Below are 57205 nucleotides of genomic sequence, written 5' to 3'. Positions count from 1 at the left end.
ACCTACCTGAAACCGTAGAGGTTGCTGGCCATTGCTGTGGTGTCTGCGGCTGGTGACGACGGTCGAGGGTCCGTTTCGGCCCCTTCGCTCCTGTCTGATCCCAACACGCCCCCGGTCACGCCTGTTTGCGCCCTGTGACGGGACAGCTGCCATCGGTACTACAGAAACATGCCTCGCCGACAGCGACCGTATCCGAGTGACCTGTCCGATGCCCGGTGGGAACTGCTGGAACCAACTCTGACAGCCTGGCGGGCCGAGCGGAGAGGGAAGGGTCTGGACATCGGCCGACCACCTGAGCACGACCTGCGCCGGATCATGGATGCGATCCTCTACGTTGACCGCACCGGGATTCCCTGGCGCTACCTCCCACACGACTTCGCGCCGTGGGAAACCGTCTACGGATACTTCGCCGCCTGGCAGAAGGACGGCGTCTTCGACCAGCTCAACGGCCTCCTGCGAGGCCTGGTCCGGAAAGCTGAAGGCCGGGATGCCGAGCCGAGTGCCTGCATCCTCGACGCCCAGAGCATCAAGACCTCGGCCAACGTGCCCGCTGCCGGGCAAGGCATCGACGCGGGCAAGAAGATCGCAGGCCGCAAGCGCCACATCGGCGTCGACACACTCGGACTTCTCCTGGCAGTGCTGGTCACCGCCGCCAGCGTCTCCGACAACGCCGGCGGCATCCATGTGCTCTCGAACATCGCCGCCGACCACCCCCGCATCACCAAGGCATGGGCCGACACCGGTTACCGCACCAAGGTCATCGACCACGGCGCCCGCCTGGGCATCGATGTCGAAGTCACCCGCCGCGACCCCGCCCAGAAGGGCGTCAAGGTGATTCCACGGCGCTGGGTCGTCGAGCGGACTTTCGGCTGGCTCATGCACCACCGCCGCCTCGCCCGCGACTACGAGACCCACCCGCACCGCTCCGAAGCCATGATCCGCCTCGCAATGATCGACCTGATGAGCCGCAGGCTCACCCGGGAGGCGACTCCGAACTGGAAGGATTCATAGCCCCCGGGCCACACTGACCCGCGCGTCCTCACCTCTCATAGCCTGCGGCCAGCGGTCGTCGATGACACCCGCTACTTCCCGGCAGGCACCACAGGCATTCTCTCGTTCTGGCAGCCACCAGCGATCGGACGGCGACAAGCCAGTTTTCCGGATCCCGCACAGTGTCCTGTCGAAGATGCCGAAGGCATGGGAGACACCAGCGGGAAGGCCGTCCGCGACGGCCCTCTCCCAGCGCATCTCCATGGGCAGGTACGGCGGTCGCGAGATCTCAAACCACTCGCCGCCCACGTGGGTGGCGGCATGGCACCAGGAACAGGACCAGATCTCCTCTTCCCCCGCCGTCGGTGGCACCGGCCACTGCCACATCGACCGTCCACACACATCACACTCCACAGGTGGATCCTCACACGCCGGCACGGACGGCCCCAAGCGGCTGACATCACGCCAGTTACCAAACACCCCTGCCAGGACAAAACGCTCTTTTACGGCGTAAAGAACAGGGGGACTCTCCAGAGCGTTAACCCCACCCAGGCAGCGTCGCCCGTTCTGGTGGTCTTCCGCCCGGCGACGGCCACGTCCTGGCCGTCGCCACACTCGCGACCGTGACCGACCTGAACACCCCCGGCGCCGCCCCCGAGGACCTCCCCGACAGGGCGGGCCGGACGACAGCCGGCACCGGCCGCGTCCGCTTCTCGCTCGCACGGTGGGTCCTGGCCCCCCGCGCACGACGTGGCAGGCACGCCGCTTGGCCGCCGACTTCGGCGAAGGGATGGACGCCCGGACCGCGTGGGTGATGGCCCGCCTGGCCCGGCATCCGGACGAACACCTCTACGCCACGGCCCGCCTCGGCCCGCGTAGCACGGCTTGCTCACCGGTCAAGACCCGGGAAATGGGGTCGGTGGGCGCGGTCGCAGCGGGCCACGATGGGCCGGACGGCGTGAGGGACGCGGCTGTCGTGAAGTCGCTGTCGGATCGTTTCGCCCACGCAAGACTGGGCGGCAGCCATACGTACAAGGATGGGAGACGCGCGCGTGGCGAAGAAGAAGACCACGAAGTCCAGCAAACGCCGTCAGCAGGTCCTTGCCCGCCGCGAGCATGTTCTCTACCCCGGCTACGTCTTCTGCCCGCTCGCTGAAGCCGAGCAGGCCTTGGGCGCGGCTCGGGCAGGTGAGCTCCTTGGCCTGTACGGCGGAGAGCTGCGGAAGGCCGACGTGCAGCTCGAACGGGTGCTGCGCGAGGAACAGTTCCGGGTGGTCGACACTGCCCACCCGGACGGGCAGGCGTGGACCCTGCGCGAGTACATGGATGACTGGAACAGGGATCTTGCAGCAGATGCGGAGCAGACCGGAGAGGAGTACGACCTCCTGTCTGACGAACAGGCGGTGGTCGAGATGCTGCACTACTGGCACCGCTCCGACCGTATCTGCATCACCCGTGACGGTGTCATCGAGTGGCAGCCGCTGTGAGGAGCCTCTAGAGCCGCTTGCGGGCAGGACCGCGTAAGGGGAGGCGAGGGCACTTTCTCGGCCAACTCCCATGAGGATTCAGGCAGGAAGGACGGCTCCGCACGTGCCGAACGTGCCGCCGCACAACCCTCCGCAACATCGACCGAGCCGGGAACGTTGTATCGAGGGGGAGGGGAACCTGTATGCCTCCCAGTACAGCCCCAGAGAGGTGATCGTGCACGATCAGTGGAACCCCGAGCTCCAGGCACGTCTCAACCGGATGGCCAAGGAGCTGCTGCAGATCGGCGGGGACTGCACGTCTCCGAAGGACCTGCAGCACTACCTGAGCGAGCTGAGCGGCCTGGCCAGCGCGATCCGCTACAGCGTGGAGCACGCCGCGTGGCGATCCCTACTGGCGGAGGGTGCGCCGCTCGACGGCAAGCCCTCGTCCCGCGAGGTGCAGGAGCAGCTCCGTCGTCCGCCGCAGGCCGACCTGGACCATCCCGGCCAGGCCGCGCAGTTCGCAGCCGTCTGCAACGTGATCGCGAGTGCGGAGCAGCTGAAGGAGCTTGCCAGCTCGGCGTGGCTCGCCGGCCTCTCGGAGGAAACCCGCCGGGGGGCCGACGGCGCGCGCGCTCAGCGGGACCAAGCGGACAAGGCCACCTACGACGAGCTCCTCGGCGGCATCGACAGAGCTCTCGGCGTCCTTCCGTCCGAAGCCCAGCAGGCGGCCCGCGAGGCGCTCGGCCGGGAGTTCGCCAGCATCAAGCAGCGGACCGGCGCCAAGACGCCACAGCCCTGACCGGACGAGGCCCGCGACTGTCGGCGCGGGCCTCGCCTTTGCCTCAAGGGTGGTGGGTCAGACCGAGCCGGTGCCGTTTCCAGTGGAAACGGTTCGCTGGAGGTGTCCTTCTGGACGCCGTAAAGAAGGACACCTCTAGGGTGCCCCCGGGCGGGATGCGGGTGCTCACCGGCGTGGGTGGCTCAGCTGCCGTCCTCTTGCCCGGGAAGAACCAGTTGCCCGGCCCAAGAGTGGTGTGGGGACGCCGTCGCCGACCGGGTGCACTTCCAGGCCGCCGTCGGCGTTCAGCACGGGACGACGGCCTGGATTGATGCGCCGTGCGACCTCCACGTCACGCTCGTGCACGTCCCGCACCAGGCCAACAGCCGCATCACCGCCGGCTCACCTCTGCTCGCGCGGAGAGCACGCAGACGACGCGGCGCAGGCCGCCGAGGGCGGCGGCTCACCTCCGCTCGCGCGGAGAGCACCTGCGACCACTGGGGCCGGGCGTGTCCGAGCTGATCGTCTATGTAGACGGATTCAATCCGTATCACGGCCTCCACGCGTGCGGGCTCAGCCCGTCAGTCCCGCCAGTCGACTGTCGGCCCGGCATGTCCAGACGAGCGAGCAGCGCCTTCGCACGGCTACGTTCGGCAACCGAAAGCTCCTCCTGAGCGAGCTCCAGGGCGGCGCTGAGACTGCTCTGGCATGATGCGCCCGGTGATCAACTACAGCACCGATCTCTCCGACCTTGCCGAGCAGGAGCTTTCCGGATTCTTCGTAGGCTGGCCTGCACCGCCGACTGCCACGCAGCACCTTGCCGTGCTCAAGGGCAGCTACCGGGCTGTCGTTGCCCGGGAAGCCGGGACGGGGCGCGTCGTGGGATTCGTCAACATGATCAGCGACGGGGTCCTCACGGGCTTCATTCCGTGGCTGGAGGTCTTGCCCGAATATCAGGGACAGGGCATCGGCGGCGAACTTGTCCGGCGGATCCTTGCAGAGGCGGAGCATCTGTACTCCGTGGACCTGACCTGCGACGAGCCGCTACGCGCGTATTACGAGAAGCTCGGGATGCTGCCACTGAGGGGCATGGCAGTCCGGCGGTGGCGGGTGCTGGCCCCGGAACGCTGAGTCCCGGGCGGATTCCCCAAAGCCACGCTTGGCCAACGTTGCTTGATGCGGCACTAGGGCGTGTGTCGGAAGTGCTTTAGGTTGGCTGACGTGAGTGCGCGGGGGCAGGGTTACAGATATGTCGGACCGGTTGAGCTGAAGGCTGCGGTCCGGCCTGGCAGCGGCGGGTGCCCGATCAGCTCGGCGGCTGACTTCGATGGCTGGATCGCTGGGCGATCGACAGCAGAGCTGACCGAACCGTTCACCTTCGTGGTCGGCACGGATGGTGTGCTTCGGCTGGCGCCGCGGCGAAGCGAGCACGTGGCCTGCGCTGGCGGGGACATGGTTCTGAGTGCTGGCGAGATCAGCTTCATGCGTGAGGCGGACCGGTGGACCGTGGGCGAGGTCAGCAACCAGTCCACCGGATACTGCCCGGACGTCACCTCCTGGTCGGCAGTCGCTCACGCTCTGGACGACGTAGAACTTGGGCGGCCTTCCGGCTTCACCCACGAGGTGGTGTTCCGGCGGTGCCCCAACTGCCAGGAGCACAACATCGTGCGCGAGAACGACTTCGTCTGCGTCTTCTGCGGCAGCGACCTGCCGGAGACATGGAACGTGGATCCCGCCGTATGACGGCCGGGGGTCACAGCCACTCGTTGATGGCAGCGACGAGGACAGTCGCTTCGTAGCGGACCGCGAGCTTGTCGTACCGCGTGGCGACGGCGCGGTGCCTCTTGAGCCGGTTGATCCCACACTCGACCGCGTGACGTTCGCGGTAGTCGACCGGGTCGAAGCGCGGCGGCCGGCCGCCACGAGAGCCGAGCTTCCGACGGTTGCGGGCATGGTCGGCCTTGTCCGGGATGGTGCAGCGGATCCCGCGGCGGCGCAGGTAGGCACGGTTCTTGCGGGAGGCGTACGCCTTGTCGGCCCGCACGCGATCGGGCCGGACGCGTGGCCGGCCCGGCCCGAGGCGGGGCACGCGGACCTTGTCCAGCACGGGTTCGAACTGCGGCGAGTCACCGCGCTGTCCTGCCGTGATCACGATCGACATGGGCTTCTGGCCCTGCTCAACCGCCAGGTGCAGCTTGGTAGTGAACCCGCCGCGCGAGCGACCCAGCCCGTGATCAGGGAGCTCGGTGAAGATGCCGCCCGGCGGTTCCTTCTGCAGGTCGCCCTCCTTGCCGGCCCCGGCCGCATGCTGGTGGGCGCGGCAGACCGTGGAGTCGACATTCAGGTCCCACATGATCGCCCCCTTCGCCTCCGCCAAGGCCTGGAGTCGGCTGAGGATCCGGTGCCAGGTGCCGTTCCGCTGCCACCGGCGGAACAGGTCATAGACCCGGCCCCACGGCCCGTACTCGACGGGGACGTCCCGCCACGGCACACCGGTCCGGACCCGGAACCGTATGCCGTCAATCAACCGCCGCCGAGGCCAGACAGGCGGCCGCCCCGCCTTCGTGCCCTTCGGCAGCAGCGGCTCCAGCACCGTCCACTGCTCGTCCGTGAGATCTCCCCGACCCATGAACCGTGATCATTCACAGTCCAAGATTCACTTTCGACACACGGCCTAGTGGCGGGATAACCGGAGATGCGGGCGCAGATGGCTATGCGGCGTCGGAACAGCGGACATCTACGTGGGTAGCTCGGTGGTCGGCCGTCACTCGAGGGCGTCCTCGAACACCTTGCGGTGCTTAGTGGTGTGTTCGTGCTCACGCCGAGACCAGGCGACGCGGTCCGAGATTTGCTGGGCAGTGGCTTCGACGGTCTTGGGACCGACTTGCACTTCTCCCCAGAAACGGGCATTACGGGCCTGTCGTTCCAGTATCGCGTCAACGAGCACATCACGCTCAGGGCCAGCCAGGCCATACGCGTTGGCGAGCACGCGCACCTGAGTGGCCTGAACATCTACAGGAGGCGCCCCAGCCTTCGAGGACACACACCACACCCACGACATATACCCGACGTCCTCCAGCGGACTGCCCGGCGCAGCCATGTCGAAGTCGATGAAGGCGACCGGCATCTTGTCCTGGAAGACCGCGTTGTTCGGCCCCAGGTCGTGGTGGCATACGACCTGATGCTGACCGGCAAGATCGCTGTTTCGGGTGGCCTCGTGCATAGCGCGCGCCAGAGCACCGGCCGCCGCTACCTGCTTGTCCTCCCACACCTGGAAGCGCGCCGGAACCCACCCCGGCACATAGGTGAAGGTGTCCCGGCCTGTTTGATCCGGACCGAGATATCGCGGGGCCCCCGCGAACCCCCGGTTCCCGAAAAGATCAAGAAGGGAGGCGACGAACGGCGAGGCAGTCGAGGCCGGTCTCCGGACCGTGTCACCGATGCGGACGACGCCGCTGGTGATGCGGCCTCCCTGCAGTGGGACGGCTTCTTCGTCAATGATCTCAGTCAAGCGCTGGCTCCAGCTGTGTCAGGCGGCTGTTGAGGTGAGATGTTTCCTGGGCTTCTCTAGCGTTGCTGTCTCCCAGTTCCGGAGCCTGCACCGTGACCGATCCGACGTTTCATGAGACATGCTGAGCGCGAAGAACACTTCCACGCCGCACACCTGCTGGGCCACGGCCTGGAAGACTCCATCGCGCAGCTGTCGATGATGGCTCCGGACCGGCTCAAGATTCCCGACACGACCGACGGCCACCGGCTCCGGACCGCCCTCCACCACATCCGGCAGACCTGATCCCGCACACGGATCCGTAACAGCGGCAGGCCGACGATCCGGCCACACCGCGGGTCTCCGGCCGCAACGAGCCGTAGCTCGTGCTGGTGATACGTGTGCTCGGGCCGGTGCATCCAGGCGTCCGATGTGCTGCGCTGGTGACATGACAACCCCTGACGTGACGACATCGTCCGCACCGACCCCGCACACCGACGACGCCGCCCGCGTCACCGAGCTGCGGTCGACACTCCAGAAGGCCGGCCCGCTGCTCGCCTTCTGTGCTGGCCGGGAAGCCGCCGTCGACCCGGCGCTCGCCGACCGGCTGCTCGCGGCCGCCGAGGAGGCGGAGGCCACCCTCGCGCGCACGGCAATGGGCGAGCGCATGGGGCGGGGGTGACACCTGGCGTCGCTGTGCTCGTTGACGGGGCATGAGCCATTCGCCGCACCCGCTGCCTCCCTTGCCCGACCTGCTCGACCGGATGACGGACCTGTTGGCCGACGTCCTGGACGCGGCGGGGCGCGACGGCTGGTCACCGCTGGGGGTGATGTCCGCGCTGGACGCGGTCGACCTCTTGATCGCGGCGGCCGCGCAGTACGGCGGCCCGCTGGCTGCTGCCCTGGAGCCGGTGCCGGGGTGCACGGTCGCCGCGCGGTCCGCAGTGCGTGATCCGTTGCCGGACCCGCCCTGGCCCCGTACGGCCGGTGCCCGGCGGGAAGTGGAGGACGGCACAGATCAGTTCCGGACGTGGCGGGACGCGCGGCGGCACACTCCGCAGGGGCAGCCGCCCGCGATGCTCGTCCTGCGGGCGGCGTATGAGCGGGCGGCGGCCGCCGAGAAACACGCCAAGCGGAAGGCGCGGGAAGCGGCCGCGGAAACCCTTCGAGCCCTGGACGCCATGCAGACCCACGGCACGCGACCGGTGGCGTGATGCCTTCAGGCTCGTTGTTCGGGTATGAGTGAGAGCGATTTCTGTGTGTTGGCGGAGAGGCTGTTGCAGGCGGAGTTCCGGCGGCTGGCTTCGGGGGATCCGCAGCAGGCGCTGGACATGGTGCAGAGGATCGTGCTCGCCATGCACCGGGAGGCGATGAAGGCCACGGAGGTCGCGCTTCGTGCTGGGGTGGGCTGGCGAGAGATCGGCAGGGCACTGGGGTTGCTTGACGACGCTGGGATCCTCGTCCGCCAGTCCGCCGCTTTGCTCTTGGGTCTGCCCGCTGCCGATCGTGCGGCTGAGCAGGAGATGGTCGCCCAGGCGCTCGCGGAGTGTGGATATCAGGACGACGAAGACGAGGGCGTGGTCTGCTCCGGGAACCGAGAGGAGGATGCCTGGGCGTCTGCGGTCCTGCGGTTCCAGCAGGGTGTTTCGGGTGTCACGCCGTAAGGCGGTGGGCCATAAGCGTGATGGCGGCCCAGGTCATCAGAGCTGACCGGCGGTGGTCCTGGGCGCTCACTCGGTGCCGGTGTAGTCCAGGAAGTCGGCGACGACGGGGATTCCGCGGCGGCGTGCGAGTTTCTTGCGGAGGTCTTCGAGTGTGTGGGTGCCGCGTGCGGAGCTGACGCCTCCCATCCGGGCGACGGCGTCGTGCGCGGTGGCCACGGCGGCGTCGACGTCGCCCAGGCTGAGGTGGGCTTCGGCGAGCCGGGCCAGGTAGATGGAGTGACCGCGGGGGAAAGCAGCGGCGTTGTACGCCTCCTGGCTGGTGTGGGCGTCGGAGGCTTCCAGGAAGTGGGCGAGGGCCCGTTTGGGGTTGCCGAGATTGAGGGCGGAGCTGCCGAGAAGCTGGTGGGTCTCGCCGAGGTTGTACCAGTAGACGCAAGGGAGGTCGTCCTCAAGGGGGCCGGCGTTCTCGTAGGCGTCCAGGGCGGCGTTGGCGGACCGGTCGGCGGCTCGTGTGTCGCCGGCGTGCGCGTGGGCCCGGCAGGCTCGGGCGTGGAGCATGGAGGTCAGGCGGGCGGAGCCGGTCCTCGGTGCCTGGGACAGGGCGGCCTCGATGAGGTCGACCGCGCCGCGGGGGTTGCCGGTGGAGTAGTGCTGAATGGCCCAGAAGGCGAGCGTGTTCGCTCCGATGACGGGGTCGTCGGCGCTGGCGGCGGCCCGCAGGGCAGTTGCGTAGTGGCGTTCGGCAGCGGCAATCTTCCCGCTGTCGTAGGCCGTCCAGCCGGCGGAACGGGACGCTTCCGCGGCCGCCCCGAAGAGACGCCGCTCCACGCCTTCGTCGAAGGACGCGCTTTTGAGGGTGGCGGTGATCAGACGGAGTTCGGCGCGGGCCGCGTCGTAGACGTCGCCGGAGCCCACGGTGTCGTCCAGCCTCCGCAGGATGTCCAGGCGCTGCTCGAAGTGGCTGGGGACATCGGGGCCGATGTGGCGGCCGGCGGTGGGCGCTGCTCCGGCTGGGGCGGCGGCGGACCATTGCGCCACGGTGGCGCCGAGGGTGACGGATGTGGTGATCAGGAACTTCCTGCGGTCCACCGGACCTCCTGTGATCTCCAGTGCCTGCACCGCCCCCGTGGTCGTCCACGGGAGGGTGAAGAGGGTGTGGTCCGGCAGGGCAAGAAGGAGCCAGCCCGGCCAGCCGTGGGCGTGGATCTCCTCGGGCCCGATGCCTTCGAGCGCGGCCATGGCGAGCTGGGTGTGGTAGCTGGGCGCGTAGATGCCCGCGATCCACCTCGACGCCTTCTCCTTGCGGTACGCCATCTGCCCATACCCCATGCGCTGGTGCTGCTCAGCAACACGGAGCAGGTATGCCTCCGCCTTCATCCCGCGCACGGCCAGCAGATAAGCCAGCGGGTGGCGTTCGGCTGCATCAGTGGTCACGGACCACCCCTCTCGCGGGCGCGGGCACCCTCAGTCTTCCGGCTCCCGGCGGTCGGGGGAAGACCACCGGCGGTGAACGGCAACGGGCGGCAACGACCCGCAACGGGCGGCAACGCCCGTGCTCTGTGAGGCAGTTCGCGTCTGCGGTGTCCTTGCACGGCTGCCCGCCAGGGCCGCGTCCCCATGACGTGTCAGGAGGACCCGATGGTGACCACACTTCCCGCAGCCGCCACGCCGGAGCAGACCGGCCCCGGGCGGGCGGAGGTACTCGACCAGGTCGCCCGGCTGGCCGATCTGGAGGAGTCCGCTGTCGAGCAGATGCGGGCTGAGGCGCTGGGGGCGCCGACGCGCGGCGTCGTCGCGTACGGCGAGTACCAGTCCGGTGGCTGGTGGACCGCGTCGCTGCTCAACCACACCGGTGACCCGCACGACGTCGTGATCGGCGACGGCCGCCCCCGGCCCACCTCCTTACTGGAGGCGATGCCGGCCACCGCCCGGTTCCTCGACTCGCTGGGTCTGGACTTCATGTACGTGCGCCTGGCCCGCCTGGAGCCGCACTCCTACCTCTGGGAACACCGCGACTACGCCGAACTGCGCGAGAGGGGCCGCCACCGCCTGCACATCCCGCTCGTCACCAACCCCTCCGCCGTCCTGATCACCGCCGGAGCCCGGGTCCACCTGGCGGCCGGATCCCTGTGGCGACTGACGCCCTCCCGCGCCCACGGAGTCTGCAACACCACGGGCCCCGACCGGCTCCACCTGATCGCCGACGTCTACACGGACGACGCCTACCAGGCCCTGGCCGCCCGCCCGCACCTGCACGACACAGACGCGGCCGACCTGCCTCAGATGACGACGGCAGACCGGGCCGGGCTGCTGGCCCGCGCCGGACAACTCGCGGATCTCGGCTTCCCCGACGCGGCCGAACAGACCCTGCTGCGCGCCTTCTACACCTACGCCCTGCCCGAGGGCGGCGCGTACGACCTGATCGCCGAACTCCACGCCGGCCGCCGCGCGCACCCCGACGCGGACCGGTGGCGAGCGGCAAAGGCGCACCTGCTCGCCCGTCCCTGAACCCGCCCCGATCCCTTCACCCGAGAGGACACCGCATGCCCACCCCCGTACTTCCGCCCACCGAGCTGACCCCCCTGGAAGAGCTGGCGCACGCACACCGGCCGGTACAACTCGCCGTCCTGGGCGACCTGGTCCAAGCCCTGTCGGCCACGACGGCGGTAACGCACCTACTGGTCCGGGGGTCGCTCGCCACCGGCACCGCGGACCGGCTCTCCGACGTCGACCTGGTCGTCGCCGTCCGCGACGAGCAACTGCCCACCCTCATGGGCAGCCTGGACACGCTGATGTCCACCACCTTCGGCACCCTGCTGCCCGGCTGGCGCGACACCATCGTCGGCAACCTGGGCGGCGCCGGGTTCGTCTACCTGCTGCCGCACGACGGCCACCTGCTACAGCTCGACCTGTATCTGTGCCCGACCAGCGCCGTGCACGCGCTGCGCCGCAGGATCGGACCCCGTCTGCTGTGGCAGGGCCCCGGCGCCCAGGACACGGCCGACGCGGACACCCAGCGGCAGACGGCGCAGGAGCTTGCCCGCGCGACGGAAGCACCGGCGGACTGCGGCAGTCTGCTGGTCCAGGCGATGGTGCTGCACGCCATGCTCCGCAAGCGCCTGGCGAGGGGCCAGCAGTACATCGCCTACGGCCTCCTGCACGACCTGAACGCCACCTGCCGGGACGTGATCCGCACCGCACTCGTGCCGCACTCCCGCCATCACGGCTGGTACCACCTCCCCGACGAAGTGGGCCGCTCCACCACCGGCCGGGAGTGCCTGGCGGAATTGACGGAGGCACTGACCAGCCCGCCGGTGCCCAACAGGGCGCAGGCGGACGAGGCGCTGGAGCGCATCGTCCGCCTCGCGCAGCGGATCGCCCCGCATGCCGTCGCCTCGCTGGCCGACGAGATCACCGCGTACCGCGCCTACCAGCAGCACGAAGAGGGACTCGTATGAACAGCACCGACCTGACCGTGGCCTTGTTCGCCGGCGTCGTACCGCCGGACGGAGAAGAGCCCCTGGCGGAAGCGGCGGGCGCCATGCTGGCCCGCGCCGGATACGCACTGCGACACGGCGGCTACAACGGGCTGATGGAGGCCGCCGCGCGCGGCGCCGCACGCCACGGCGTGCCGGTCACCGCGATCACGCTGGCCGACCGCCCCGACTGGGGAGCGCTCAACCCCCACGTCACCACCACCGTGTACGCCCCGACCGTGGGGGCCCGGCTGCACGCCTACCTCGACGACGCGGACCTGGTCGTGGCGATGGGCGGAGGAGTCGGCACACTGCACGAACTCACCGCCGCCCTGTACTACGCCACCACGATCCGCTCCCTTCCCGTACGGCTGCTCGGGCCCACCGCGTGCCGCCTGAGCGCGATCTTGCGAGCGGAGGGATGGCTGACCGAGAGCCCCACCCGGCCCCTGGGCTTCCTGCGGGAACTCCCCGACGCCGAAGCACTCGGCACCGATCTCAAGACCCTCGACGCCGGGCGGTGCAAGCAGTGACTGCGCCCACCGTCCTCTTCGCGGAGAAGATCGCCGCCCTCGCCTACCGGCCGGGCCCCTACCGGCTGCCGGACGGCGGCACGCTCGACACCTACTTCGACCCCTACCGGCTGGTCGGCGACCCGAAGCTGCTGACGGAGACCGCAGCCGCGCTGGCGGACCTGCTGCCCGCCGACACCGAGGCCCTGGCCGGCCCGGCGCTGGCCGGCATCCCACTGGTCACGGCAGTGTCCCTGCACACCGGCCTGCCCGCCGCCTTCCTACGCCCAGCCCCCAAGGAACACGGCACATGGCAACAGATCGAGGGCACCAGCCTGGAAGGCCGACGAACCGTCCTGCTGGACGACACCGCCCGCAGCGGCACAAGTCTCCTGCGCAGCGCCCGTCTACTGCGGATCGGCGGCGCAATGGTCGGCACGGCCCTCTGCGTCCTCGATCGGGACACGGGCGCCACCGCCCTGCTCGCCAGCCACCACCTGATCCTGCGCTCCCTGATCCGTGACCCGGACAGTGCGAGGTGACGGCCACCCGGCGAGCGGCGCTGTTCGACCTGGACGGAGTACTGCTGGACAGCGCCGCCGCAGTACGGGCCACCCTCGCGGGGGTCGCCACCTGTGCGACCGGCCGTCGTGTGATGCCAGGTGACCTTCCGCCCGGCGCTCTGCGCCGCCCCCGCTGCGAGGTCCTGGCGCTCCTGGACGTCGCCGACCCCGACGACGCGTGTGATCGCTGGTGGGACGGCGCCATGTCGGCCCACTCCGTCCAGCCGTTCCCCGGGGTGCTCTCCGGCCTGCTGGCCCTGCGCGCACAGGGCACGGCCACGGGCGCGGTCACGGTCCAGGACCCCGACCGCCTGCGGTGGCTGCTGCCGCCGGCCCTGTCCGAACTGCTGGACGTCGTCGTCACCCGGCAGGACGCGCCACCCAAACCGGCCCCCGACGGGCTGCACCTCGCCCTGAGCCGGCTGAACACCAAGCCGGAGCGCGCGGTGTTCGTCGGGGACAGTCCCACCGACATGACCGCGGCCCGCGCTGCCGGGGTCCTCGCGCTCGGAGCGGTCTGGGGCTGGCACCCTCCCACCGCTCTCCGCGCGGCCGGAGCCAGCCACCTCCTGCCCGCACCCACCAGCATCGGACCGTCCCTCCTGCACCATCTCCCCTCAATCGACAGCGCGTGATGCAGTAGCCCCACTACAGTGGAGGGGAACCCGCACCGGTTCCCCTCCACTCCCACACCCCAGAGGACACAGGCGAATGCGCGTGATGCGGCGACGAGCGCCCGGCGCCGAGCTGGAGCACTGAGGAACCCCCTTCCTCAGCCCGACTCCCGGTCCGGCTCGGCGCGCACCCCCATCACCCCGCCACCGATCCCTGACCTCTGAAAGCTGCCCTCATGCCTGTACCGCCCACCAGCGGCCGTCTCCAATGGACCGACGTCCCCCCGCCGCTGCGCGCCCGCCTCGAAGACACCCTCGACGCACCCGTCACCGGCACGGCCACCCCCGCAGGCGGCTTCGGCCACCAACTCGCCGCCGCGCTCACTCTGGCCGACGGCCGACGGGTCTTCGTCAAGGCAGCCCCCGACGACGACCCGCTGACCGCCGCCAACGTCCACGAAGCCGCCGTCCTGGACGCGTTGCCCCCCGGCGCCCCGGCCCCGGACCTGCTGGGCGTCCACCGCGCCGCCGGCTGGACCGCCATCGTCATCGCTCACCTGGACGGACCACACCCCGACCTGTCTCCTGCCTCCGGCGACACCGAACAGACCTGGGCCCTCCTGGATAAACTGACTTCCAGCCCCGCCCCGGCGCCGTACGCCGCGGCGGTGAGCACCGTGCCGTCGACGGCGGCGGCCCTGCACGGCTGGGACGAACTCTTCCCTGATCCGCCAGCCGACCTTGCGCCCACCGCCCGCACCCACCTGCCGCAGCTCGCCGAACTGGAAGCGTCTTGGCCCGCCCTCGCCCACGGCGACCGCGTCGTCCACGGCGACCTGCGGGCCGACAACATGGTCCACGACCAGGCCCGCGGCGTGACCTTCGTGGACTGGGCACACGCCACCACCGGCCCGGCCTGCATCGACGCCGCCTCCCTCGCGCCGCAACTCATCCTCGCCGGGCACACGCCCGCAGACATCGCACGCCTGCTCCGCGACCACCCCGCCACCGCAAGCAGCCCCGACACCACTACCGCGTTCCTCGCCGCCCTCACCGGCCACTGGCACCACAACGCGCGCAAACCCGCACCCCCCGGCGCCCCGGGACTGCGCGCCTACCAGCACCGGGCCGCCGGGGCTGGTCTCGCCCTCCTGATCCACCGCCTGAGCTGAACCACAACCGGCTGGACCGCCTCACGGAACCCTCTCTGCCATCGCTTCAACCGGGCCGGGTTCACCGCTGGTGGCGGCCACCGAGAGAGGCGATGGGCGGGGAGTACAGCACAACAGGGGCCCCGTGCTGGTCTGCGGCCCGGGGTGCTCGCGCGCCCCGGGCCGCGGGAGTTCAAACCGGCGCGGACACGCTCACGACCCGCGACTACGAGTAGATCGCGGTGGTCGGCCACTCTCTCTCGTGCGATGTCGGCGCGTGCGCGACGCTGCCTTGTGCAGACCGTCCTGAATTCGGCCAGAACTGGCTACCGAACGTATGGCTGTATTGACGGTTGGTCATCAGCTGGTCCAGCCTCTGGGGCTGCGGTACATGAAGCCGCGCTTCCCAGAGAGGAATTCATGGCCATGGAGCCGACGAAGGAGCAGCAGGCTGCCCGTGAGGTGTTCGCCTCCGGCCGGGATCTGGCCCTGGTCGCCGGAGCGGGGACGGGCAAGACGTCCACGCTGATCCTGATGGGCGCCGCGACCCGCAAACGCGGGCTCTACGTGGCGTTCAACCGGGCGATCGCCGATGACGCCCGCGGGCGGTTCGGGCCGAATGTGGAGTGCCGTACCGCGCACTCCCTGGCCTTCAGGGCTGTCGGCCACCACTACCGTGAGCGTCTGGATGCCTCGGCGAGGATCCCCGCCAAGCACACCGCCCGCCTGCTCGGCATCACCCGCGACGTTGACGTCAACTCCCGCCAGATCAAGATCACTCACGCCGCGCGTCTGGTGATGGGCATGGTCCGCAAGTTCTGCTACACCACCGACCGGCAGGTCATGGCCCGCCACATGGAGCCGGTCAACGGCCTCGACGGCCCTGGCCAGGACTATCTCGCCCGCACCCTGCTGCCCTACGCGCATCGTGCGTGGGAGGACATCTGCTCGCCCGAGGGCCGGCTGCGGTTCGAGCACGACCACTACATGAAACTGTGGGCGATGACCCTCCCGCAGCTCGGGGCGGACTTCGTCCTCCTGGACGAGGCCCAGGACACCAACCCGGTACTGGAGGAGGTCTTCCTCGCCCAGGACGCGCAGCGGGTGTGTGTCGGGGATCCGGCCCAGCAGATCTATGGCTGGCGTAACGCGCGCGATGTGATGACCGGATTCCCGGCCGAGCAGCTGCGCCTGACCCAGTCCTTCCGCTTCGGCCCGGCCATCGCCGAGGTGGCCAACCGGTGGCTGGGACACGCCGAGTCGGAGATGCATCTGACCGGCCACGGCCCCGGCTCCCGCGTGGGCGAGGTGGCGCAGCCCGAGGCGGTGCTGTGCCGGGGCAACGTGGACGCGATGAGCGAAGTCCTGTCCTACCTGGAACTCGGCATCCCGGTGGCACTGACCGGCGGGGGCAGCGCGCTGCAGCGCATCGCCAAGGCCGCACTTGAGCTCAAAGCGGGCCAGCGCACCAGCCACCCGGAGCTGTTCTTGTTCTCCTCCTGGGGCGAGGTACAGGAGTACGCCGAGCAGGACAAGGCCGGCCAGGACCTCAAAGCGATCGTGCAGCTGGTCGATACCTACGGCCCCGACCAGATCATCGCCGCGGTGGACCGCCTCTCCCCGGAGGAGAAGGCTCAGGTCACCGTCTCCACCGCGCACAAGGCCAAGGGACGGGAGTGGCCGTCGGTACGCATCGGCAAGGGCTTCATGGCCCCGTCGGTGGACGACCTGGGCCTACAGCGCACGCTGCATGCGAGCGAGGCCCGCCTGATCTACGTCGCGGTCACCCGCGCCCGCCATCTGCTGGACACCGAGGGCATCGCCTGGATCGACGAGTACGAAAAGACCATGGCCGGCGCCGGCCGGGACGGCACGGTGGCCGGGCGACCGATGATCGAGCTGAGCCTGACCGGGCAGCTGAAGTACGACTCCTCACCGATCTCACAGTTCATGGCCGCCCACCTGCCCTACAGTCAGAACCTGGTGGGCGACTACCAGGCACGTATCGTCCGCCTCCCGCACCCGGCACAGCCGATCGACGTCCAGTACCCGAACTGGTCGGCCCTCGGGCACGCCATCGACTACCGCCTCCGCCTCAGCCTCGGAGGGCAGCTCGGACCGGCCCCTGTCGCCGGCGTCATGCTCCTTGACGAGACCGGACCGCTGCGCAGCGCACCGGCCCGTGGGGCCCGCAAGGCCCTGCACACCGCAGGCCGGGAGCTGCTGGCCACCATCGACGCCTACCTCGCCGACCCCGGCAGCCTGGACGAGAACGCACTCATCCGGCTGTGCTTCGTCGCGGGCTTCTTCGAGGACATCGCCCGCACCGGTGAGATTCGCCGCTTCAGCTTGCTCAACTCTGCCACCCCCGCCACGACCCTGGATGACCTCACCGCAGTGGTCCCCGAGTACGTTGTGACCGACATCGACCATCAGATGCGGCTCGCCGACGGACCGTTCGCCGCCTTCCGGGCTCTACCGCAAAAGGCCCGCGTGTGCGGTCCGGTCTTCGCCGGCAGCGGCGACATCGGCGGCGCCGACGCCGACTACATCCTCGGCGGCCTCCTGCTGGACTGCAAAGCCACCAAGGACCCCCGCCGCCTGGGCCGCGAGGAGATCTACCAGCTCGCCGGATACCTCCTGCTCGACTACGACAACGAGTTCGGCATCGACCAAGCGGGCCTGTACCTCTCCCGCCAGGGCGGACTGATCACCTGGGATGCCGCCGACTTCCTGCGGCGGCTCGGCGCGAGCGCCCCTCTGCCGCAACTGCGCGCACAACTGCGCCGGCACCTGCACGGGGCAACCCTCCGCTGAAAGCCACAGCCGGCGACAGCCTGGGACCGGCTGAAATGCTGACCGGAGGCCGCCGCTCAGTCCGTAAACCGTCGTTCAGCCGAGCGCAGTGAGCACGGCGGGCCCGGCCTCCCCAGGCCGGGCCCGCCAGCCAAGCGTTGCGGTGGAGGGTCTGGTCAGGACCCAACGATATGTGCCCGAGTCCGTTTCCGGTCAGTCGGCGTGGGCGGGCCGATATGCAAAGACCAGTCGCCGGTGTATTCGTCCAAGTCGATCCGCAGGGGCTCCAAGGCGTCGGCGTCGTGGACGTCGGCCCGGATGATCCGACCGGTGCCCAAGTGCAGTGAAACCCGCAGCTGGCGGCCTATCCGGTTAGGCACCCCCAGCCCCGTGAGCGGCAGCGACACCATCGAGCTGGCCTTGAGTACGAACGGCAGCTCTATACGCTGAGTGTCGCTTCCAAATTCCACCGGCGCCCCGAAGTGGATTGAGGGGTTGAACAGCATCTGCGTACGCCGCGCCCTTCTCCACCCCAGACGCCTCATGGCCCGCAGCCGTCACAGCGCCCGCTTCAGTCGGTGGCCGGGGATGTCGCGCCAGACCGAGTAACCGACGATCGCCACGTCCAGGCGGCCGACGTTCGACACGTCGGTGCGCACCCACCACCGGCCTTCGTGCTTGAGCCGGGTGGAGAAGACTTCCACCCGGCCGCCAGTGAGGTGGTGGCTCCATATCTGCCAGCCCAGGCCGCCGGCTCCGGTGAGGGCACCGAAGACCGCCAGCGCATTCGTCCAATTCATGATCGGAGCGTAGGAACCCTCACCACAGCCGTCCGGTGATCGGCCCGGATCAGGCCCGATCTCAGCGGAATCTGTCCACAGACAGATCGGCTAGCGTCGGTGTCCGCCGTAACTGTCCTTCGCGCGGCACCCGTTGCGCCCCCGTACACCCGCACCCGGGCCGTCTGGGCGGTCAGCCAGTTCCAGGTGTGTTCGGCGGCTTCGCCGTAGACGGGGATGGTGGACTCGTCGGACTGGGTGCTGGTGCGGATCACGACGGCGGGTGCGAGGTGGAGGTCGCCGATGCGGTCGAGGGTACCGGGTCGCCCCCCGCCACAGCTTCGCCACCGCCCTCATGGAGCAGATCACCCGCTTCCAGGGCACTCCCAACGACGTCGCCGAAGCGGTCGCCGCCCGCATCGCCCGCTCCCGCTTCCTTTACGAGGGCGGCCACCGCTACGTCGTCCTCATGGAGGAATCCGTCCTGCGATACCGCACCGCCGCCCCCATCGCGGCCGGCTTGGGCCCAGCGTTCGGTGTCCGCCCGCATCGTGCTGACCACGGCGACCAGAATCGTCATGGAGGAAAACAGCGTGGCGTCGAGATACTGACCTCTGTGAGTAGCTTCGCGTTTGTGGTCGTCTCAGGTCTACCGGGCAGCGGGAAGAGCACCCTGGCACGGAGTCTGGCCAGGCGTCTCAGCCTTCCGGTGATCGACAAGGATGTGATCCTGGAGTCCCTCTACGACTCGCTCGGAGTCGGTGACCATGCCTGGCGAAGCAGGCTGAGCAGAGCGAGCGACGACATCATGTTCGCCTTGGCAGCGGACGCCGGCCGGGCTGTGCTCGACAACTGGTGGCATCACGACACCGCTCCCGGTCGGCTCCGGAGCCTCGCTGGCCTCTTGATCGAAGTCCATTGCGACTGCGACGTCGCCCTCGCTGCCGAGCGTTTTCAGGCCCGCACCCGACACGCGGGCCACCTCGATCCGCAACTCAATCCCCAGCAGATCGCCGAGCGCGTGGCCGCCGTACGTGCCACTTACCCGGGCCCACTCAACTTGGGCGGTCCATTGCTGACCGTCGACACCAGCCGCCCCGCCGACGTTGCGGAGATCGCTGAGAAGATTGCGCACACCCTCGGCAACGTGCAGCGGCGGACACAGCCCCAACCACGGCGGCGTCCTGCTTCCTGACGCTCTGCGCTGGCTGTGGCGACTCAGCGCGGGTTGATCGATACCTGCTCATGCAATCTGGCGCCGACTGCGAAGGCTCACTGACAGCTGAGAGCAGCTCACACTGTCGAGACCAGTTGGAGGCCCGGAACCCGCGGGCTACTCTGCCGCCAAGAGCCCAGCCACCCTCCGGTTCCAGGGATTTTCCCTCCAGGAATCCACGAACCCGTCGGCTTGCTCGGTGGTGTAAGCAACCATCGGGAGGAACTCTCAAGTGACGGAAACAGTCCGAACTCTGCTCATCACGGGCCGCATCGACCCGCCTCGCGTTGGGGCCGTCGTGGTTACTGGCCAGCACGACATCCCCTACGCTCTCGCCGACCACAGCGGCGCATCCATCGACGCCGTTGCGGATTGGGTGCGCGACCTGGTGCTCGGTGACGTGAGCACTCGGACCGCACGGGCCTACTGCTATGCGCTCCTGACCTGGTTCAGGGTCCTTTGGGCCCTGAATGTGCCCTGGACGTTGGCGACTGAGAACGATGTAGCCGTGCTCGTGGGCTGGCTCCGCGCGGCCCGCAATCCGCAGCGCGTGCGACGTCACCCGGAATCCGCACCGGCCGGCTCGGTCAACATGCGGACGGGTAAGCGCGTGCTGCCAGCGGGCTACAGCGCGTCGACGATCAACATCACGCTTGCCGCGACGCGGGGGTTCTACGAGTATCACGCTCATTTCGGGGTCGGGCCGGTCGTCAACCCGGTTCCGGAGTCGCATCGCCAGGCGGTGGCAAATCGCCACCGCTCCCCGGATGACCCCCAGGTCATCGTCCGGCGCTCCCGCCTGCGCCAGAAGGCTTCCAAGAAGTCGCCTCGCTCGATTCCGGACGGGCAGTGGGACGAGCTGTTCGACGCTATGGGCTGTGATCGCGACAAGGCTCTGCTGGCTTGCTACGTCAGTTCCGGCGCCCGCGCCACCGAGCTGCTCGGCTTGCGGGAGTCATGTGTTGACTGGGCCGGACAGCGCATCCGCATCCTTTCGAAGGGTGGCGAGATGCGGACGGCGCCCCTCTCGCCAGAGGCGATGTTGCTGTTGGCGCGCTACGCCGCGCAACGCGGTCCCATCGGGCCCGAGGACATCGTGTGGCGAGCCCGTCGTGGAACGGACCGGCCGCTGACCTACGCGGCGATGCGCCGAGTCCTTCAGCGCGCAGGCACAACGCTGGGCACCAACTGGACACTGCACGACCTCCGGCACACCGCAGCAGTGCGGATGGCTGGTGACCCGGCGCTGACCTTGACGGACGTGCAGACGATCCTCGGGCACCGCGACATCAGGACGACGACGCAGTACACCGTGCCGCGGGTGGAGGAGATGTTCGACCGCTTGCAGTCTTTCTACTCCAGGCCCCGGGTCACCTCGTCACTGCCCGCCGGTTACGACCCTCGCGACGTGAAGGCGGTGTTCGGTGACTAGTGCTCTGACCACGTAGGTTCGCCGGGTTGGGTGTCCGAGCGGTGAGATGAGCGGTGACGTCCGATCTGACCGCTGGGGGCGTGGTGGCTGAGCCTGTCCGTGTGCGCAGGTTGACTGACCAGGAGGGGCAGAAGCTGCAGCAGATCGTGCGCCGGGGCAGCACCAGTGCGGTGCGTTACCGGCGCGCGATGATGTTGCTGGCCTCGGCTGGCGGGAACCGGGTGCCGGTGATCGCGAAGTTGGTGCAGGCCGACGAGGACACGGTCCGGGACGTGATCCACCGGTTCAACGAGGTCGGTCTGGCCTGCTTGGACCCTCGGTGGGCGGGAGGCCGTCCCCGCCTTCTCAGTCCTGACGACGAGGACTTCGTCGTCCGGACGGCCACCACCCGACCGACCAAGCTCGGGCAGCCTTTCACCCGCTGGTCCATCCGCAAACTCGCCGCCTACCTGCGCCTCGTACACGGCCGTGTGATCCGGATCGGCCGCGAGGCGTTACGGTGCCTGCTCGCCCGCCGCGGCGTCACCTTCCAGCGCACCAAGACCTGGAAGGAATCCCCCGACCCCGAGCGCGACGCCAAGCTCGACCGGATCGAGCACGTGCTGGAGCACTTCCCGGACCGCGTGTTCGCGTTCGACGAGTTCGGCCCGCTCGGCATCAGGCCCACCGCCGGGTCGTGCTGAGCCGAACAGGGTCGGCCCGAGCGGCATCCCGCGACCTACCACCGTACTCACGGGGTGCGCTACTTCCACGGTTGCTACTCGGTCGGCGACGACACGCTCTGGGGCGTCAACCGGCGCAAGAAGGGGGCCGCGAACACCCTGACTGCGCTGAGGTCAATCCGGGCGGCCCGGCCAGACGGCGCCCCGATCTACGTCATCCTGGACAATCTGTCCGCCCACAAGGGCGAGACCATCCGGCGCTGGGCAAAGAAGAACCGGGTCGAGCTGTGCTTCACCCCGACCTACGCGTCCTGGGCCAACCCGATCGAGGCCCACTTCGGACCGCTGCGGCAGTTCACCATCGCTAACTCCAACTATCGCAACCACACCGCGCAGACCCGAGCCCTTCACGCCTACCTCCGCTGGCGCAACGCGAACGCCCGCCACCCCGACGTGCTGGCCGCCCAACGCCGCGAACGCGCCCGTATCCGCAGCGAGAAGGGCATCCGCTGGGGCGGCCGAAGTCAGGCAGCCGCTGCCTGAACTGCCCGCACTCCCCGGCGACCACGCACTACGGTGGGATACATGTCCGAGCTCTCCGTGCGGGATTTCTACGACGATTTGGCCCACGACTACCACCTGATGTTCCGGGACTGGGACGCAAGCATGGCCTACCAGGCCGAGGTATTGGGCGGGCTCGTTCGCCAATCTCTCGGCGCGGGACCACACACCGTCCTGGACTGCTCGTGCGGGATCGGCACCCAGGCCATCGGGCTGGCCCGGGCCGGGCACCAAGTCGTCGGCAGCGACGTGAGCCCGGTCGCCGCCGCGCGCGCCGCCGCCGAGGCGACGGCCCGGGGCAGCCGGCTTCCGGCAGCTGCGGCTGACATGCGCCAACTGCCTTTCAGGGAGACGTCATTCGACGTCGTCCTCTGCGCGGACAACTCGCTCACGCACCTACTCTCCGGGCAAGATCTCCGGACGGCACTCCTCGGCATGAGACGAGTACTCCGAGACGACGGACTGCTGGTGATCACCGTCCGGTCCTATAACGAGACGCGCCAGACCAGACCCACGTCGACACCTCCCCAGGTCTCGCAAACACGCGACGGCCAAGCGATCACCTTCCAGCTGTGGCACTGGCACGAAGACGGCGAACGCTACGACCTGGAGCACTTCCAGCTCATCCCCGCAAAGAACACCTGGCAGGTCCGAGTCCGCCGGACCACCCACTGGGCGCTGACGCCCCCGCAGCTGACAGAGTTCGTGACTGAAGCCGGCTTCACCAAAATCGCCTGGCACAGTCCGGCCTCCAGCGGGTACTACCAGCCCGTGCTCACCGCACAGCGCGCTCCCTCAGCGCAGTAGCCCAGATATCGGCTCCGCCCTGCCTAACTTTCCGATCACCCATGGCAAACCGGTGAACGTTGCCGGTCGCAGCACTAGGTCTCTGTCCGCGACGACCAGCCGTACACGGCGAACGCCCCTGGCCGACGGCGAAGCTGGAGGCAAGTTCACGCGGAACGCCGGCTCGGTCGAGGGGCGTCCCGCCGAGCCGAACCTGCCCAACCCGCTGGGCGACCTGAGCCGCGCGTCCATCGAGGCGCTGGTTGACGTGGTGGGCGAGTACGCGCGCGAGGAATCCTCGGGCAACCGCTCGAAGATGCGGAACTCCATCAGGCTGATCGGGGAGTTCCTCTCCGCGTTCCCGGGCGAGACGTGGAACGAGCGCTGGCTCGCGACCGGCCTGGACGACGAATCGACCGCGAACACCATCTCCGACTACGCGCAGGACCAGCCGGGGGGCGGAACCCTCACCCAGGGGGTGACGTTCCTGATCGCCTTCCGGGCGGTCCAGCCGTCGCTGGCCGCGATCAGAAGGACCATGCTGCAGAACTTCGCGCAGGTCTTCCTCCGCTGCCAGCAGGACCCTCTCCTGGAACTGTTCTGCCGCGGCATCGCCGAGACGGGATACAGCGGAAGAACACGCCAACGCGCCTACGAGGACCTGGCGTCGGTGCTGGTCAGCCAGCAGATTCCGGCAGCCGATCTCACACCGGAGGCCCTGCTGCACTACGCCTGGGAATGGCGGCGCCTCAGCCCGAACGAGTATGAGGGTGGCCTCTATGGCGGCAAGGTCTTGTGGGAGGTGTTGTGCGTCGTCGGGCACTTCCCCGCCATGACTCCGAACTCGGTGATCCGGGCGATGAACGGCCACCACCGCGACGTGGGCGAAGTGGTACGCAGACAAAATCTCGGTAACAAGACGGTCGAGAAACTCCTGGTCGACTACATGCACGTCCGGGTCGCCGACGGCATGGACTTCTCCTCAGCCAAGAAGTCTGGCACGCCGACTGGCCGGCACGTTCTGGAAACAGATCGAAGTGATCAACCCCGCCCAGCCCGACCTGCATCTCAGCGCCGAGACGTTCCAGGAGTGGCTACGGCGGACCTCGGTCAAAGCCGACGGGACACCACGCCGTGACCTCGACAATCTCATCCTCTCGGTCAAGGCGTTCTACCTGGACCTGTCCGCCTGGGCCGTGGCCGAGCCGGAACGCTGGGGAATGTGGGCGGCTCCTAACCCCGTTCCGCATACCCTCACCCGCGGCTACGGTGCGCGAGCCAGGAAGCGCACCGAACTGGTACACGCCCGGGTCCGGACGCTCCAGCCTCTCCTTGCTGTACTTGTCGAGCACGTTGACGCGGATCTGGTCTCCGCCCGAAAGCTGCTGACAAGAGTGAAGGAGGTGCAGCCGGGTGAGGAGTTCACGTGCGACGGCCGCCGTTACCGCCGGCCCTGGACTCGTCACGACCAGCAGCACACCCTCTGGGACGGAGAGGCACCACTGCGCTGCCACGACGCTGAGACCGGCGAGGCGGTCAACGCGGGATTGCGAGAAGACGAGGCGTTCTGGACCTGGGCCATCGTCCATGTCCTTCGCCTCACCGGGGTCAGGATCGAGGAGCTCATGGAACTCACCCACCTGAGCATCCGCCAGTATCAGCGGCCGAACGGCGAGCTGATCGGGCTGCTGGTCGTAGCCCCGTCGAAGAACGACCGGGAGCGCGTCATCCCGATGTCCGCCGAGCTCTTCCACGCGATCGCCGAGATCCTTCGGCGGCTGACGGCCAACGGCAAACCCGTCCGCGTTCTGCGCCGCTGGGACGGCCACGAGAAGATCATGAGCGAGCCCCTGCCGTTCCTGTTCCAGCGCTCGATGAACCACGCCAGCGGCTGCATCAGCGCAACCGTCGTGAACAAACTCCTCAAGAAGGCGTGCAAGACCCTCGAAGCCTCCGACCACCGCTTCCACGACGTTCACTTCACAGCCCACGACTTCCGCAGACTGTTCGCCACCGACCTCGTCAACAACGGAGTGCCCATCCACATCGGCGCCGCACTGCTCGGGCACCTGAACATCCAGACCACACGCGGCTACGTGAAGGCTCGGGAATTGCATCAGACGGGCGCGAAGTCGCAGGTCACCTGTTCACGGCGACGGCCTGACGGACCCCAACGCTACTACGAACTGGCCTTCTGAACAGGCAGTTTGCCAGGCACATCCCGTCTGATGCAAGATCTGCCCTCCAGAAGGGATGGTCTGGAGTGGCGCAAGAACGGAAGGTGGCCCTGGCTGGGGCGGCTCATCTGGAGCTGGTCTCGGGGGTGATCCAGCTGTGTCCGGAGGACGCGATGGTCGACGCGATGCTGCGCGGCTGGCGGGCCCAGCAGATGTCCCGGGGCCTGAAGGAAGACACGATCGCCGGGCGGGAGCGGCTGATTCGCCGCTTCCAGGAGTTCACCAACGAGTACCCGTGGTCGTGGTTGCCGGGCCACATGGACGAGTGGTCGGCCTCGCTGACGGGTGAGCGGCACCTGGCGCCGTCCACGATCCGCAGCTACCAGGGCGACGTGCGGCAGTTCACCGAGTTCCTCATCGACGGCCGCTACGGCTGGGCGGTCGCCTGCGAGGACGCCTTCGGTACCCACCCGGTGGCGATCTGCCACGAGTGGAACACCATCGCCCACCTCAACGACTACGAGGGCGACCCGGAGGCCCGGCCGTTCACCCGCGAGGAGCTCCAGCGGTTCCTCGACTACGCCGACGACCAGGTCGATCGGGCGGTGCGGTCCAAGCGCAAGGGCGCCCTCGCCGCCTACCGGGACGCCACCTTGTTCAAGGTCATCTACGGCTGGGGACTGCGGCGCACGGAAACCTCGAAGCTGGATCTGGCCGACTTCGGCCGCAATCCGAAAGCCCGTCAGTTCGGACGGTACGGCACGCTGAACGTGCGTTACGGCAAGGCGAAGAAGGGGCAGCCGCCGCGGCGCCGGAACGTGCTGTCGGTCATGGACTGGGCGGTGGACGCCGTCCAGGACTACGTGGAGAACGTCCGCCCGCAGTTCGGCTGCGAGGACCACCCAGCGCTGTGGGTGACCGAGCGGGGCGGGCGGGTCAAGCCGTCGGAGATCAACGCCCGGTTCGTCGCCTACCGCGCGGCGCTCAAGCTCCCCGAGGCATTGGTCGTCCACTCGCTGAGACATTCCTACGTCACGCATCTGACTGAGGATGGGGTGGATCGGCGGTTCATCCAGGAGCAGGTCGGTCACGAGTGCGATAGCTCCACCGCCATCTACACCCACGTCAGCGACGACTTCATGAACACTGCTCTGAGCAAGGCACTGAACCCGGCGTTCGACGAGGCGCCGACCAGGAAGGACCGATGATGGCCGCCAAGCTCGACTACCGCTGGCACCTGCGTCACCTGATGGCGGACCGCGGAATGTTCTCCACCACGGACCTGCTGCCGCCGCTGGCCGAACGCGGCATCACCCTGTCCTCCAGCCAGGTCTACCGGCTCGTCGTCGAACGCCCCGAGCGGCTCAGTCTGAAGATCCTCATGGCCCTGCTGGACATCCTGGACTGCACGATGGACGACCTGATCGAACCCGTTGCCGCAGCCAGCGCCGCGCAGAGGCCGAAGAAGGCGGCCGCGGGCGGAACGACGGCCGAGGGCATCGGCGGCCTGCGGCCCAAGCGGGCACGGATCGCACCGGTGGACCGGTGAACGGGCTCTCGGAAGAGGTGCTGGCCGACCCGGTCGGCCTGGTCGTGCGCCTGGTCGGCAACGTCGAACGGCACCTGGAAGCCGACCGCATCCGCGAGATCGTCTGCACGGTCATGCGCGAGCGGGCTGGTCGCCGGCGCCTCGCCCAGGCCCTGCACGAGGATCCGTCACTGCTGCGGACCGGACGACCTCCGGCACCGTTCTGCGTCGCACGACTGCTGATGGCCCTTCACGAAGCCGGCGCACAGGACATCGCCCTTCCCCGCTGCGGTGAGTGCGGCCGCGCACGCCCCTACGTCGGCAGCCGCAGCGGCGGCCGATGGGGCTGCTCGCCCTGCTTCGACAAGGCCGCCGACTGCGCGGGCTGCCACCAGCAGCGGCGCGTCGTCAGCCGCGACCGCCACGGCAACCCCCGGTGCGCGAAATGCCCCGATACGGACGGCGATCCATTCGCCATGCTCGCCGGCCTCATCACCACGGTCGATCCCACGCTCGACGCGGGCGCCGTTCAAGCAGCGCTCGACCGCGCCACCGTCCGAAAGGCCGGCCAGCGCCGCCTGGCCTGGGCGATCACCGCCCAACCCGACCTGCTGACCGGTGCTGGCTACGACGCCCCAACCCCCGCCGTCCTACGGTTCATCGACGCACTCGTCCAGGCCGGAGCCACCAGGGTCGTCAATCCGGCCTGCTACCGCTGCCATGAGGTCAAGTCCCTGTCGAAGGTGCTCGACGGCAAACGGGTCTGCCGCAACTGCTTCGCCCGCAACGCGGCTGTGCCCTGCACCCGCTGCGGCTCCGTCCGCGAGCCCGCTGCCCGCGACGCCGAGGGGCGGCCGCTGTGTCCCAACTGCCTGGTCAGTGACCCCGTCAACCTGGAGGAATGCCGCGACTGCGGGCGCCGCCAGAAGGTCGCCGCTCGGCTTCCCGACGGACCACGTTGCGCCAACTGCCGGCCCAGGACCGCCGCCCAGTGCGGCATCTGCGGACGGACAGGAGTCTGTGAGATCTCCCGTGCCACGGGCGAACCCTGGTGCAACCGGTGCCAGTTGCGGTGGGCGCCCTGCAGTGGCTGTGGAGCCGTCGACCACGTCCGCAGCGGCACGTGGGATGCACCCCTGTGCGCGAAGTGCACCAACCCGGACCCGGACTACTGGGGCCGCTGCCCCGTCTGCCGCACCACCTGGCAGCTCAGCACCCGTCCCTGCCAGCGATGCGCGCTCGACCGGCAAGTACGCGACCTCCTGGCCGGCAACACGGGCACGATCCGGCAGGACCTCGTCCCTCTCTACAAGGCACTGTCCGGAGCCGAACGCCCCACAAGCACCATGTTCTGGCTATCGGGCTCGAAGGTCGGCGGCCTGCTCCGGCAGATAGGCCGTGACGAACGGCCCGTCACCCACGACACGCTCGACGAGTTGCCCGCGAGCAAGGTCCTCGCACATCTCCGCAGCGTCCTGGTCGCCACCGGCGCCTTGCCGCCTCGCGACGAGCGGCTGGTCGCCCTGCACCAGTGGATCACCTCGGCGCTCCAAGCACGCACCGATCTCACCGAGCGCCGGATCCTGCACGGCTACGCGGTCTGGCACCACCTACGTCGACTCCGGCGACGCCTCGGCCAGGAGCACACCACGCACCTGCAGGCGCTGAACGTACGCTGCCACGTCACCGCAGCAGCGAACTTCCTCGACTGGCTGTCCGACAGCGCTCTCACGCTGGGCACGTGCACCCAGGTTGACCTGGAGCGATGGATTGCCGACCCCAAGGCCACCTACCGGGACGAGACCAGCCACTTCGTCCGGTGGTCCGTCCAGCACCGGCATGCCAAGGGACTCACCTACGGCACCGTGCGCTGGACAGGACCCTGCGGGACGATCGACAGCGAGAAGCGCTGGGCCGACGCCAGGCGCCTCCTGCACGACGACACGCTGGCGACCTCGGATCGAGTCGCCGGCCTGCTGCTGGTCCTCTATGCCCAGCAGATCGCCACCATCAGCCGCCTGACGGTCGACGACGTCCACCTCGACAACGACAAGGTCGGGATCACGTTCGGCACCTCACCTGTCGTCCTCCCCGAACCGCTGGCCGGCCTGGTGCGCGACCTCATCGCCACCCGGCGCGGCAAGGCCAGGATCGGCGCCCCCGACGACGCGCCGTGGCTATTCCCCGGCGGCCGTCCCGGACAGCCCATCGGTGACGACCGGCTCGGCCTCCGCCTCCAGAAGATCGGCCTCCAGCCGCGCCAGGACCGCTCCACCGCCCTGTTCACCCTCGCCACCGAGGTCCCCGCCGCCATCCTTGCCCGGATGCTGGGCGTCCACATCCAGGTCGCCGTCCAGTGGCAGAAGGCATCGGCCGGCGACTGGGCCGCCTACGCCGCCGAGGTCAGCCGCCGTGCCCCCACTCCGGCGGGCGAAGCCCAGACCAACGAGGTTCCCGATGGCCAGCACCCAAGAACAACAATCCCTCCGGGGCTAACGACGTGAAGAGCCACGTTGATCTTGCCGCGATTCCTACACCGAACGAGAGGTGCAACCCATGACCGACCATCTGTCTGCCGTCTTCACGATGCTTGGGCCGGGAGGCCGACGCTTCGCCGATCCCGAAAGCTGGGCGCGTCTTGAGTCGGAGGTCGGCACAGAACTCCCCAGCGACTACAAGGAGTTCATCGACGAGTACGCGCCGATCACGGTCAACAGCCACCTCTATTTCAAGCACCCAGCGACCACACGTTGGAACCTTCTCAAGGACATCCGGGAGACCGAGCAAGCCTTCCGCGATGCCGACTGGGACGGCCTTCCGCACCCGGAGACCGGTGCTGGCGGAGTTCTGATTCCTGCCTTGTCGACCGACTTCGGCTTCCACGTCTTCCTCAGCCGCAGCCCACGGACGCCCGACTGGAGCGTGGTGGTACACGACCGGGACGAAGGCGGGTACTGGGAGCATGCCATGAGCTTCGCCGAGTGGCTCTACCGGCACCTCATTGGCGAGGAAGTCATCCATCCCAATGGAACGCATTTCTACCCCGGTCCGGTCAATCTCGAACACCTGCCCATGAGTCCGGACGATCGCCCCGTTCCCTGGCACGGACCTGACCGCGGGATGTGACGGTGGTTATCTAGTGTTGTCAAGCCATCGAGCCAGTTCATCCCAGATCTGATCCGGTAAGGCATGCTAGGCAAGTTCTAGCTGCGGAGGGTGTCGGCGGACGTATCCGCTAGTGTCGAGGACAGGCAGACACTGTGATCCAGGAGGAGCGGTGTACTACAGCGGGTTGGGGCTCGACCGTGTCGTTGATCGGCGGGGAGACTCGGACTGGATCGAGGCACTGCTGACCAGGGCCAGTACCCAGGTCATTCCCCTGTGGCAGGACCAGTGCCTGGTGCGAAACAAAACGCCGTTGCGGCTGCCCTTGGCCCAGGCGAGGGACATCCTCGTCGCGGCCGGCGACCGGGTGCTGCTCGGCCTCGAAGGCGAGAGGGCGGTGTTCGCGGCTGATGTGTCCGGGCTCGAACGGGAGAGCGCCGTCGAGCTGGCCGGCGCGGACAGGATGCTGGACGTGCGGGCGATGGTTCCCACCATCACGCCGGACGAAGCGGGTCTGCTGGCGTACGCGCGGGGAATTCTGCACTGGAACCGCAATCAGCGGTTTTGTGGCGCCTGCGGGGGCCCGGCCCGGTCCTGCAATGGTGGCCACCTGCGGACCTGCCAGAACTGTGGGAAGCTGCTGTTCCCGCGGATCGAACCGGCCGTGATCGTGCTAGTCGAACTTCCGGGCACGCCCCGGCGCTGCCTGCTCGGCCGCCATGCGGCATCCGGCCCGAACCGCTTCAGCACCCTAGCCGGGTTCGTCGAGATCGGCGAGAGCTTCGAGGACACGGTGCGCCGCGAGGTGCGGGAGGAAGCCGGCGTCACCGTGGGTGCGGTGACCTACCAGGGTTCCCAGGGGTGGCCGTTCCCGGCCGGGGTGATGATCGGGTTTCGCGCCGAGGCCCTTTCCGACGCGATCGATGTGGACAACGTGGAAGTGGTGGAGGCACGCTGGTTCACGGCCGCGGAACTGCGCGCGCGGCTGGCGGACGCTGCTCTCGGCGGCCCGTACCGGGTCGATTCGATTGGCAAGGCGCTCATCGACCAGTGGCTGGCCGACACAGACTGAACCGATGCGGTGCGAAGACAGATTTTACGCTGCCTCGCTCATCTTCTGCTTCAACTCGGCCACCGCCTGCGTCCGTTATCTGGGGTTGAGTAGCCAAAAGCGCAGCTCAGAGGCCATGGGGCGCTGTAAGGCATGAGGGCAGCCCGCTCGCAGGTTTGGACATCTGTCTGACGAAGAGTCTCGATCGAAACTCTTTGCCGCCCTGGTCAGAGGGCCTGCGCACTCGCCGACTGAGCTGCGGAGTGAAAACCGCAGCGACGGGGACCAGCGTACAACCGCATGCCTTACAACCCTTACGGCTTACAGCAACCCACGATAACCTCGGGGCCGAGGCATTCGGAGAGTTCCAATACCCGACTCCACCATTATCGCGCCCCGGCGGCGCGCAGGCCGAGCTTCTCGCCGAGGTCAACAAGCACGAAGCCGACCGGAACCTGGAGTTGATCCTGGCCGAGTTCCAAAACTACCAGCAGGGCGTTCTGCCGACCGGGCCCGGCGCCCGCAGCCTCACCGAGTTCTTCGCCAGCGTCGACGAGAAGCTTGAACCCTCGACGGCGCCCGCGCCGAAGACCCAGCGCAGTGACCGCGACATCCTCAACCTGCTGACCAAGCGCGCCAAGACCCTGCACATCGGCCCGGCGAACTTCTGCTGGTTCACCGACCCCTCCCGGGCACTCTGCCTCAAACTCGCCGGCACCCCCACCGCCGGCCGGCCACTGGTCGGGATGTGTGACTCCGCCCGCTGCCCGCAGGCCACCCACCACCCCTGCCACCGGCCCATCTGGGCCGAGCACGCCGAACGGACAAAGACGTTCCTCGGCAACCTCGGGACCACACGCCGAACCGAACACGCCAGGCTGCAGGCCGACTACGACCGCGCGATGCGCGTCGTCGCCGAGATCGACGCCGCCACAACCAACCCCTTCGAGGATCCGGCATGAGAATCACCGCAGGCCAGCGCGCCGAGAACGAGAACCGCATCCGGGCCGCCGCGGACCGGCTCCTGCGCGGCGAGATCCCGCCCGGCGGCCGATGCGACATCAAAACCCTGGCCAGCGAAGCCGCCGTGGACCGCACCGCCTTCTACGGCACCCGGCCCTATGCCCACCTCCGCGAGGAGTTCGAACGCCGTCTGCGGACCCTGCAGGAGGCTGGGGACATTCCTGACCCGCGCGAAGCGCAGATCGCTCGTCTCAAAGCAGAGGTGACCGTGCTCAGGAGACGACTGGTCGCACTGGACAACGCGAACGTGGAGCTCGGCGAATTCCGCGTCCAGGCACTCGCCCGGCTCGCGGCCCAGCACGAGGAGATCATCCACCTTCGAACCATGGCCGCCCAGGGTGGGTCGGTGACGCGACTGTCCACCGCCCGGACCGCAGTGATCGGCTCGTGCAGCTGATGTCCACTGCGGTCACCGCGCCGGCAGGGCAAGCACCCGAGCGCTTGGATCCGGTGCGTCCGGGTTCCGAATCCGATCAGTGATCAGGAACTCGGGGAGCTCGAACGCCGTCGCGTGTTCGCTCTCAGTCAGCAGGAACACCCCTCCGACCTCGTCCGGCTCCCATCCGTGGACGAGTGCGTATTCAACGACGGCCCGTACGTCTCGGGAGGTCGGATAGGTGCCGTCCGTCGCGCAGGCGCCCCACGGCCCCGGCAGAGCCTTCGACAGCAGGTCCACCTGCAGCACCCGGCCGTTCTTTCCGGAACCCCACACCCGCAAGCGGATGCCCCGGTGACAGTCGCTCCCTCCCTGGACATGGCAGATCCTGGCCGTCCAGGCGCATCCGCGGTCACCGGCACGCAAGGCGCGCAGTCTTGTCTTCACGCCGTCCACCTTCCCTCACCACGTAAGGACACACGATGCAGCCCGTGACTGGGGTGACACCAGCGAATTACCCGCTGGAACCAGCGTCCGCCCATGCCATTGAAGTCACCAGCTACATGCCGTTAAGGTCGGCCGGAACCCTTCGAGGACCAGTCCCCTGGAAGTCTCCATGCCTCGCCGATCACCGGGCGAGATCAGGTCACAACTACCGCCACGCGCCACCCGATCCCGACCTGGAGCTATGCACCGGCGACCTCCCGTCATTCGACGACTCTCGCCCGCCGCGAATCGCCAGATCGCCGACTTCGAACGCGCCCACGGTCTGCACCCCGGTTCCGTCGCCCACGCATTCCGCCGATGGGCATGCACAGGGCGGCGTCCGCGTCGAGACCCGGCGCCCGACTACGGACACGATGACTCGAACTTGCGCAGCGGCTACTACCACGTCAGGACGCTGCTGGAGCGAGCCATTCATTCTCTCCGGCCCCGGGCCCGTCGTGAGCTGCGAAGGGAGCTCCGACCTCTCGACGATCGGGTCATCGCCCGGACGGTCAACGACCCGTTCGCACCGCACGACCTCCCATGGTGGAAACGGCGGATCGAGATCTGATGCCCGAGTGACTCGCGTCACATCAAGGGCCCGGCAATGCAACACACACGACAAGGAACGTGGTGAACATGCCGACGGGATTCCCACTGGTCAATGGCAACACGCGCTCGTCCGCACACAGCCTCTGCGGACACAAGTCACGCATACGCCCAGCGACACGCGGACGCCGGCGTCCATCCTGACGTGCTGCAACGGCTTATGGATCACCGGCAACTCACCACAACTCAACGCTATTACCGTGTTCGGGACGAAAGGCGCCGCGAAGCCGTCGACCGGGTCACCGCAATGCACTTCGACCGACACGGCAACCGAACCTGGCGGGACGTCCATTCGCTCCTCGACTCCGAGCGCGACCGTCGTTCCATCGGCGAGATCAGCGTGCCATACGGCGTCTGCACCGAGCCGAGCAACGTGGCCGCCGGCGGACACGCCTGCCCCATGCGCTTTCGCTGTGTCGGATGCGGCCACTTCCGCACGGATGTCTCCTACCTCCCCGACCTGGAGAACTACCTCTCTGACCTGCTGCGAAGCCGCGAAAAGCTCATCAGCACCTTCGAGGCGGACGAGTGGGCCCGCTCGGAAGCAATGCCCTCGGACGAAGAGATCCGCCGCGTCCGGCGCCTCATCGCTCGAGTCAAGGAAGAACTCGACGACCTGACCCCGGAAGAACAAGCCCAGATCATGCAAGCAGTCCAGATCGTCCGCTCCACCCGCTCCGTGATGCTGGGCATGCCCAGCATCGGCCTGCCTCCCGAAGAACTACGAGGTGCGTGATCACGAGCTCCCCGATGATCGATGGACGGCGGGCCGACTCTGCCCGCCGCCGGGAACGGGTCGTGAAGGCCCTCCACGAGGCGATCAGGAAAGGCGAATCGCTCAGCGTCTCCGCCATCGCACGACAAGCCGGCGTCGACCGCACGTTCTTCTATCGGCACCGCGACTTGCTGGCCCAGATCCACGCCGCAGAAGCCGCACCCGCCGTCGGGCTGGAGAGCGGCACGCAGGTGACTCGGGCGTCATTGCAGGCAGACCTGGCCAACGCGCAGGACCGCAACGTCCGGCTCACCGCCCGCGTCCGGCAGCTCGAAGACCGGCTCTCCGAACTCCTCGGTGACCAAGCCTGGAAGGAATCCGGGCTCGGGGTGACCGCCGACATCGAGGAACTCCAACGCCGAATCACCCACCTGGAGCAGGCCAACGTGGACCTCACTGGTCAGCTCGAAGAACGGCAGGCCGAGCTTGAAGCGGCACGAGCGGCCAACCGTGAACTGACTCGATCCCTAAATCAGCGCGGATGACCGACAACGCGCGAAGGGGCGGCCGACCAAGTCGGCCGCCCCTTCAGAGGGCAGTACGTGACGTGATGCCCGTTTCGGGCTTTCGGGTGGGGCTGTCGGGCTGGTTGCGGTCTGACCGGGCGGCTGGCCTGCAGGGAAGACGGCTTCCGAAGGCCGCACCACCCGCGCAGGCCGGATGACCTGCGTGCGTTGCAGCAAGCGGCAACTTAGCCGGCCTCCCGTTCATTCCAGAGGAAGTCCGAATAGATGGGGGAGGTACGGCGACTCATGAATTCGCCCCCAGGCCCGCCGCACAAGGTCAACCCGTAGGCACGCATTCTTGCGACGACGGTGCTCCGAACGTTCCCCATGAGGCAATAGTGGGGGTCTACCTCCGCCACCCCCATGTCGGCCTCCCGCAACGCGGCCGCATAGTCGATGTTGTGCGCCCATGGGTACGTCATCATGCTGGTGACCGAGACCTCGTCCCCCTCCCTGACGCCCACACTCTGCAATGTTCCAGACCTGTACTCCGTCCCGTTGTGCGTGAGGGAGAAATTGGTGTCGGTGATATAGAGGGCACGGCGCGGGGCGGGCAGTTCACGGAGGAATATCTCACCGACGATGTGTTTTGCCGCGCTCTCAATTTCCATGTCGGCGGGGAGGCTGACCAATACCCGTTCGCCGGTGCTCTTGAAGACCACCACGATGGAAATCGCCTCCGGACGGTCCAGGGCCGCCTGCATGCGGTCCGCCTGAAACTGCCAGGATCGCGCCCATCCACCGCCTTCCGAGCACCCGTCGATCAGCCTGATGAACTGGCCGACCGAACGAACGCTCTGAATGACCAGGCGGGCGTTCACCTCGCCGTCCGGCACGGGTATGTCGATGCCGGACTCGCGAGCCACCCGCGTCAGATCTTCGACCGGCAGCGTTTCCAGGACGTCCGTCAGGTCGGCCATGAATCTGCCGCGTTCAGGGTCGCCCAGGTCATCGGCGGCGGCGCGGACCACGACCAGATGCTCGCGCATCATCGTCAGGTACTTCTGGTGCCAGGACTTGAGGTCCGGCTCTTCAGACGAGCCACCACACTCGTGACATGCCTGAACAAAAGCAGCCACGAACGGCCAATCCGGCTTATGCACGCCCGCCAGTTTCGCTTGGATGGTGGACCTTGGATACGGGACCCCGAGCTCTTTGGTCTTCCGTTCGATGTCCCTGACAGAGGCGCCGAAAGACAACCTCAGCTCTTGAAGGCGCTGACAGAACGACGCCACGGGTTCCGATGTACTGGACGAACTGGCGTTATTGGTCGGCATTCCAGGAACGGTACCCAAGGCCCGGTCCCCGGACCCGTGAAACGGCCGATCGTCCCGAACCCGTCCAGGGTTCGTCCAGGGGGGCTGCTGGACAGTCCGTGCGGGCTGCATCGTCAGGAGGCAACGCCACGGGGTGTATCGACTGGATCGCCCCGGCCCACAAAGGAGTTCGTTATGCCGAAGCGGCACCCCAGCCACCTCCACCGCCCTCGGAGGACGCATCCCTCACCAGCTCCGCGCCACGAAGTGCTCCGTCGCGCCGCCCTCAGCGTGGCGGCGTCCTTGGGACCTGCCGGACTGCTGGTCATCCAATGGTGGACCCACGGTCATTGACCTGGACGGCGCATCGGCTGGCGCTCAGTGTCTGCTGAGAGGGCAGCACGTCACGTACTGCCCTCTCACATGTCGCGAGGCTACTGCTCTCCGCCGATATCGAACCAGCTCTTCGCCTCAGTCCACAGCCATGCACCCACACCGAGGCCAAGCCCCTTCGCAACACCGCCAGCCGCCCCACGGGCGGCAGCGCCAGCGACTCCCAGGTCCTGCTCAGACCGGGGCGGCGATCCACCGTCAGGATCACCGCCAGCGTTGGTGATCCGGGCCGCCGGAGCTTCCGGCTGCTGACGATTGGGACAGCTGTTGTTCCTCTTCCAGAAAGGCATCGCCGTTCGTTCCTCTCACCCGTGAAGGGTGGAGGAGACCCTGCTCCTCAAGGCGCTCCCACGCACAAAGGTCCGCTCCACCCAGAAAGAGGGGGAGGTCCAGTTCTATGGGCGCAGCGCGATGAGACCTGGTCTGCCAACGCGGCAGAGGGACTCGGTGCGATTCGGAATCTCGAACCTGACACCCAAGACCGTAACTGCGGACGCCGCCGCAAATACGAGACCAGAGCAGAGGGCGATCAAGTCCCCTACGAACGCGGCAAAGAGCATAGACATCCACCGGCGCTTGGGCGCTCGGCTCTTCGTCTTGTGCTCCATGAGCTCAGTTTGCCACAGCCGAGGGCTCCTCAAGTCAGCCTGGCAGCAGCATGTTCACTCTCAAGTGGCTAGCACCACACCTGTTGCGCTGGATAGCGTCGACCATGCCGACGCTGAGCTGCACAAAGACTGAAACCCACGCCTCGTGACGGTCGTTACCCCCACAGAAGCGGCGTGGGCGCGGGTGCTGACGTTGTTGCAGGAGCGGGCGGATGCGGCGGGGCTGATCGTGTGGGAGGTGAGTGTCGACTCGACGGTCTGCCGGGCCCACCAGCACGCGGCCGGTGCGCGCCGGGACGGGGCCGGGCAGAAGGAGCCGCCCGGCGGGGTGGTGCGCGAGCCGGACGACCACGGGCTGGGCCGGTCGCGGGGCGGGTTCGGCACGAAGATCCATCTGGCGTGCGAGTAGGGCCAGAAGCCGCTGTCGTTGCTGGTGACGGCAGGTCAGAGCGGTGACAGTCCGCAGTTCGTGCCGGTGCTGGAGGCGATCCGGGTGCTGCGGCTGGGCCCGGGTCGGCCAAGGCGGACTCCGGTGCGGGTGCGGGCCGACAAGGCGTACTCGTCGGCCGCAACCCGCGCCTACCTGCGCAGGAGGGGTATCCGGTGCACGATCGCGGAGCCGGCCGACCAGGTCCGCAACCGCGTGCGGCGGGGTCGCTCGGGCGGGCGCCCGCCGGCGTTCGACGGGGAGGACTACAAGGCCCGCCACGCGGTGGAGTGCGCGATCAGCCGACTCAAGCGCAACCGGGCGGTGGCGACGCGGTTCGAGAAGCTCGCCGTGCGGTTCGAGGCCGTCGTCGTGGTCGCCTCGATCAACGAATGGCTGTGAGCGCGTATGCGTCCCCTGGTGGTGGCCGACCGGCGGCGCTCCGCTCGGCGGGCAGGGCGTTGAGCGGTCGGGGTGGTCGATGGCCGGGGGCAGCAGCCACGGGCCGGGTCGGTTGGGTGCTCTGCTCGTTGGAAGCGCCGCACCGGGGTATCGCCGGGGTGACCGCGCCCTGGCGAGGGGAACACCGGCCAGATCGGGTGGCGGCCACCGCAAGGTCCGCGCCCGCGTCGAGCACGCCTTCGCCCGGATGAAGACCTGGAAGATCCTCCGCGACTGCCGCCTGAAAGGCGACGGCGTCCACCACGCCATGCTCGGCATCGCCCGCCTCCACAACCTCGCCCTCGCCGGATGACCGCGAAACAGCGCTGGTCAATCAGCCTGCCGTAGATCATTTACGGGACAGCGCTTAGCGCCATGGCGGACCCTTAGACCGCACTCGCGTCCGAAGCGGACGACGTCGAGCGCCACCCCTGCCCACGCTGTGACGCATCGCCAGGTTCACCCGGCCGCTCCCGCTCCGGCGCGGTCGCCGGGACCTACCACACCGGCCGCTTCACGAAGGTGCCCCAGCTCGCGAAACTCCTGCGCGTGCCCACCCCCACCGACCGCGGCCCGGCCAGCCGTGGCGGCCCGGCACCCCGGCCTACTCATCCCCACCGGCCGCCGCAAAGGGCAGAGCCCCAGCCTATCCAGCATCTACCGGGCCCTGGCCGAGCACGAGAAGACCCAGGCGTACACCGAGGCCGCCGAGACCGCACACGCCGACTTCGCCGGCTTCCAGCAGCGCGACCGCAGCTGCAAGTAGTTACTCAGCACTACACACCACCTGGCGGTAGCTATACGAGAACAGGGCCGTGCTCCCCGCGAGTTCGCGGAAACTGAAGCTTCTTCAGCGGGAACCCGAGGGTCCAGGGACGCCATTCGCGGGGATTGACCCGTGGGTTCGCGGCGAACCCACGGGAGCGGCTTCGAGGTCGGCCTGGAAAAGAGGCCTGCCCCCGCTCCTCGTCGAGGTGGTCTCGCTTTGTCAGGCCGTCAGGGCGATCACAGGACGAGCATAAGCTTGCCGCCGGGTCGGCGGGACTGGCTGAGCTCGGCCGCTTCCTGGATCTGGTCGAGCGTGTAGGTGCGGGCGACCGGTACGACCAAGGTGCCTTCGCCGGCGAGCCGGGCGAACTCGTCCATCTGCTCATAGCGGATCTCGGTGGTGGTCCGGACGCCCAGCTCGGCCGCGGCGGCGAAGTCCGAGACGGTGAGGACACGGTCGGGATCCCCGGTCAGCTTGATCAGGGTCGGTAGCGAGCCGCCGGCCGGGCTGGGCTGGTCCGCGCGGTCGATCCGGCCCCCGGTCGGCGCCGCGTCGAGGGCACGATCGATGTGGCCTCCGGACAGTGCCCTGACACGTTCGGCCATGCCCTCGCCGTAGGCGGCCACCTGGGCGCAGGGTCTTCCGGAGGATCCTCCCGCATATCTCCCTGAAGGAAACTCACCTCGGGGCGTCGGGCATGAATGATACGTGCCACATCCAATAGGTCGCCGTCCAGGTCGAACCCGCAGTAGCAGCACTTGTTTCTCTGCGAATGCCAAGACTCTGTTTCCTCCAGCGAAAGGAGAAACTTCACCCCTTCACCGGCACCGCTTCCTACATCTAAAACGCGAGTTGTTTCCAGGGGCCCAGGTAATCGAGCGCCGTGGAGAGGAATCCGAGTGTTACGGGCTCTTCCGACAGGCGCTTCATCGGATCCCGGCGGCCCGGTGACATGTAGTGACTTACCGCCCCCGCCCCTTGGTACGCGCTCTTCGGAGTGGCGGAGTACTGCTCAACGGCTGACACCATACTCATGCCCCTTAAACTCGTTTCGTGATGGGCGCCTGCCCTGTCCGAGTTGGTCAACCCATCTACTGCCTGGAGCAGGTCGAGAACAGGACACGAAGTTCCAGAACACGCAGGGCAGGAAACTTGAAAATTCAGGGCACTGAATGCGACGACCGGCGGGTATAGAGGAAAGGTCGCAGTATCCGGACAGCCGGGAACGTGTCCTGTTTATTGATCCGAAATGCCTGTGATTTTGGTCGGTGAGATGGGCGTGAGTGATCAGATGGGAGACGCACGGTTTCTGTCGCCGTCAGGGCAGAGGCCCTGCGGTTGCGGACGGTGACCGCGCTGATGGCGGGACGGACATCGCCGCCCGACGGCCTCCCACCCGCAACTCTCGACAACGGCACGCCGCGGCTGTCCGTCGTCGTCCACCCGCCCGTCGAGGAGGGGGATCTTGACGGCTCAGCGTCGGTGTCCCGTCTCATCCGCCGTTGCTGACAGAGACCCCGGCATCCACCAAGTACGACGGCCACCGCTCCGTCAAAGCCACACCTCGGCCGCTCCGCCCCCGTGCTCGGCGAAAGCGGGCCGGCTGGAAGGAGGACTCCTACCGTCATGGTCGATCAGCCCGCCTCACCTCCGGAGCCCGCCGCCAACGCGCCGGGCGCCTTGCGAAAGCCGGCCCTTGTCCCACTCACGCCGACCGCTGACGGAGCGACTGCGGGCAGTGGGAGTGCACTGAGGCTTTCCTGGGACTGCAGGCCGCGTCAACGGGCATGACCGTGAAACAGCTGAAAGAACATTTGTGCAGGTCAGCGGCTTGATCCCAGCGAATCCAGCAGGTCACGGGCCTGGCTGGTCCCTTCCGGGACAAATGACCCCTCGATCACCGCCTTGTCCCGCAGGACATGGGAAAAGTCGGGAAGCTTGCTGAAGGTACCGACTTCTCTCTGTTCGAGACAGTCGACACGGACGGGACACTGCAGCTCCACCGGACCACCTCACCGGCCTCACCGACGCGGCGGCCGGCTGACGCCACTGCCGATGACTGGCCGATCGGAACCGGCAAGCAACTCCTCTACGGCTCACCCGGCCCGCTCTGGCGACGGCCCGGCGGTTTCCCCTCATCGGCGCTATTCGCCTTCGATTAGCACTTCACTGCTCCGGCTGGAGGTCTTGGCCGTCAGGCCCCCAAGGCCCTCGATTGCGAAAAACTATGACAAAAGCCATCATGCATCCAGGTTTATCTCCCCTCCCTCCGGACATCAACCTTGTACCCCGCCACTGGGGTTGCACCGTTTCCGTCGGCGGATTCCTCAATCAATAATCACTTTTCGAGGTCGAAATGCCTGAGAACTTAAGCCAGTTGACTTTCTACTGCCCCATCGAAAAGGCTGAGAACCCGGCCGCCGCAGCAATCAATGAAAGCACGATGACCTGGGCCAGCAAGCAGGGAATCCCTTCCGGCCGGGAACACCGGGAACGGTTTTCGACGATGCGGCCAGGAGCGCTCGCGGCGGGGGTCGTGCCGCACGGCAAGGGGGAAGGGTTCGCCGCCTTCGCTGATTACCACACCTGGCTCTTCGCCTTTGACGACGAGTACTGCGACGAGGCCGAGAACGCGGACGTGGATGTCACCGAGTGGGCGGCTTTCCTGGCACGGCTTCACAGGGTGGCCGAAACCGGAGACATCGGACTCCTGCCGGACAACACCTATGCCTGGGCGCTCCGTGATGTAGCGTCCCGCATCTCCGCATGCGCGACGCCCACGCAGTTCTGCGACTGGGCTGACGCCGTCCGGTCCTACTTCGCCGCTCTGGTCTGGGAGCGGTCGCGGCGACGAATCGGTGAGAAGCCCCAGAGGTTGGATGATTATTTGTTGCTCCGCCTGCGCAACGGCGCGATGCAGAGCAGTATCGCCCTGTTGGACGTGGCAGGCGGATACGTGATGCCGAGGGAGTCGCGTGATACGCCCGAGGTCCGGGCTCTGGTGGAGATGTGCGCGGTCCTCGTCTCCCTCGACAACGATATCTTCTCGCATCACAAGGAGTCCCAGCACGGCTCTGCGGAGGTGAACCTCCTGGATGTGCTGGCGGCGGAGCGGCAGGCGACGACCGCCGAGGCGCTCCAGGAGGCCGTCGTGCTGCGCAACACGGTGATGCGTCGCTTCGTCGAGCTGAGGGAGCGCACGGTGACGCCGGAGGCCGGTGTCGAACTCCGGCGGTTCGTCGGGAGTCTCGGCCGTTGGGTACGCGCCAATCTGGATTTCAGCCTTGTCACCACGCGTTATGCCGGTCCGGTACGGGAGCGCCTCGTTCTCGGCCCGAGCGCACCGGATCCGCGGCCGGCGGGTGGGGCATCGGCCCCCGATTCCGCCGTGATCGGCTGGTGGTGGCGCACTCCGGACGCCGCATGGGCGGGCGAACGCCGGTAGCCGTCCCGGCGGGCAGACCCGTCCACCCGGTGAGCGCGCTCCGGCGGCCGCCCCGCCTGCTCCGGCCGTCCGGGCCGTCGGCGGGCTGCCCCGGCCGGGGCAGCCCGCCGACGGCGAACCCCGCGCCCGGGACTGACAAAGACGAGGCGCAATCCACGACAGCACAGGAGGCCATGCCCACCGTGACAACCACCTACACGATGGCGACCGCCCCGGGAGCCCTGCCCGTGCTGGGCCACGCGCTCGCGTTCGCCCGCAGACCACTGGATTTCGTGAAACAACTTCCCGCACATGGCGATCTCGTACGGATCAAGCTGGGGCCGCAGACCATGCACATGGTCTGCCATCCCGACCTGCTCCACCAGGTCCTCGCCGAGGACCGTGTCTACGACAAGGGCGGGCCCATCTTCGACAAGTTCCGAGAACTGGCGGGCAACGGTCTGCTGGGCTGCCCCGCCAACGCCCACCGCCGACAACGCAGGCTCGTCCAGCCGGCCTTCCAGCGCGGACGGCTGCCCGGATACGCGGCGATGACGAGCCAGGAGATCACGGCACTGACCGGTGCCTGGCACGACGGCCAGGTCCTCGATGTCACCAAGGCGATGTACCGGCTCACCACGGCCGTCACGGCCCGGTGCATGTTCGCCGCCGACATGGACACCCACGATTCCGCCGCCCTCTACGACAGCGTCGAGGCCATCACCCGCGGCATCGCCCGACGGGCCATGATGCCCGTCCCGATGGCCGACATGCTCCCCACCCGCGGCAACCGCCGCTTCGACCGGGCCCGGGACCACGTCCGGCGGCTCACCGACACGCTGATCGCCAACCACCGCGCCGGTGTCGACCGGGGCGACTTGCTGTCCACCCTGCTGGCCCCTCAGGAGGAGAGGGGACCGGGCCTGTCCGACGACGAGATCCACGAGCAGGTTCTCACCTTCCTCCTCGCCGGGATCGACACCACCGCCATCCTGCTCTCCTGGGCGTGGCACCTGATCGGCACCCATCCCGACATCCAGGACCGGCTCCAGGCCGAGGTCGATACCGTCCTCGACGGCCGCCCCGCACAGCACGCCGACCTTCCCGCGCTGGAAGTGACCGACAGGATCGTCACCGAGACGCTCCGCCTGTATCCGTCGGCATGGCTTTTCACCCGGAACACGACCAGCGACTCCGTACTGGGCGGACACCGTCTCCCCGCGGGCACCACCATGATGTTCAGCGCCTATCAGGTCCACCGCCGCGCCGACCTCTACCCCGGTCCCGACACCTTCGACCCCGATCGCTGGCAGGGCGCGGGCAAGGCCCCGCCGGGCACGCTGCTGCCCTTCGGGAGCGGGCCGCGCAAGTGCATCGGCGAGGTCTTCGCCCGTAACGAGGCGACACTCGCCCTCGCCTCCATCGCCGCACGCTGGCAGCTCGACCCGGTTCCCGGCCAGCCCGTCCACCCCGCCCGCCGAATCACGCTCACCCCCAACGCCCTCTCCATGCGCCTACGAGAACGCCGGCTGGCATATCCACGGAACACCCCGGAGGCTTCGTCGTGACCGGGACAGCCGACGGGCTTTCGGCACATGAGTACGGGGCGGGACTCCTCGACCACCGGATCCCGCAGGAGACGGCGCGGCTGCGGGCCCTTGAGGCGTACCTCGACCCCACCACACGCTCCGTCATCACTCGTCTCGGCATCCAGCCGGGCTGGCGGTGCCTCGAACTCGGAGGCGGCGCCGGATCCGTCGCGCGCTGGCTGGCCGAGCAGTGCGCCCCGGGGGAGGTCGTGGGCACCGACATCAGCACCGCCCTGCTGCCCCGGGATGTGCCCAACCTGTCCGTCCGACGCCACGATGTCGTCCAGGAGGACTTTCCGGCGGCCTCCTTCGACCTCGTCCATGCCCGAGCGCTACTGGAACACCTGCCGGAGCGAGCGGAAGTCCTCGGCAAGATGGTGCGCTGGACCGCACCGGGAGGCTGGGTGTGCGTGGAGACGGTTATGGCGGTCCATCCCTCGGCCGACACCCGGAACGCCTACCAGCGCTGCCTCAACGCCGTGTTCACCCTGTCCGAGACCGTGATGCGCACCGAGCAGCGATGGGGCACGGCGCTGCCGGGACTCCTCTCACAGGCAGGTCTGACCGATATCGGCGTCCGCTGCACCCCGGGCCTGGTGGGCAGGAACGGCAACGCCGACGCTTTCCTGCGGCTCTCCCTGGAACAAATCGGTCCGGCCCTGGTCCGTGAACGTCTCACCACACCCGAGGAGCTGGCGGACTGTACGAACCTGCTGGAAGGCGGGGACTACACCGACCTCGCCCTTATGACCCTGTCCGCCTGGGGCCGACGCACCCGCGCCTGACTCCCCATGAGCTGATTCCACCCTGAAATCTACGGGTCACGGGCGCTGGCGTGGTGCGGGGGCAGAGTGCTCGGGCAGGTCACGGGCTTGATGGTGCTCCGGTGGTCGTCCGTCGGCGGGAGATCGCGGCGTCGATCGGCACGAGCAGGGCGCGCAGGAGCCCCATGCGTCTCTCCGGCTGCTCAGCCTGGGCAGCCGGAGAGACGATCCCGCGGGGCCGAAGTGGGCTTCGGGAGCTGCGGGCAGCGCGCACGGCCGACGCCGGGGCGCGAGGCCCCAGGCGCAGGCGTCGACATCACCGCAAGGGTGCCACAGTCCAGGTGGTGCCGCCCAGCCGAGCGGACCTCGGTGAAGAAGATCCGTGGCCGACGAGGACCCTGCCGCCGGGCTCGAAGTACAACCGAAGGCGAGTGAATTCGAAATCTTTTTCCATTTACGAACACAATAACGATTTCCGTCGCCCATTGAGGGCAACCTCCCGAGCCGCAGCCAATTCGGCGATAGGAGAGTGTCTCACGTGGCACTTCGGGGTGCGGCATAGTATCGCTCCGTGAGGGTTGATCTGTCGCGTCGGCTGGTTCCGGACGAACTGTGGGAGCTGGCAGCTCCGTTGATGCCGAGGTTCACATCCCGTCCGCAGGGCGGGGGTACGGCCCCGGTGGACGAGCGGGCTGTATTCACGGCCGTGGTGTACGTGCTGACGAGCGGGTGCGCGTGGCGGCATCTGCCGGAGTCGTTCGATGTCTCGCCGGCCACCGCGCACCGTCGGTTCACCGTGTGGACCGAGGCCGGGCTGTGGCGCAGGCTGCACCGGGCGGCACTGAACGAGATCGGTGCCGGGGGCGAGCTGGACTGGACGTCCGCGATCGTCGATGCCGCGTCGGGGCGGGCGAGAAGGGGGGCCCGCTGACCGGGCCGAATCGGAGGAAGCCGGTGAAGGTCCGCGCGGACAAGGCGTAACTACTCCGCGGAGCACCTCCGCCGGCTCCGCGGCCGGAACCTCATCGCGCGGATCGCCCGCCCCGGTGCCGGGTCCAGCGAGCGGCTCGGTCGGCATCGCTGGAAGATCGAGCGGTCGGTCTCCTGGCTGTTCGGCCACCGCCGCCGCACCGTCCGGTAGGAACGAAAAGGTGGCTGCTTCCTTGCCTTCCTCGGCTTCGCCACAGCTCTGACCTGCTACAGGAGAGCCGCAAAGCTCACCATGTGAGACACCGTCCAAGGCCTATCGAATGTTCATAACATCCCCTAGCGTGTGATGGCACAACGAGGAGGCATCGGCGCACTGCGGAGTGATCGCGGGTGATGTGTACGACTCGACCGTCGAGTTGTATGTATGCCGCCCACAGGGCTGCCGTGACGAGAAAGCAGGTTCTCTCTCGAAATGACTTGAGCCGTTCGGGCAGGGTGTCGGGTGAGAATTCGACGGTGTGGCGACCGCCTCTTCTTCAGGCCGTCTGTTTCATGGCGGGCTTTCAGACCTGGCGACCGGAACAGGTATTGGAATGAGAACGTGGAATACAGATGCAGGTGAACGGCGATGATCGTGGATTTCTTGATTCGACCACAGAGCGAGAATTGCCGTCGGATTTCCGATATATCCGACCACTGTCTCGTGGGCCTGAGCCCGTTCAACGGCTATTACACACCAAGTCGGGTGGAGGCGTTGGTCCAGTGGGCAGCCGGACATTTCACGAGGGTCGACGTTCTCGTTCCCGGGTTCGAGGCGGCACATACCCTCACCGCTGCGGGCGTCAGACCGCTGGAGGCAGTGGGCCGTGTGCGGCGGGCTGTGAATCAGCTCAGAAATCCCGCGATGCTGGCCCTGTCGCACGCCGGCGTGTCCGCGCCGGAAAGGCACGTGCACACATGGACTCAGCTGATGAGCCGACCCGCGTACGCGGCGTTGCGTGAGCAGGCCAGGACGGCATACCGAGTCGATCCCGCCCTCAGGGCGGCCTGCCGGGCGGTTGCCCGGGAAGCGGTCCGATCCATTTCGGACACGGAGCCCGGCGAGGAGCAGATCGACGCCTGCGTCAGTTATCCGATCGCGGAGTTGCCGCTGATTGTGGACAGCCCGTCGATCTTTGACGTGGCTTCGTCGGTGTTCGTCTACCACCGGCGGATCGCGCTCGCCGCGGCCGTGCTCGCCGGTCCGGCGACAGGGATGCGGTCGGCCGCGCAACAGGGGTTCGTCGTGGCCGAGCCCGTACCGCCGGATGGTTCGGGATGAGGCAGCTCAGGCAACTCCCGATGCCGGCGATAACACCGGAAGTACCGTTGAGGTTTCCGTTCGTGTTGGGCCCTTTGGGCACGCCTCCGCCCGTGATCCACTGGGCACGCCGACGGCAACCGGTATGCCCGGTCGAGCTTCCGGGTGGATCGCGACTGTGGATGATCTCCCGTCGGGACGACATCCTGCGGATATTGACCGACCCGGGTCTCGTACGGCTGAGCGATGCCGCTGAAACGCCGTCCCCTCCGGCCGGGATTAGCGGGGGGACATTTTCACGGGTCGGCCGGCCCGCCTCCGAATATTTCGCGACGCCGACGGTGGAGATCCACCGGGCGGCAATCTGGAAACAGGCAGGTCGCGTCCTGGACGTCATGGAATCCGGGAGCAATCCTGCTGACCTTTTGGAACAATGGGCGGCGCCACTGGCTGCCGCCGTGTGTCGCGATGTCTTCGGGTTGTCATTCGATCCTCAGGAATTGCGGAACCTTCTGATTCTGGAAGAGCCGGCAGGAAATCCGGGTAGCAGGCATCCGGTCCTGCACTCGCTCACAGAACACCTCCGGGACGGCCCCGTCCGCAGTGATGCGGCCGGTGCGCTGTTCAAGACCTGTGAACAGCGGGAGGCCGACGCTGAATCGCCGCACACCATGGTGACAGGCTTGCTCGTCCGGTGTGCGAGGTCACTCTTCTCAGCTTTGCTGACCGGACCGTTCACGCTCCTGCTCCACCCCAAACCGCTACGGGAGTGCCTGCGCGATCCGTTGCTGTGGCGGGCGGCAGCCGGGGAACTCCGCCGGTACCACTCCGGCACGGTGCTCGGCCCTGTCCATATCGCGCTCAAAGACCTGGAACTGCACGGCACTCTGATCAAGGCCGGAGACGCGGTATGTGCGACGCCCCTTGGCGCGGCCTGGGACGAGGAGCACTACCCCACCCCGGCGAAATTCGACATCCATCGTCCGGTCGCCAGGCCCGCGGACCTTCGCATGGGTCCTGGGCCCCTGGCAGACGACGCCCTGAGCCGACTGGTTCTCACCATCGTCTGCCCCGCACTGTTCGAACGCTTCCCACAACTGCGCTTGGCCGTGGATGAGTACGAGATTCCCTGGAGGAGTGATCTGACGTTCATCCGTCCGGCCTGTCTGCCCGTGGCCTGGTGACGGCCAACTCGGTGAGAGAGGAACACCATGCATTCGACTGCTCGCATCATCAGTGTCCTGTCGGACGAGTTCGCTCGGGACCCGTACGCCTGGTACCCCCAGCTGCGGGAGAGCGACCCAGTCCACTACGAACCCGGCATCGGCGCCTACTTCCTGAGCCGGCATGAAGACGTTCGCCGGGTTCTGATCCAGGACCAGATCTTCACCACCCAGGCCTTACGAGAACGCGCCGAGCCGGTCATGCGCGGTCGCGTCCTGGCACAGATGACCGGAGCCGAACACACCGCGAAGCACCGAACGATGATCCACGGATACACCGGACCGATGCTGGAAGATCAGACCCCGCTCATCCGCCGCAACGTGGAGGAGCTCATCCGCCCCCATTTGCGGCGCGGCCGGTTCGACCTGGTGAAGGACTTCGGCCAGCAGCTGGCTATCTGGGTCGCGCTGGACAGTCTTGGACTGCCCAAAGACGACTGGCGCAATGTGCACACCTGGTTCCAGGGCGTGGCCGAATTCGTGACGAGCGTCACTCTGACCGAGGAGCGATACCAGCACTGCGTCCAGTGCGCCCGCCGACTGGAGGACTATCTGCGGCCCTTCATCGAGGAACGGCGTGAGAACCCCGGTCAGGACGTGATCTCGCTGATGTGCCACACGGAGTACGAGAGCGGGAGAATGAGCCTGCACGAGGTCACGGCTCTGTGCCACAACGTGCTCCTCGCCGCGACCGAACCGGCGGACAAGACACTGGCCCTGCTGTTCCGGCATCTGATCACCCACCCCGATCAAATGGCCCTGGTCCGCAGCGATCCCGGACTGGTGACCAACGCCATCGCGGAGACCCTCCGCTACACACCGCCCGTGCAACTGATCCCCCGCAAAACAGCGGAGAGCGTCGAGATCTCCGGTGTCGCCACCCGCCGAGACCATGGTCTGGTGCATGCTCGCCGCCGCCAACCGCGACCCTCGTGTCTTCGAACGGCCTGACACCTTCGACCTCCACCGCACAGACCTCGGCCCCGAACGGTCCTTCACCGCCGCTGCGAACCATTTCGGGTTCGGCGCGGGCATGCACTCGTGCGTCGGGGCAGCGTTCGCGCGCAGGGAACTGGAGACGGTCGTGACGATGCTGCTGGCCCTCATGGAGAACATCGGCTTCCCCGAGGACGCCTCCTACGAGGAGACCGGCTTCTACTCCCGCGGCCCAGAATCGCTCACCCTGACGTTCGAACCCACCGCGGAAGGACGGCTCCTGGCGGCCTGAATCACCGGAAAGGGGAATCCACATGCGGCCGACTGCGACCTCCTCCGCATCACCATGACGGAGGGCCGGAAAGGGGACATGCCGTGGACAGCACTCGCCACTACACATCTGTTCTGATTGCCGGAGGAGGACCTGCTGGGCTGGTCCTGGCGGAAGAACTGGCCCGCCGACGCGTCGACTTCCGGATCATCGACTCCGGCACAGGCCCCTTTCCGGGGTCCCGAGGCAAGGGTCTCCAGCCGCGCACCCTGGAGATATTCGACGACCTCGGAATCATCGACTCCGTACAAGCGGAGGGAGCACCACTGCCACCGATGGTCGCCTGGGAGGAGGGAAGAATCATCAAGGAATGGGACGTCATCGCCCGTGGCGAGCCCACCGGGTCCACGCCCTACGCCGAACCTCTGATGCTTCCTCAGTCGCGTACCCAGGAACTGCTGCGCGAGCGGCTGCTGCATCTGGGCCACGGCGTCGAGTTCGGATCGCGGCTCGCCGGATTCTCCCAGGACGAGGCAGGGGTGCGGGCCCAGGTCGTCCGGGCCGACGGAGGTACGCAGGAGATCACGGCCGACTACCTCGTCGGGGCGGACGGGGGCGGCAGCACCGTACGGAGAATCCTGGGTGTGAGGTTCGACCGCGAAGAAGTGGATACCCGGCCCCTGCTCGTGGCCGATGCCGATATTCCCGCACTGGACCGAGAGCACTGGCACACCTGGGGCAACTCGGCCGGCATCATGACCGCCATCTGTCCCGTCGCCAGAACAGACTACTTCCAGGTCATCGCACGGTTCGCGGAAGGAACCCCCGACCCCGCACCGGAGCGAGTCCGCGAACTGGTGGCCGCCCGCACAGGATTGCAGGTGCGGAAGGTGCTGTGGTCATCGGTCTTCCGGGCACGAGCGGCACTCGCGGAGCACTTCCGGGTCGGCCGGGTGTTCCTGGCCGGTGACTCCGCGCATGTTCATTCCCCGGCGGGCGGCCAGGGCATCAACGCGAGCATCCAGGACGCCTACAACCTGGGCTGGAAACTGGCGCTCGCGGCAACCAGCCAGGCAGCACCCTCGCTCCTGGACTCCTACGAGGCTGAGCGCCGGCCGGCCGCGGCGGAAGTGCTAGGAGTGAGCACCCGCATCCACCAAGGGTCGGTCCAGGTCCGACAATTGGCCGCGAACCGTGACCGCACCACGCACCACCTGGCACTCGGATACCGGGGCATCCCGCCCAACACGGAGATGCGCCCCGCTCTGGCCGAGGAAGCCCTCCACGCGGGGGACCGCGCACCGGATGCTCCGTGTACCGACCTCAGCGGGGCCCCTGTACGTCTCTTCGACCTCTTCCGTGGACCGCACTTCACCCTTCTTTCGTTCGGAAGCCCGCCGACCCCGCCCGTCGGCGCCTGGGATCCCGCGGTGGTCCGTGTGGTGCGAGTCGGCCACGACATCTCAGATACCGCGGGGTTCGCATCTCGCGCATACGCTCCGCACGGCCTGTTCCTCGTACGGCCGGACGGATACATCTCGATGGCCACCGAGACCCCAGGTGATGTGACCAGCCATCTTCGCTCACTCGGCATGCAAGCCGGATGACCATCGGGACCCGGATCCCCGGCGGCTCACACTCGCGCCGGGCCCCGCACCACTCACCGGGCCCGGAGGAAAGAGAGAGGCAGACCATGACCGATCCGCACCATCCGCAACCCACCCCCTACGTTCTGGATTCAGCCGCCCGAGCGGATCTCGAATTCGACCGCCTGCGCACGATCGAGCAGGTCTACGACCCCGGAACCGAGGAAATCCTCACCCAGGTCGACCCGGCACCCGGGTGGTCGTGCCTCGAAGTCGGCGCGGGAGCCGGCAGTATCGCCCGTCGCCTGGCATCGACGGCCGGAGAGTCCGGACGAGTGGTGGCGACCGACACCGATCCGCGATTTCTCAGGAACACCGCCCATCCCGGGGTCAACGTGATCGAACACGACATCACCACCGATCCTCTGCCCCCTGGTTCCTGGGATCTGATCCACGCCAGATCCGTACTGGAACATCTGCCGGACCCCGAATCCGTCCTGGCCCGGCTGATTCCCTCGCTGGCACCACACGGGCAGCTCTTCGCTGAAGCGATCGACGTCAGTACCGAGACACTCGCCATCGCCGCCGCTCAGGCCCCGGACAGGAAGACGGCCACAGCCTTCCTGGAGTTCGCAACAGCTGTGCACCGGCTGATGACACTCGCCGGAGCGCACCCCGAGCTCGGCAGCACCCTCCCGGTGATCCTCGCCGCCCACGGTCTGGAGAGCATCACACACCAGCGGCGACACCCCCTCGTCCCCGGCGGAAAGCGCGGCTTCTACGCGCTCACGCTCGCCCGCCTCGCACCGGCGTTCCAGGACCACGGTCTGCTCGACACCACCGATGGCCACCTCTCCTCCCTGTTCGACGACCCGTCCGTGGTCTTCCCCGCACTCCCCATCGGCGCCGCCCATGGACATGCCCCCGCGGTCGGACGGCGACAGTAGAGAACCGATCCGACAGGACGAACAGAGAACACCCATCCGAGCGGAACAACGAGAGAGGCAAATCCGATGAGTGAAGTAACGGTCGTGGGCCGGGTCATCGCCAGGGCGGGCAAGGAGGCAGAACTCGCACAACTGCTTCAGTCGGTCGTCGAACCCACTCGCAACGAGGAGGGAAGCCTGCACTACTCCATCCAGCAGAGCATCGAAACACCGGAGGAATTCATCGCCATCGAGCGGTGGCGACACACCGAGGACCTCCAGCGCCACTACCGGAGCGCGCACTCCCAGCATCTCGCCACCGCGGTCGAGACACTCCTGGCGGAACCGATCAAGATCACAACCTACCGGGAGCTGACATGAGATGAGAGTCCTCACAAGGGCAACTGCGGACCGCACGGGGACCGCACGGACATGATCTGAGTCAGATCCCATGTCCAGCGCAGACTCCGAGCCGCCATCTCCGGTACCCGGGACCAGCCCTGGGAGGCACGCCCCGGGGACACCTCTGGCTTCACCACCGCCACCGCCGCGCTGGAAACCACCACGGCCGAGACCTGACTGACCATCAATCCCAACAACCTGCTCCACCACTGAACCGGCCAAACGGGACCACCACCCCTCTCGGGCAAGGACGGCGGAACACAGCCGTGGCTCCCCGGTTCGCGAAACCGGAGAACCGCTGGACCATTGATTGCTCCACCGCCTCGCCCTGCCCGCACCGTCGAGAGGCACCAGCACGACCAGCCAACCCACAACTTCCCACCAGGCCCCGGCGGAGCCCGTCACACGCGCGCAGAATCGACCCCCTACACCGAGGCGGGACATCACCAGGTGGTCATCGATGCCGACACCCGACTGGTGGTCGCCGTCGGCCGACCGCTGCCCGGTAACCGCAACGACTGCAGAGCCTGGGAGGACTCCGGTGCGAAGGCTGCCGTCGGCACCACTGCCACGGTGATCGCCGACGGCGGCTATCGCGGCACCGGCCTGACCATCCCGCACTACCGCAGGCACAAGGACGAGGAACTGTCGGCCTGGAAGGAGGACCACAACGCCTCCCACCGCAAGGTCCGGGCCCGTGTCGAGCACACCTTCGCCCACATGAAGAGCTGGAAGATCCTCCGCGACTGTCGACTCAAAGGCGACGGCGTCCACCACGCTATGCTCGGCATCGCACGCCTCCACAACCTCACCCTCGCTGGCTGACCAGGAACAACGCTGGTCAACCAACACGCCATAGATCATTTACGGGACAACCTCTAGTGACCTGAGTCGGAGATCTTCCGCTGGGGCTCGCAGGGAATCAACGTGTTGCTTCCCTGCGAGTTTCAGCTGTGGCGCACGGCCAGCCCGGTCTAGGCCGTGGATGACCTGGACCGGCTGGAGACCACCGGCCTGGACGAGACCGTGCAGATCGCCCTCGCCTACGCCGCGCGGCTCAAGGAACTGAAGGCGACCCGAACCGCCCAGCGGGCACCGGCAGTCGGCTCGGTCCGGGACCGTGTTCCACCGGGCGTGGCTGCCAAAGGACGGGCATCAGCGGCCGCCCCTGGGCCGTCAGGCCGGCCACTTCTTCCCGTATCCGGGGCAGCGCCTGGTGGTTGCCATTGACTACCGTGACCGTGCTGATGTCCGGGTGAGTGGCCGCGGCCGCCTCGATGTCGGCTGCCGCTTGACGGGCCCGCGCGTGGGCGGCCGGGGCCGACAGCGCGGTGATCACATCGAGCTGAAGGGCGCGGGCGTGGTTGAGCCAGGATCCGCTGCCAGCTGGATGTCCGCCCCGGACCGGGACCGCAGGAGCACCGTCCCGTCGCCCGGCAGGTAGACCATGGCCCGCTGCCCGTCCTGCTTCACCTCGAACGCCCACCGCTCCTCGGTGACCGCGGGCGGCAGGCCGCCTGGTGTCGCGAGCATCGGAGCGATCCGCGGCAGACCCACCATCACCATCCCGCCCGGGCGTCCGTTCAGGACGCGTTGCGCTTCTTCTCGGCAGCAGTCTTCTTTGTTGTGGTCTTCTTCGCCGTGCGCTTTCCGGCTGTGGTCTTCGTGGTGGTCTTCCTGGCGGTGGCGGCTTTCTTCTTGGCCGGGGTCTTTTTGCGTGGCTGCATCGTGTGGACGGTGGCGTCCTGGCCGCTGTGCTCGCCGCGGCTCTCCTTGGCCGCCTTGACGGAGGCGTTCAGGGCGGCCATCAGGTCGACGACCTTCCCGGTCTCCCGCTCCTCGCCCTCGGCCGGCTCCGGGAGCTCGGTGCCCTCGGCCTTCGCCTCGATCAGTTCCTCCAGGGCGTCGCGGTACTCGTCCCGGAAACCGGAGATGTCGTCGAGGGCCATGGTGTCGGTGAGCTGGACGGCCCGCTCGATCTCCTCGTCGTCCAGGTCGATGTCCCTGGGCTTGAGGGAGTCGGGGCTGCGGATCTCGTCGGGCCACCGCATCGCGTGCAGCACGATTGCGTCATCCCGCACTCGCAGCAGCCCGAGCCTTTCGCGGTTGTGCCACGCGAATTTGGCGACCGCGACGCTGGAGCCGGCCGAACTCCAGCGCCTGGTCCTCAACGCCGTCGCCCCGTACATCGACCGCGACGTCCTCGCCCGGCAGGTCGCCCGCGAGGAAGCACAACGCCGCGCCCTCGCCGACTTCTTCGACGGCTTGGACGCGGCGGGCGGAGAGTGAAGGGGCCGACCGGCGGGCGCCAAGCGGGCTCACCAGCCGACCCACGTCGCCTACCAGCGCATACCGACAGCATCGAGTCTGTCCGGCGCTGCTCGGGGAGTTTCGCGGCGCGTTTGCGGACGTTGTCGAGCCAGGTGCCGAGCTTGACCACCACGCCCCCGTCAGCATCTGCCTGACGGCCTGCCAAGCCCGCTTCCGTCTCCACCTGCTCGACGACATATGGCATCAGCGCACAGTTCCGTCCCCGACCAGCGGCCGGGCGCGCTGCCATGTCCAGGGCGGATCAGAGTTCGACGATGGCCCAGATGCGGCGCCCGTCAGGCCCGGTGTCGGTCCCGCACCCGGTGACGGGTTGGTGGGCGGTGATCTGGTGGAGGACATCCCCACCGGTGTCGTCGAGTCCAGTGGCCAGACCGGTGTGGTGAGAAAGGGCGAGGATGCATGCCTGCCCGTCCTGATCCGACAGGTGTACGGACACCGTCGTGCCCCCGTCGGCGACCGCGGCCTGCACGAGGAGCGTCGTCACCGCCTCCACCGCCTCCACCGCTGCGGGGGCCGCCCGGAACTTCCACTTCCCCAGCTGCTCCACCACCGCAGCCCGGGCCTTCCCCGCCGCCCACGGCGCCGACTCCAAAACCCAGTTCGCCCCGCGCCGGTTGGCCATGCCCACCCCGCGCCGGGCCGTAGGCACTACCTGGCTGGGCGGGGGCTTCGGGTCCTGCGGATTCGGCCGGGGCGGGTTCGGCGGCTTCTTCGGAGGTGGCGGAGTCTTCGGCGGGTACGACGGCGGCGTCGGGCTTGCTTCCACGGGCAGTGACACGGGGCCTCCCAGGGTGCGGGGCGGGGTGGAGCCGTCCGGTTCAGCGTAGGGGCGTGCTGCATGCGGTGGTGGCTGGTTTGGGCAGATAGGGCCCCGGCACCACCGTCCCTGTCGTCGCCGACGTCGCTGTCTTGGCCGGCGAACTGGTCGACGGCTAGGCCGCCGCCGTCAGCAACATGCTGTAGCCGTCGCGCCGGGGTACGAGGTACGCCGCAGTCCGCGCCTACGGTGCGTCCGTTTTGGCCTGCCGCTTCGCTACCGCGTGATCGCGGGCGTCCAGGTAAGACGTGATCCGCCCGGGGGCGTGGAGCATGAGCGCCGCCAGTTGCGACCCTGCCCACAGGGCGAAAGTCAGGGCCATCTCCCGTGCGTCCTCGACCTGGTGGCCGTCGCGGAAGTACCGCAGGTACAGGGCGCCGATGCGGACGAGCCGTTCGGTTCCGGCAGGGTCCTGCGGACGGGGATCCAGGTCTTCGGCGACAACCGACAGGATCGCGACCGCAGTGGGCCCTGCCAGGTGGGCGTGCTGCTGCGCCCGGCACACCTCATCGCCGAAGTCCTCCAGCCACTGTTCCACCCTGGCCCGGTCCCCGACCTGCCCGACGACGTAGGCGCACAGTTCGGATGCCAGCCACTCGACCAGCAGCAGCGAGCTCTCGCGCAGCGTGCCGCCCTTCCGCCACCTCTCCAGCATCTGCGTCAGGGTGCGGTGCATCTCCCAGTTGACCGGCGGTGGTCCGTCCGTGCCCGGAGCGTGCCTGGCGGCTTCATCGAGAGCCGTCGCCCTGATCAGGGACAGCGCGAACGCACCGGGCGTGATCCGGTCGGCGGCCCGGGGTTCGGTGGTGCCGGGGCAGAGAAGGGCATGGCGGCCCTGGTGGACGACCGCGCCGTCCCGGGTGATGGTGAGCCGGTCGGGGCCGGCCTCCATCCACGGTGTCCCGACCGGGTTGGAGCCGTACGGCTCGGGTGGCCCGGCATACCAGCCTCCCGAGGCGCCCTCGGGCGACACCTCGATCAAGCGCAGCTCCATGCCGCCCCCGCTACCCTCCACGACCTCGTACAGCTCCGCCCCGCTTGGGGCGGCGTCGCCAGCTTCCAGAGTGATCAGAAGCCGGTCGCCGGGGCGGGACGGGTACCACGGCGCCTCGGTCAGTGCGCGGTGCCCGCCTACCAGCGCGTCGAGTTCCCCGCCCAGGTCGCGGCGGCGCTTCGCCTCCTCGGCACGGGCGAGTGGTGATCGGTTCTCCACGGCGGTCTCCTCACAGTCCCTCGGGCGTCCGGTCGGCCCGACTCGACCTACGGAACGTTACAGAAGCCGCAAGGCATGGCAACTAACGGCAATTCAGCGTTAGTTGGGCGTATGCATCTAGATCCGTGCACGCGTACGCGAGGAGGGAAATTCACCCGCCCGGGGCATCATGGAAGGAGGGGCGGGCCCTACAGGCCCGCCCCTTCTCACACGTCGCGCCAGCCGCCCCCGCTCTACCAGCGCATGCCGAGCGCATCCAGATCGGCCCGGCGTTGTTGGGGGAGTTTGGCGGCTCGTTTGCGGACGTTGTCGAGCCAGGTGCCGAGCTTGACCACCACGGCCCCGTCAGCGCCGCCCTGACGACCTGACAGTGCGTCCTGCGTCTCCAGCTCCTCAACGTGCTTCCGGGGGACTCGCAGATGCCCTTCACGAGCGTGGAACGCCCGTGCCGCCGCGAGGTTGACCGCCCACTTCCCATCCTGCGTCTGCTTCACCGGCCGCTTCTCCTTCTCGGCCGCCTCGATCCCGAGGGTGTTCTCCAGCAGCCACTGCTGCGCGGCCGCCAGCCGCTCCCACCCGTGGCGTTGGGCGGTGACCCAGTGTCCGAGGTCTTCGCCCTGGACGACGACGTCGCCCGCAGTCTCCGGGAGGGTTCCCCCGGGTCTCGCTGTTGGAGAAGCACACCCCCAGCTATCGGGCCGATGGAGTGAACTTGCCTCAAGGCGCGCGGGTGGTCGGGCCGCCCAGCGGTATGACGCACACGCAACCCGCAGAATGGCATGAAATCACCAAGGAAGAGGTGGAATGTGATCAGGAAAATTGCTGTCGTCGCGGCTCTTTGCGGCGGTCTTGTCTTCGCCAACGCGGGCTTGGCCGCCGCCGGTTCCGGTGGCTATGGCGGAGACGAGGGCTGCTCTGCCTGCTCCGCCGGTCAGGGCCCGGATGTCTCGATCGGCAGCGGCAACACGTACATCTACAACCCGCAGATCCTGGGCAACCTCCTCAATCTGCTCTCCCCTCCTGCCAC

General features: G+C 67.9%; 56 protein-coding genes and 7 pseudogenes. 50 read left to right on the top strand and 13 right to left on the bottom strand.

The features are described from left to right. Positions 1-168 precede the first annotated feature (168 nt). The 5 genes from GA0115234_RS23370 to GA0115234_RS23340 all read left to right on the top strand — a co-directional run bounded on the left by GA0115234_RS23370 (position 169) and on the right by GA0115234_RS23340 (position 4980). Entirely contained in the window at positions 169-1011 is an 843-nt protein-coding gene (locus tag GA0115234_RS23370; RefSeq protein ID WP_093544932.1) for an IS5 family transposase, read from the top strand. Between the two features lie 1031 nt (positions 1012-2042). Beyond that, positions 2043-2477, top strand: coding sequence for a hypothetical protein (locus tag GA0115234_RS41880; RefSeq protein WP_141718462.1), 435 nt, complete (start codon positions 2043-2045; stop codon positions 2475-2477). 214 nt (positions 2478-2691) lie between these two features. After that, entirely contained in the window at positions 2692-3258 is a 567-nt protein-coding gene (locus GA0115234_RS23350; protein WP_141718461.1) for a hypothetical protein, read from the top strand. 699 nt (positions 3259-3957) lie between these two features. Continuing rightward, complete coding sequence (locus tag GA0115234_RS23345; RefSeq protein ID WP_202554072.1) at positions 3958-4368, top strand: GNAT family N-acetyltransferase; 411 nt, start codon at positions 3958-3960, stop codon at positions 4366-4368. 90 nt (positions 4369-4458) lie between these two features. Continuing rightward, entirely contained in the window at positions 4459-4980 is a 522-nt protein-coding gene (locus GA0115234_RS23340) for a hypothetical protein (protein ID WP_093544949.1), read from the top strand. Between the two features lie 10 nt (positions 4981-4990). On the opposite strand, the gene GA0115234_RS23335 is transcribed toward GA0115234_RS23340, so the two are convergent. Both GA0115234_RS23335 and GA0115234_RS23330 read right to left on the bottom strand, forming a co-directional pair. Next, the gene (locus GA0115234_RS23335; RefSeq protein WP_093544921.1) at positions 4991-5866 is read right to left on the bottom strand and encodes an IS5 family transposase; all 876 of its coding nucleotides are present in this window, start codon (positions 5864-5866) and stop codon (positions 4991-4993) included. Positions 5867-6001: 135 nt separating this feature from the next. Continuing rightward, a complete protein-coding gene (locus GA0115234_RS23330) occupies positions 6002-6748 on the bottom strand; it encodes an aminoglycoside phosphotransferase family protein (protein WP_093544919.1) in 747 nt (248 codons plus the stop codon). A gap of 111 nt (positions 6749-6859) precedes the next feature. On the opposite strand from GA0115234_RS23330, the gene GA0115234_RS42410 reads away from it, so the two are divergent. The 4 genes from GA0115234_RS42410 to GA0115234_RS23315 all read left to right on the top strand — a co-directional run bounded on the left by GA0115234_RS42410 (position 6860) and on the right by GA0115234_RS23315 (position 8388). Next, positions 6860-7030 carry a hypothetical protein gene (locus tag GA0115234_RS42410; protein WP_161275648.1) on the top strand — a complete coding sequence of 57 codons (171 nt, stop codon included), beginning with the start codon at positions 6860-6862 and terminating at the stop codon, positions 7028-7030. A 142-nt stretch (positions 7031-7172) separates the two neighbouring features. Next, positions 7173-7406: a hypothetical protein gene (locus tag GA0115234_RS23325; RefSeq protein ID WP_202554082.1), complete on the top strand. Its 234-nt coding sequence runs from the start codon at positions 7173-7175 to the stop codon at positions 7404-7406. A gap of 31 nt (positions 7407-7437) precedes the next feature. Continuing rightward, positions 7438-7938 carry a hypothetical protein gene (locus GA0115234_RS23320; protein WP_141718460.1) on the top strand — a complete coding sequence of 167 codons (501 nt, stop codon included), beginning with the start codon at positions 7438-7440 and terminating at the stop codon, positions 7936-7938. 24 nt (positions 7939-7962) lie between these two features. Next, positions 7963-8388 (top strand): hypothetical protein, encoded by a 426-nt coding sequence (locus GA0115234_RS23315; protein WP_093544910.1) that lies wholly within the window; start codon positions 7963-7965, stop codon positions 8386-8388. A gap of 66 nt (positions 8389-8454) precedes the next feature. Here the strand turns inward: GA0115234_RS23315 and GA0115234_RS23310 are convergent, their stop codons facing one another. Next, positions 8455-9822, bottom strand: coding sequence for a transcriptional regulator (locus GA0115234_RS23310; protein ID WP_256088785.1), 1368 nt, complete (start codon positions 9820-9822; stop codon positions 8455-8457). A 204-nt stretch (positions 9823-10026) separates the two neighbouring features. On the opposite strand from GA0115234_RS23310, the gene GA0115234_RS23305 reads away from it, so the two are divergent. The 7 genes from GA0115234_RS23305 (at position 10027) to GA0115234_RS23275 (ending at position 17521) form a co-directional block, all read left to right on the top strand. Continuing rightward, a complete protein-coding gene (locus GA0115234_RS23305) occupies positions 10027-10896 on the top strand; it encodes an aspartyl/asparaginyl beta-hydroxylase domain-containing protein (protein WP_093544904.1) in 870 nt (289 codons plus the stop codon). A gap of 35 nt (positions 10897-10931) precedes the next feature. Continuing rightward, a complete protein-coding gene (locus GA0115234_RS23300; RefSeq protein ID WP_093544901.1) occupies positions 10932-11846 on the top strand; it encodes a nucleotidyltransferase domain-containing protein in 915 nt (304 codons plus the stop codon). Then, positions 11843-12397, top strand: a complete 555-nt coding sequence (locus GA0115234_RS23295) for an SLOG cluster 4 domain-containing protein (protein ID WP_093544898.1) — start codon at positions 11843-11845, stop codon at positions 12395-12397. The genes GA0115234_RS23300 and GA0115234_RS23295 overlap by 4 nt, the downstream gene beginning before the upstream one ends. Continuing rightward, positions 12394-12918 (top strand): orotate phosphoribosyltransferase, encoded by a 525-nt coding sequence (locus tag GA0115234_RS23290; RefSeq protein ID WP_093544895.1) that lies wholly within the window; start codon positions 12394-12396, stop codon positions 12916-12918. The genes GA0115234_RS23295 and GA0115234_RS23290 overlap by 4 nt, the downstream gene beginning before the upstream one ends. After that, positions 12915-13574 (top strand): HAD family hydrolase, encoded by a 660-nt coding sequence (locus tag GA0115234_RS23285; RefSeq protein WP_093544892.1) that lies wholly within the window; start codon positions 12915-12917, stop codon positions 13572-13574. The genes GA0115234_RS23290 and GA0115234_RS23285 overlap by 4 nt, the downstream gene beginning before the upstream one ends. Before the next feature lie 215 nt (positions 13575-13789). Continuing rightward, positions 13790-14725, top strand: coding sequence for a phosphotransferase family protein (locus GA0115234_RS23280; RefSeq protein ID WP_093544889.1), 936 nt, complete (start codon positions 13790-13792; stop codon positions 14723-14725). A 405-nt stretch (positions 14726-15130) separates the two neighbouring features. Further along, the gene (locus GA0115234_RS23275) at positions 15131-17521 is read left to right on the top strand and encodes a UvrD-helicase domain-containing protein (RefSeq protein ID WP_237541647.1); all 2391 of its coding nucleotides are present in this window, start codon (positions 15131-15133) and stop codon (positions 17519-17521) included. A 155-nt stretch (positions 17522-17676) separates the two neighbouring features. Here the strand turns inward: GA0115234_RS23275 and GA0115234_RS23270 are convergent, their stop codons facing one another. Together GA0115234_RS23270 and GA0115234_RS23265 are read right to left on the bottom strand one after the other, a co-directional pair. Beyond that, complete coding sequence (locus GA0115234_RS23270) at positions 17677-18006, bottom strand: hypothetical protein (RefSeq protein ID WP_093544883.1); 330 nt, start codon at positions 18004-18006, stop codon at positions 17677-17679. Positions 18007-18057: 51 nt separating this feature from the next. After that, a complete protein-coding gene (locus GA0115234_RS23265; protein WP_093544880.1) occupies positions 18058-18300 on the bottom strand; it encodes a hypothetical protein in 243 nt (80 codons plus the stop codon). A gap of 316 nt (positions 18301-18616) precedes the next feature. Between GA0115234_RS23265 and GA0115234_RS43620 the strand changes: the two are divergent. The 14 genes and pseudogenes from GA0115234_RS43620 to GA0115234_RS23200 form a co-directional block, all read left to right on the top strand. Further along, positions 18617-18793, top strand: a pseudogene (locus tag GA0115234_RS43620) (Scr1 family TA system antitoxin-like transcriptional regulator); the annotation flags it as partial. 102 nt (positions 18794-18895) lie between these two features. Then, complete coding sequence (locus GA0115234_RS43615; protein ID WP_256088786.1) at positions 18896-19474, top strand: AAA family ATPase; 579 nt, start codon at positions 18896-18898, stop codon at positions 19472-19474. 253 nt (positions 19475-19727) lie between these two features. After that, on the top strand, positions 19728-20927 hold the full coding sequence (locus tag GA0115234_RS23255; RefSeq protein ID WP_161275647.1) for a tyrosine-type recombinase/integrase: 1200 nt from the start codon (positions 19728-19730) through the stop codon (positions 20925-20927). A gap of 83 nt (positions 20928-21010) precedes the next feature. Then, positions 21011-22132: pseudogene (locus GA0115234_RS23250) on the top strand (IS630 family transposase). A 42-nt stretch (positions 22133-22174) separates the two neighbouring features. After that, a complete protein-coding gene (locus tag GA0115234_RS23245; protein WP_093544871.1) occupies positions 22175-22957 on the top strand; it encodes a class I SAM-dependent methyltransferase in 783 nt (260 codons plus the stop codon). Positions 22958-23009: 52 nt separating this feature from the next. Beyond that, positions 23010-24074 (top strand): hypothetical protein, encoded by a 1065-nt coding sequence (locus GA0115234_RS23240; protein WP_141718459.1) that lies wholly within the window; start codon positions 23010-23012, stop codon positions 24072-24074. After that, positions 23974-25134: a site-specific integrase gene (locus tag GA0115234_RS23235; protein WP_093544865.1), complete on the top strand. Its 1161-nt coding sequence runs from the start codon at positions 23974-23976 to the stop codon at positions 25132-25134. Before GA0115234_RS23240 ends, GA0115234_RS23235 begins: the two co-directional genes overlap by 101 nt. 65 nt (positions 25135-25199) lie before the next feature. Then, positions 25200-26321, top strand: coding sequence for a tyrosine-type recombinase/integrase (locus tag GA0115234_RS23230; protein WP_093544862.1), 1122 nt, complete (start codon positions 25200-25202; stop codon positions 26319-26321). Further along, positions 26321-26662, top strand: a complete 342-nt coding sequence (locus tag GA0115234_RS23225) for a helix-turn-helix domain-containing protein (RefSeq protein ID WP_176729247.1) — start codon at positions 26321-26323, stop codon at positions 26660-26662. Before GA0115234_RS23230 ends, GA0115234_RS23225 begins: the two co-directional genes overlap by 1 nt. Then, positions 26659-29145, top strand: coding sequence for a site-specific integrase (locus tag GA0115234_RS23220; RefSeq protein WP_256088784.1), 2487 nt, complete (start codon positions 26659-26661; stop codon positions 29143-29145). The genes GA0115234_RS23225 and GA0115234_RS23220 overlap by 4 nt, the downstream gene beginning before the upstream one ends. A 52-nt stretch (positions 29146-29197) precedes the next feature. Beyond that, on the top strand, positions 29198-29767 hold the full coding sequence (locus tag GA0115234_RS23215) for an SMI1/KNR4 family protein (protein WP_093544856.1): 570 nt from the start codon (positions 29198-29200) through the stop codon (positions 29765-29767). Between the two features lie 151 nt (positions 29768-29918). After that, positions 29919-30818 (top strand): NAD(+) diphosphatase, encoded by a 900-nt coding sequence (gene nudC, locus GA0115234_RS23210; RefSeq protein ID WP_093544853.1) that lies wholly within the window; start codon positions 29919-29921, stop codon positions 30816-30818. Positions 30819-31060: 242 nt separating this feature from the next. Further along, positions 31061-31759 (top strand): hypothetical protein, encoded by a 699-nt coding sequence (locus GA0115234_RS23205; RefSeq protein ID WP_202554071.1) that lies wholly within the window; start codon positions 31061-31063, stop codon positions 31757-31759. Beyond that, complete coding sequence (locus GA0115234_RS23200) at positions 31756-32217, top strand: hypothetical protein (RefSeq protein ID WP_093544850.1); 462 nt, start codon at positions 31756-31758, stop codon at positions 32215-32217. Before GA0115234_RS23205 ends, GA0115234_RS23200 begins: the two co-directional genes overlap by 4 nt. 12 nt (positions 32218-32229) lie before the next feature. On the opposite strand, the gene GA0115234_RS23195 is transcribed toward GA0115234_RS23200, so the two are convergent. Continuing rightward, on the bottom strand, positions 32230-32505 hold the full coding sequence (locus GA0115234_RS23195; protein WP_202554070.1) for a hypothetical protein: 276 nt from the start codon (positions 32503-32505) through the stop codon (positions 32230-32232). Between the two features lie 931 nt (positions 32506-33436). On the opposite strand from GA0115234_RS23195, the gene GA0115234_RS43610 reads away from it, so the two are divergent. Together GA0115234_RS43610 and GA0115234_RS23185 are read left to right on the top strand one after the other, a co-directional pair. Further along, on the top strand, positions 33437-34027 hold the full coding sequence (locus tag GA0115234_RS43610) for a hypothetical protein (protein WP_237541646.1): 591 nt from the start codon (positions 33437-33439) through the stop codon (positions 34025-34027). Continuing rightward, positions 34024-34551 (top strand): DUF6262 family protein, encoded by a 528-nt coding sequence (locus GA0115234_RS23185; protein ID WP_256088783.1) that lies wholly within the window; start codon positions 34024-34026, stop codon positions 34549-34551. Before GA0115234_RS43610 ends, GA0115234_RS23185 begins: the two co-directional genes overlap by 4 nt. A gap of 206 nt (positions 34552-34757) precedes the next feature. Here GA0115234_RS23185 and GA0115234_RS23180 read toward each other — a convergent pair whose 3' ends face one another. After that, positions 34758-35849 carry a hypothetical protein gene (locus tag GA0115234_RS23180; RefSeq protein ID WP_141718458.1) on the bottom strand — a complete coding sequence of 364 codons (1092 nt, stop codon included), beginning with the start codon at positions 35847-35849 and terminating at the stop codon, positions 34758-34760. Positions 35850-36974: 1125 nt separating this feature from the next. Between GA0115234_RS23180 and GA0115234_RS43605 the strand changes: the two genes are divergently transcribed. From GA0115234_RS43605 to GA0115234_RS41875, 4 genes and pseudogenes are all read left to right on the top strand, one after another. After that, positions 36975-37238, top strand: a complete 264-nt coding sequence (locus tag GA0115234_RS43605) for a hypothetical protein (protein WP_237541644.1) — start codon at positions 36975-36977, stop codon at positions 37236-37238. A gap of 18 nt (positions 37239-37256) precedes the next feature. Next, positions 37257-37658, top strand: a complete 402-nt coding sequence (locus GA0115234_RS43600; RefSeq protein ID WP_237541643.1) for a transposase — start codon at positions 37257-37259, stop codon at positions 37656-37658. A 34-nt stretch (positions 37659-37692) separates the two neighbouring features. Continuing rightward, positions 37693-38010, top strand: a pseudogene (locus GA0115234_RS44405) (transposase); the annotation flags it as partial. A gap of 270 nt (positions 38011-38280) precedes the next feature. Then, positions 38281-38463, top strand: a complete 183-nt coding sequence (locus tag GA0115234_RS41875; RefSeq protein WP_141718457.1) for a hypothetical protein — start codon at positions 38281-38283, stop codon at positions 38461-38463. A gap of 239 nt (positions 38464-38702) precedes the next feature. Here the strand turns inward: GA0115234_RS41875 and GA0115234_RS23160 are convergent, their stop codons facing one another. Next, complete coding sequence (locus GA0115234_RS23160) at positions 38703-39071, bottom strand: zinc-binding dehydrogenase (RefSeq protein ID WP_237541641.1); 369 nt, start codon at positions 39069-39071, stop codon at positions 38703-38705. 1751 nt (positions 39072-40822) lie between these two features. On the opposite strand from GA0115234_RS23160, the gene GA0115234_RS23150 reads away from it, so the two are divergent. The 12 genes and pseudogenes from GA0115234_RS23150 to GA0115234_RS23095 all read left to right on the top strand — a co-directional run. Next, positions 40823-41911: a terpene synthase family protein gene (locus tag GA0115234_RS23150; RefSeq protein ID WP_141718456.1), complete on the top strand. Its 1089-nt coding sequence runs from the start codon at positions 40823-40825 to the stop codon at positions 41909-41911. A 173-nt stretch (positions 41912-42084) separates the two neighbouring features. Next, the gene (locus tag GA0115234_RS23145; protein WP_237541640.1) at positions 42085-43458 is read left to right on the top strand and encodes a cytochrome P450; all 1374 of its coding nucleotides are present in this window, start codon (positions 42085-42087) and stop codon (positions 43456-43458) included. Continuing rightward, a complete protein-coding gene (locus GA0115234_RS23140) occupies positions 43455-44264 on the top strand; it encodes a class I SAM-dependent methyltransferase (protein WP_093544832.1) in 810 nt (269 codons plus the stop codon). Before GA0115234_RS23145 ends, GA0115234_RS23140 begins: the two co-directional genes overlap by 4 nt. A gap of 550 nt (positions 44265-44814) precedes the next feature. Then, positions 44815-45471: pseudogene (locus tag GA0115234_RS23135) on the top strand (transposase). 330 nt (positions 45472-45801) lie between these two features. Next, the gene (locus tag GA0115234_RS23130; protein ID WP_093544829.1) at positions 45802-46494 is read left to right on the top strand and encodes a tRNA-dependent cyclodipeptide synthase; all 693 of its coding nucleotides are present in this window, start codon (positions 45802-45804) and stop codon (positions 46492-46494) included. A 161-nt stretch (positions 46495-46655) separates the two neighbouring features. Beyond that, positions 46656-47657, top strand: coding sequence for a cytochrome P450 (locus GA0115234_RS41450; protein ID WP_161275646.1), 1002 nt, complete (start codon positions 46656-46658; stop codon positions 47655-47657). Between the two features lie 27 nt (positions 47658-47684). Beyond that, positions 47685-48647, top strand: a complete 963-nt coding sequence (locus tag GA0115234_RS23115; protein ID WP_256088782.1) for a cytochrome P450 — start codon at positions 47685-47687, stop codon at positions 48645-48647. Then, positions 48601-48924 (top strand): cytochrome P450, encoded by a 324-nt coding sequence (locus tag GA0115234_RS43595; protein WP_256088781.1) that lies wholly within the window; start codon positions 48601-48603, stop codon positions 48922-48924. The genes GA0115234_RS23115 and GA0115234_RS43595 overlap by 47 nt, the downstream gene beginning before the upstream one ends. Positions 48925-49007: 83 nt before the next feature. Next, entirely contained in the window at positions 49008-50510 is a 1503-nt protein-coding gene (locus tag GA0115234_RS23110) for an FAD-dependent monooxygenase (RefSeq protein WP_093544820.1), read from the top strand. A gap of 86 nt (positions 50511-50596) precedes the next feature. Next, positions 50597-51436, top strand: coding sequence for a class I SAM-dependent methyltransferase (locus GA0115234_RS23105; RefSeq protein WP_161275645.1), 840 nt, complete (start codon positions 50597-50599; stop codon positions 51434-51436). 66 nt (positions 51437-51502) lie between these two features. Further along, positions 51503-51796 carry a putative quinol monooxygenase gene (locus tag GA0115234_RS23100; RefSeq protein WP_093544814.1) on the top strand — a complete coding sequence of 98 codons (294 nt, stop codon included), beginning with the start codon at positions 51503-51505 and terminating at the stop codon, positions 51794-51796. 423 nt (positions 51797-52219) lie between these two features. Beyond that, positions 52220-52642, top strand: a pseudogene (locus tag GA0115234_RS23095) (transposase); the annotation flags it as partial. Positions 52643-53206: 564 nt separating this feature from the next. On the opposite strand, the pseudogene GA0115234_RS23090 reads toward GA0115234_RS23095, so the two are convergent. After that, a pseudogene (locus GA0115234_RS23090) lies at positions 53207-53377 on the bottom strand (ATP-dependent DNA ligase); the annotation flags it as partial. A 23-nt stretch (positions 53378-53400) separates the two neighbouring features. Next, positions 53401-53979 (bottom strand): annotated as a pseudogene (locus tag GA0115234_RS23085) (Ku protein); the annotation flags it as partial. Here GA0115234_RS23085 and GA0115234_RS42405 point away from each other — a divergent pair. Continuing rightward, on the top strand, positions 53924-54106 hold the full coding sequence (locus GA0115234_RS42405) for a hypothetical protein (protein ID WP_176729245.1): 183 nt from the start codon (positions 53924-53926) through the stop codon (positions 54104-54106). The pseudogene GA0115234_RS23085 and the gene GA0115234_RS42405 sit on opposite strands and share 56 nt — an antisense overlap. 283 nt (positions 54107-54389) lie before the next feature. Here the strand turns inward: GA0115234_RS42405 and GA0115234_RS23080 are convergent, their stop codons facing one another. From GA0115234_RS23080 to GA0115234_RS43590, 3 genes are all read right to left on the bottom strand, one after another. Beyond that, positions 54390-54770: a hypothetical protein gene (locus tag GA0115234_RS23080; RefSeq protein WP_237541639.1), complete on the bottom strand. Its 381-nt coding sequence runs from the start codon at positions 54768-54770 to the stop codon at positions 54390-54392. Between the two features lie 379 nt (positions 54771-55149). After that, complete coding sequence (locus GA0115234_RS23075) at positions 55150-56178, bottom strand: hypothetical protein (RefSeq protein WP_093544811.1); 1029 nt, start codon at positions 56176-56178, stop codon at positions 55150-55152. 233 nt (positions 56179-56411) lie between these two features. Further along, positions 56412-56672, bottom strand: coding sequence for a helicase associated domain-containing protein (locus tag GA0115234_RS43590; protein ID WP_256088780.1), 261 nt, complete (start codon positions 56670-56672; stop codon positions 56412-56414). Between the two features lie 312 nt (positions 56673-56984). Here GA0115234_RS43590 and GA0115234_RS41870 point away from each other — a divergent pair. Further along, a partial coding sequence (locus GA0115234_RS41870; RefSeq protein ID WP_141718455.1) for a hypothetical protein occupies positions 56985-57205 on the top strand: 221 nt, incomplete at its 3' end.

Origin of the sequence: Streptomyces sp. DvalAA-43 (genome assembly GCF_900091725.1) — a bacterium.
GTDB lineage: Bacteria > Actinomycetota > Actinomycetes > Streptomycetales > Streptomycetaceae > Streptomyces > Streptomyces pulveraceus.
Note: the sequence above shows the minus strand (reverse complement) of the source record. Positions and strands in the feature narration are given on the sequence as shown.

Coding starts and splice junctions, on each gene's coding strand:
- GA0115234_RS23370 (WP_093544932.1), top strand. CDS start 169: ATGCCTCGCCGACAGCGACCGTATCCGAGTGACCTGTCCGATGCCCGG.
- GA0115234_RS23335 (WP_093544921.1), bottom strand. CDS start 5,866: ATGGGTCGGGGAGATCTCACGGACGAGCAGTGGACGGTGCTGGAGCCG.
- GA0115234_RS42410 (WP_161275648.1), top strand. CDS start 6,860: ATGAGACATGCTGAGCGCGAAGAACACTTCCACGCCGCACACCTGCTG.
- GA0115234_RS23325 (WP_202554082.1), top strand. CDS start 7,173: ATGACAACCCCTGACGTGACGACATCGTCCGCACCGACCCCGCACACC.
- GA0115234_RS23320 (WP_141718460.1), top strand. CDS start 7,438: ATGAGCCATTCGCCGCACCCGCTGCCTCCCTTGCCCGACCTGCTCGAC.
- GA0115234_RS23315 (WP_093544910.1), top strand. CDS start 7,963: ATGAGTGAGAGCGATTTCTGTGTGTTGGCGGAGAGGCTGTTGCAGGCG.
- GA0115234_RS23305 (WP_093544904.1), top strand. CDS start 10,027: ATGGTGACCACACTTCCCGCAGCCGCCACGCCGGAGCAGACCGGCCCC.
- GA0115234_RS23300 (WP_093544901.1), top strand. CDS start 10,932: ATGCCCACCCCCGTACTTCCGCCCACCGAGCTGACCCCCCTGGAAGAG.
- GA0115234_RS23295 (WP_093544898.1), top strand. CDS start 11,843: ATGAACAGCACCGACCTGACCGTGGCCTTGTTCGCCGGCGTCGTACCG.
- GA0115234_RS23280 (WP_093544889.1), top strand. CDS start 13,790: ATGCCTGTACCGCCCACCAGCGGCCGTCTCCAATGGACCGACGTCCCC.
- GA0115234_RS23275 (WP_237541647.1), top strand. CDS start 15,131: ATGGAGCCGACGAAGGAGCAGCAGGCTGCCCGTGAGGTGTTCGCCTCC.
- GA0115234_RS23270 (WP_093544883.1), bottom strand. CDS start 18,006: ATGCTGTTCAACCCCTCAATCCACTTCGGGGCGCCGGTGGAATTTGGA.
- GA0115234_RS23265 (WP_093544880.1), bottom strand. CDS start 18,300: ATGAATTGGACGAATGCGCTGGCGGTCTTCGGTGCCCTCACCGGAGCC.
- GA0115234_RS23245 (WP_093544871.1), top strand. CDS start 22,175: ATGTCCGAGCTCTCCGTGCGGGATTTCTACGACGATTTGGCCCACGAC.
- GA0115234_RS23225 (WP_176729247.1), top strand. CDS start 26,321: ATGGCCGCCAAGCTCGACTACCGCTGGCACCTGCGTCACCTGATGGCG.
- GA0115234_RS23215 (WP_093544856.1), top strand. CDS start 29,198: ATGACCGACCATCTGTCTGCCGTCTTCACGATGCTTGGGCCGGGAGGC.
- GA0115234_RS23200 (WP_093544850.1), top strand. CDS start 31,756: ATGAGAATCACCGCAGGCCAGCGCGCCGAGAACGAGAACCGCATCCGG.
- GA0115234_RS23180 (WP_141718458.1), bottom strand. CDS start 35,849: ATGCCGACCAATAACGCCAGTTCGTCCAGTACATCGGAACCCGTGGCG.
- GA0115234_RS23160 (WP_237541641.1), bottom strand. CDS start 39,071: ATGGCCGAACGTGTCAGGGCACTGTCCGGAGGCCACATCGATCGTGCC.
- GA0115234_RS23150 (WP_141718456.1), top strand. CDS start 40,823: ATGCCTGAGAACTTAAGCCAGTTGACTTTCTACTGCCCCATCGAAAAG.
- GA0115234_RS23145 (WP_237541640.1), top strand. CDS start 42,085: ATGCCCACCGTGACAACCACCTACACGATGGCGACCGCCCCGGGAGCC.
- GA0115234_RS23130 (WP_093544829.1), top strand. CDS start 45,802: ATGATCGTGGATTTCTTGATTCGACCACAGAGCGAGAATTGCCGTCGG.
- GA0115234_RS41450 (WP_161275646.1), top strand. CDS start 46,656: ATGATCTCCCGTCGGGACGACATCCTGCGGATATTGACCGACCCGGGT.
- GA0115234_RS23115 (WP_256088782.1), top strand. CDS start 47,685: ATGCATTCGACTGCTCGCATCATCAGTGTCCTGTCGGACGAGTTCGCT.
- GA0115234_RS43595 (WP_256088781.1), top strand. CDS start 48,601: ATGCTCGCCGCCGCCAACCGCGACCCTCGTGTCTTCGAACGGCCTGAC.
- GA0115234_RS23105 (WP_161275645.1), top strand. CDS start 50,597: ATGACCGATCCGCACCATCCGCAACCCACCCCCTACGTTCTGGATTCA.
- GA0115234_RS23100 (WP_093544814.1), top strand. CDS start 51,503: ATGAGTGAAGTAACGGTCGTGGGCCGGGTCATCGCCAGGGCGGGCAAG.
- GA0115234_RS23080 (WP_237541639.1), bottom strand. CDS start 54,770: ATGGCCAACCGGCGCGGGGCGAACTGGGTTTTGGAGTCGGCGCCGTGG.